This is a genomic window from Nocardia sp. A7, assembly GCF_046549215.1.
Classification (GTDB): Bacteria; Actinomycetota; Actinomycetes; order Mycobacteriales; family Mycobacteriaceae; genus Nocardia.
This window is the reverse complement of record NZ_JAJPWE010000001.1, coordinates 171825-229495: the sequence shown is the minus strand read 5'-3', so window position 1 is coordinate 229495 and position 57671 is coordinate 171825. Positions and strand designations below refer to the sequence as shown.

Here is a 57671-nt window from a genome sequence, read left to right as displayed (position 1 = left end):
GGTGGTGTGTGCCACCATCGGCAAATCGGCTTTTCGCGCCAACAGGGGGTTCGTACTGATGCTGGGAGGTCGGCGTGGGATCCGTTGAACCGGTGGGCGAGGTCGTGACCGACGGCGAAACAGACCGGGCCGGGCCGCGGCGCATTCTTGGCATCGCCGTGCCCACCCTCGGTGTGTTGGTCGCCGAGCCGCTGTATCTGCTCTTCGACCTCGCGGTCGTCGGCAGGCTGGGGGCGCTGGCACTGGCCGGGCTCGCCGTCGGCGCGGTGATTCTCGGGACGGTGAGCACCCAGCTGACGTTCCTGTCCTACGGAACAACGGCGCGCGCGGCGCGCAGGCACGGTGCGGGGGACCGGGTCGGCGCGGTCGAAGAAGGTGTGCAGGCCAGTTGGGTGGGTCTGGCGGTGGGTGTGGTGATCGTCGCGGTGATCCAATTGTTCGCGGTGCCACTGTGTTCGGTGCTCTCCGGCGGTGGCGAGATTGCCGATGAAGCGCTGATCTGGGTGCGGATCGCGCTGTTCGGAGTGCCGTTGATCCTGCTGTCGATGGCAGGCAACGGGTGGATGCGTGGCGTTCAGGACGTTCGGCGACCGCTGACCTATGTGGTGGTGGGACTGGCACTTTCGGCGGCGCTGTGCCCCGTCCTGGTGTACGGGCTACTCGGCGCGCCGCGCATGGAACTTGCCGGTTCCGCGGTGGCCAACCTCGTCGGCCAGTCGGTGTCGGGAATTCTGTTCGCCTATGCCCTGCTGCGCGAACGCGTTTCGCTGCGCCCACAACTCGCGGTGATGCGCGCTCAACTGGTTCTCGGCCGCGACCTCATCGTCCGCAGCCTGTCCTTCCAGATCTGTTTCGTCTCCGCCGCCGCGGTGGCCGCCCGCTTCGGCGCCGCCTCCGTCGCGGCCCATCAAATCGTTCTACAACTGTGGAACTTCCTTGCCCTGACCCTGGATTCACTGGCCATCGCCGCCCAGACCCTGGTCGGTGCGGCGCTGGGTGCGGGCAGTGCCGACGGCGCCAAGGCGATCGCCCGCCGAGTCACCGCGTGGTCGATCGCCTTCTCGCTACTCCTGGCGGCCGTCTTCGCCGCAGGCGCGGCGACCATCCCCCTGCTGTTCACCGACGACGCCCAAGTCCTCGACCGCACCCACGTCATCTGGTGGTTCTTCGTCGCCATGATCCCGGTCGCCGGCGCGGTCTTCGCCCTCGACGGTGTCCTGCTCGGCGCCGGCGACGCCGCCTTCCTGCGCACTGCGACCCTCGTCGCCGCCCTGACCGGGTTCCTGCCCTTGATCTGGCTGTCGCTGATCTTCGACTGGGGCGTCGCGGGAATCTGGTCGGGGCTGGTCGCCTTCATGTTGCTGCGATTGATCGCGGTCGTCGCCCGGGCGAGATCGGGTCGCTGGGCCAGAGTGGGCGCCGACGTCCCGAGCGGGGCCAGTTGACGCGAAGGGGTGAACCCGCCGGTGCTCCGTGTCCGGGGTGTGTCACTGTGGACAGGTGATTCCGAAGTTGATGGCGGTCAGCGATGTGCATGTTGGGCATCAGGGGAACAAGCCTGTGGTGGAGCAGATCGTTCCCGATTCGCCCGAGGACTGGTTGATCGTTGCCGGGGATGTGGGGGAGAAGGCCGACGAGGTGCGGTGGGCGCTGGAGTTGTTGCGCGGGCGCTTCGCCAAGGTCATCTGGGTGCCGGGCAATCACGAGCTGTGGACCACGCCGAAGGATCCGGTGCAGATGCACGGCGCCGCGCGCTACGACTATCTCGTGGCGATGTGCCGTGACCTCGATGTCGTGACCCCGGAGGATCCGTTCCCGGTGTGGACGGGTCCGGGTGCGGAGAAGTACGGCGGCCGGGTCACCCTCGCACCGATGTTCCTGCTCTACGACTACTCGTGGCGACCGGCGGGTACGAAAACCAAGGCAGAGGGTTTAGCGCTGGCGCGCGAACGCAATGTCGTCGCGACCGACGAGTTCCTGCTGACCCCCGACCCGTACCTCACCCGCGACGCCTGGTGCCACGCCCGCGTCCAGTACACCCAGCGCCGCCTCGACGCCCTGCCGCCGGAAACCCCGCTGGTGATGATCAACCACTTCCCCCTGGTCCGCCAGCCCACCGACATCCTGTTCTACCCGGAGTTCTCGCTGTGGTGCGGCACCGACCTGACCGCCGACTGGCACACCAGCTACCACGTGATCTGCTCGGTCTACGGCCACCTCCACATCCCCCGCACCACCTACTACGACGGCGTCCGCTTCGAAGAGGTCTCCCTCGGCTACCCCCGCGAATGGAAACGCCGAGGCATGCCGGACCCACTCCTGCGCCAAATCCTCCCCGAACCCGTCTACGCCGAAGGCGACCTGAACGCCTGGGGCGGCCACTTCAAGGTAACCCCCGAGATGGAAGCCGCAGCAGCGGAAATGCGTGAAAAGGCAGAACGCAGACGAGGCATCTGACACCGAATTTGCACAAGAACCCACCACCTGATTTCGTAAGAACATCGGTAACTCACCGGGCACGAGCAAACCCGCCCATCCCGGTACCGCCAGACGCCAACGCTGACCGACCAGCGCCTAGATCTGGCCAAAATACGCGGAGAGGCGGAACAGTACGTGCTGGAGAGGATTTTGCCGAGGAGTGTGGCTTCGGCGGAGTTGCTGGTGTTTCCGGAGGACTTGAAGGCGCATCCCGCCGAGGAGCACCTCATCGCCAAATCCGTCGAGAAGCGTCGCCGCGACTTCATCGGCGCCCGGCACTGTGCTCGCCTCGCGCTCGAAGAGCTCGGTGAGCAGCCCGTCGCGATCGGCAAGGGCGAGCGCGGCATGCCGCTGTTCCCGCGCGGCATCGTCGGCAGCCTCACCCATTGCGACGGCTACCGTGCCGCCGCGATGGCGCACGCGCTGCGTTTCCGTTCGATCGGGATCGATGCCGAGCCGCACGAGCCGCTGCCCGACGGTGTGCTCGATTCGGTCAGCCTGCCCGCCGAACGCGCGTGGTTGTCCGTCACGCCGGGCGAGGGCCTGAATCTGGATCGACTGCTGTTCTGTGCCAAAGAGGCCACCTACAAGGCCTGGTTCCCGCTGACCTTGCGGTGGCTCGGTTTCGAGGACGCCCACATCACCTTCGAGATCGATTCCCGCACAGACGATTCGGGATCGGGCACCTTCCACACGAAGTTGCTCGTGCCCGGCTTGACGAATGACGGCGGCGCCGCGCTGACAGAGTTCGACGGCAGCTGGTTGATCGCCGACGGGCTGATCCTGACCGCGATCGCGCACGGCTGATGGCAGCACGGGTGTCGCGGGTGGGCGAGCTCGGCGGTCTCGTGATCGTCGACAAGGACAGTGGGCTCACCAGTCACGATGTCGTGGCGCGCAGCCGAAAACTGTTGCAGACCAAGAAGGTCGGCCACGCGGGCACCCTCGACCCGATGGCCACCGGCGTGCTGGTGCTCGGGGTGGAGCGGGCTACGAAACTGCTCGGCCAACTACTCCTCACCACCAAGGCCTACACCGCGACGATCCGGCTCGGGCAAGCCACGAATACCGACGACGCTGAGGGCGAGGTCATCGCGACGACGCCCGCACTGCACGTCACCGATGAGGAGATCGAGAACGGTGTTGCCGCGCTGACCGGCGATATCGAGCAGGTGCCTGCCACCGTGAGCGCCATCAAGGTCGACGGTGAACGTGCCTACGCCCGTGTGCGCGCCGGTGAAGAGGTGCAGTTGTCCGCCCGCCCGGTGACGGTGTCGCGCTTCGACATTCTGGCCCGACGCGACGTCGCTGAATTCGTGGACCTCGAGGTAGCAGTCGAATGTACCTCCGGTACCTACATTCGCGCCTTGGCTCGCGACCTCGGTGCCGCCCTCGGCGTGGGTGGCCACCTGACTGCCTTGCGCCGCACCAGAGTCGGCCCCTTCACCCTCGACCACGCCCGGACCCTCGAAGAACTCGCAGCTGCCGCCGAAGCCGGCGAGCCCCTGCTCAGCCTCGACGTCGACACTGCCGTCAAAACCGCGTTTCCCCTGCGCGACATCGACGAATCCCAAGCCACCGACCTGCGCACCGGCCGCTGGCTCGAACCCGTCGGGATCAAGGGCGTCTACGCCGCCGTCGATCCACGCGGCCGGGCGATCGCCCTCCTCGAGGAGAGCGGCAAACGCGCGGGCTCGGTGATGGTGGTGCGCCCGAGGGGTATCGGCGACTGACGTGCCCGGCCAGCAGTGCGGCTTCCGGGGGCGAGGCCGGGTGGGGTTGGTAGTTCCGGGTCACGCTGCGCTACAACGTGGTAGCTGCTGGTGAGCGAGGGGTGGGGTCCAGATCGATCCGGATCGTGAGCAGATCCGTGCCGAGCGCGCGCACCATCATGCTGTTGAACCGGGGCAGCTGACGAAGCCGAGCGCGTGAGTCGTCGGCGGGGAGCGGGTGGGCGGTGCCGGTGTGCCAGCGGAAACGTAGCCGCAACCGCACCCGCGGGTTCGCGTCGATGTTGCGGACATAGGCCGAGGCTGCGCCGTGGTCGCTGACCAGCCAGAACGAGTCGCCCACCCGTCTGCCGCCGATCGGAGTTCGGCGGGCGAGTCCGCTGCGGCGTCCGGTGGTTTCCAGCAGGGCTGTGCCCGGCATCACCCGGCCCGCCAGATGTCGAGTCAGGGGATTGGCGATGTAGCGATGGCACCACGTGACGACGCGGCGCTTGATCTGCGGTGATGTCATGACACCCTCGTTTGTCGAGACGATCGGTCTTCACAAAGTATTGTCGAGACCGGTAGTTCCGTCAATGGTTAGAATGGCGGCATGGAATCGGGCAAGGCGGTGCGTGCCCACACCGGGCGCAAACGAAACGACGCGGCCAAGCAGGCGATCCTGCGTGCTGTCCCCGCCGTGCTGGCCGCGGCGGACCGTATCGATGTCACGATGAGCGAGATCGCCGCCGCCGCCTGTGTCGGCAAGCAGACGATCTACCGGTGGTGGCCCTCGCGAGGTGCCTTGCTCCTCGACGCGATGAGCGAATGGGCCAGCGACGCCGTGCCCGAACCCGATACCGGCAACCGGCGTGATGATGTCGCCGCCTTCTTGCGAGCGACGTTCGCCGCCGCCTCCGCTCCACCCGCCGATGTCCTGCTGCGCGCGATTCTGGCTGACGCCCAACGTGATCGACAGGTAGCGGACCTGCTCGTCGAGTTCGTCGCGGTCCGCCGAAGCGCGCTGGCTCGGCTGCTCGCACGCGACGGGGCGGACTCCGAGGACGTGGAGTTGTTGGTAGATCAAGCCTTCGGCGTGCTCTGGTACCGGCTCGCGGTGACCCGTGCGCCGCTGAGCGGAGATCTCGCGGACCGGCTGGCCGACTCCTTGTGCGCCGCAACGGCTCCGACGAATCCCTAGGTGACCGAAACCGGTGGATGTCAGGTGCGCTGGACGGGAGTTAACGACCCGCGCGGAACCCGCGATAGCGAGTTTGTACAACTTTCGCGTTGGAGGGGACAGACCATGACTGCGATCGGGAAGACCTGGATCGGCGTCATCGCCGGTGCGACACTGTTGCTCGCGGCCTGTGGGGGTGGGGACCCACAGGTGTCGGGATCGAGTTCGGTGCGCCCGACGAACACGAGTACCGCGCCGATATCGGTCGCCACTCCCAGCCCGGCTCCCGGCGTCGTTCCCGGCGGACCTCCGACGATCACTTCGGTCGGCGGCCGGCCGAGTTCCGCGCCGACGACCGCGCAGCCGCCTGCCGCCGCGACCGGCACCGTCGTCCTGCGCACCGTGACTCTGTCCGGTATCCCCGTTCCCGGTGTGCCGGTGCATCTTTCCCTGCAGCAGCCGTGTGACCCGTCGAGCAATGACATCCCCGTCGGTGAGACAGCGGAAACGCTGCGTCGCGACGGTGTCACCGACGACCAAGGCCGGGCGGCCTTCGTCACCGAAATCGGGTGCTATCGCTTCGGGATGACCGCGCCCGCGGGCACGAACCCGGTCCCCGAAGGCATGCACACGCTGTTCCTGGTCACCCCGGGCAGCACCGCCACCGGTCAACTGCGCTTCCAGGACACCCCACGCGAACCCGCCTCTGCCTGCACCGAATCCACGATCGAAACCGAACTCGGCGTCGATCCAGGACCGGCCGCCACCATCGCCGACTGCGACGGGCAGTGGGGTGTCATCCGCTGGAATACCCCCGGCGACAACCAGCGCGTCATCACCCGCACGTCAGGAACCTGGGCGACCTACGTCATATTCCCCCATAACACCTGCTGGTCCAGCGCCTCCGCCGATGGCGTACCGGCGCGCCTGCGCGGCTATTTCAACTGCTGATCCGAGACCGCTCCGCAGGAACTATGTGGTGAGCCAAATAGCTTCGGCCGCAAGAGTTCCCAGCTCGGTGGGGGAATCGGACGAGGCGATGCGGACGGCGATGGTGCCGGCGAAATCGCGACGCTCCTCGACGGCGATGGTGGTGTCGAGGGCGATGCCGACGGAGTCGAAATAGCGCAGCATCGCGGGATCGGAGTCGGAGATGCGGGCGACCCGGCCGGATTCGCCCGCGGCGAAGTCGCTGAGTTGCCGGGCGGGTGGCGTGGGAACCGCACCGTCGACAGACGGGATGGGGTCGCCGTGGGGATCACGGTCGGGGTGGCCGAGTTTCGCGTCGATGCGGGACATGAGCAGATCCGAGACGGCGTGTTCGAGAACCTCGGCCTCGTCGTGCACCTCGTCCCAGCCGTAGCCGAGCTCGTTCACCAGGAACGTCTCGATCAGGCGGTGGCGGCGCACCATCGCGACCGCGGCCCGACGACCGTGGACGGTCAGGGTGATCGCGCCGTAGCGGGCGTGCTCGACCAGTCCCTGATCGGTGAGCTTGCGCACCGCCTCCGACACCGTCGAGGCCGACACGCCGATCCGTTCGGCCAGCAATTTGGTCGACACCTTCTCCTGCGACCACTCCTGGGCGGTCCAGATGACCTTCAGATAATCCTGTGCCACGGCCGACAGTTCTGGCGCGATCGTGGGGCTGAGTTCGGCCTGCTCGGCGGGCTGCGTCAGCGCGCTACGGGTCGCGACATCTCGTTTAGCTGGCACATCACCAATGTTAGGCATCCCTGGCCCGAATGACACATCGACGAACCGCCCGCGCCGCGCACCGGCTATCCGGTCAGACCGGAATTCTGTTCGCGCACCGCTTTGCGTAGGCTTCGCTCTGTGCAGAGATGGCGAAGTCTCGACGACGTGCCCGCGGACTGGGGGCGTTGCGTTCTCACGATCGGCGTGTTCGACGGGGTACATCGGGGGCACGCGCAGCTGATCAGCCGCGCGGTCGCCGCGGCGGAGAAGCGTGGTGTGCGCTCGGTCCTGATGACCTTCGATCCGCACCCGATGGAAGTGGTGCGACCCGGTTCGCATCCCGCGCAGCTGACGACGCTGACCAGGCGCGCGGAACTGGCGCAGGAACTCGGGATCGACGTCTTCTGCGTGATGCCGTTCACCCAGGACTTCATGAAACTCACCCCGGGCGAATACGTGCACGATCTGCTGGTCGAACGCCTGCACGTCACCGAGGTCGTGGTCGGCGACAACTTCACTTTCGGTAAGAAGGCCGCGGGCACCGTCGACACGATGCGTGAACTGGGCGAGCGGTTCGGCTTCGAGGTCGACGGGGTGACCCTGCTCGGCGAACACGCCGTCACGTTCTCCTCCACCTATATCCGCGCCTGTGTCGACGCGGGCGATATGGCCGCGGCGGCCGAGGCGCTGGGGCGGCCCCATCGCGTCGAAGGTGTCGTCGTGCACGGCGACGGGCGCGGGCGCGGGCTCGGCTTCCCGACCGCCAATGTCGCGCCGCCGATGCATGCCGCGATCCCGGCCGACGGGGTGTACGCGGGCTGGTTCACCGTGCTCGGGGCAGGCCCGACGATCGGTAGCGCCGCACCCGGCGAGCGGGCGATGGCCGCGATCTCGGTCGGCACCAACCCGACCTTCTCTGGTCGCTCGCGCACCGTCGAAGCGTTCGTCCTCGACGGTGAGGCCGACCTCTACGGACAGCACGTAGGTGTCGATTTCGTCGAACAACTGCGCGGGATGCGCAAATTCGACTCCATCGACGATCTGGTCGAGGCCATGGGCCGCGATGTCGAGGCGGCGCGCAAAGTCCTCACCGCCGCCGACGCATGATCCCGGTTTCAACTCCACGTTAAGAGTCAAGTAAAGTGGCTCCTCGGGTTTGCTGCGGTCCGCGGTGGCGCCCATCCCGGGTAACCGGACCTTCGAGCGCGGAACTGAAAATAGGAGTCGAGCCACATGGCGCTGACCACTGAGCAGAAGTCGGCAATTCTCGCCGAATACGGCCTGCACCCCACCGACACCGGCTCGCCGGAGGCGCAGATCGCGCTGCTGTCGAAGCGGATCTCGGACCTGACCGAGCACCTGAAGCAGCACAAGCACGATCACCACACCCGTCACGGCCTGCTGGCCCTGATCGGTCGTCGCCGCCGCCTGTCGAAGTACCTGCAGGCCAACGACATCAACCGCTACCGTTCGCTCATCGAGCGTCTCGGCCTGCGCCGCTGATCTGCTTCGACACGCCTCCTCGCTGAGGCGGTCGACCGGGAGCCAACGGGAAGAAGTACACTTCTTCTCGTTGGCTATTCGTGTATTCGGGGACCATCGGGTTCCCGGCTGCATTACAACATGTGACAGCCGTGTGCATCCGTCCGCGTGGCGTCGGTCTTCGGTAGTGGCCTTTCGGCAGGCGTTTTTCTCGCCGCCGTCGGGCTTCGATCGATGATCGCCTCCGCGTTGCCCCTTTTGTGGAATGTTCCAGCCAAGGGGATACGGCCGGGTGCTGCGCGTGGACGCCAGGAGGGTTTCCACGTGTCCGTGTCCGGTACGGCTGACGACAGCTGGGTTCGCGCCCACCAGGCGAAAGAGCGCCTGGAAACGGCAGCGCGACCAGCGAGACGAGAGGTCGAGAGAAGAACATATGACGCAGACAACTGAACGCCCTTCGACTGCGGTCGAGGTCGAGCCCGGAGTTTTCGAGTCGGTCGCGCTGATCGACAACGGTAGCTTCGGCACCCGCACCATCCGCTTCGAGACCGGCCGTCTGGCCAAGCAGGCCGCCGGCTCCGTCGCCGCCTACCTGGACGACGAGACCATGCTGCTGTCGGCGACCACCGCGGGCAAGCACCCCAAGGACCAGTTCGACTTCTTCCCGCTGACGGTCGACGTCGAAGAGCGCATGTACGCCGCGGGTCGCATCCCCGGCTCGTTCTTCCGTCGCGAGGGCCGCCCCTCCACCGACGCGATCCTGACCTGCCGCCTGATCGACCGGCCGCTGCGCCCGACCTTCATCGACGGTCTGCGCAACGAGATCCAGGTCGTCGTCACCGTGCTGAGCCTGAACCCGGCCGACCTGTACGACGTGGTGGCCATCAACGCCGCCTCGGCGTCGACTCAGCTCTCCGGCATCCCGTTCTCCGGCCCGATCGGTGGCGTTCGCGTCGCCCTCATCGGTGAGCAGTGGGTCGCTTTCCCGACCGTCGAGGAGCTCGAAGGCGCCGTGTTCGACATGGTCGTCGCGGGCCGCGTCACCGACACCGGCGACGTCGCCATCATGATGGTCGAGGCCGAGGCCACCGACAAGGTCATTGCGCTGATCGAAGACGGTGCGCAGGCGCCGACCGAGGCCGTGGTGGCCCAGGGTCTGGAAGCCGCGAAGCCGTTCATCGCGCGTCTGGTCCGCGCCCAGGCCGACCTGGCCGCGCTGGCTGCCAAGCCGACCCAGGAGTTCCCGCTCTTCCCGCCGTACGGCCCCGACGTGTTCACCGCTGTCGAGGGCACCTCGAAGGTGGAGCTGAACGAGGCGTTGAGCATCGCCGACAAGCAGGCCCGCGAGTCCCGCATCGACGAGATCAAGGCCGAGGTGCTCGCCCGTCTGGGTGACGACTTCACCGGCCGCGAGAAGGAACTGGGTGCCGCGTTCCGCTCGGTCACCAAGAAGCTGGTGCGTCAGCGCATCCTCACCGACGGTTTCCGCATCGACGGTCGCGGCCTGGCTGACATCCGTGAGCTGTCGGCCGAGGTCGACGTGATCCCGCGCGCCCACGGTTCGGCGATCTTCGAGCGTGGCGAGACCCAGATCATGGGCGTCACCACGCTCGACATGGTGAAGATGGCGCAGCAGGTCGACTCGCTCGGCCCGGAGACCTCCAAGCGCTACATGCACCACTACAACTTCCCGCCGTACTCCACCGGTGAGACCGGCCGCGTCGGTTCGCCGAAGCGTCGCGAGATCGGCCACGGCGCGCTCGCCGAGCGTGCGCTGATGCCGGTGCTGCCCTCGCAGGAGGAGTTCCCCTACGCCATCCGTCAGGTCTCGGAGGCGCTGAGCTCCAACGGTTCCACCTCGATGGGTTCGGTCTGTGCCTCGACCCTGTCGCTGCTCAACGCCGGTGTGCCGCTGAAGGCGCCGGTCGCGGGTATCGCCATGGGCCTGGTGTCGGACACCATCACCAACGACCAGGGTGTCGAAGAGGTCCGCTATGTCGCGCTGACCGACATCCTCGGCGCCGAGGATGCCTTCGGCGACATGGACTTCAAGGTTGCCGGTACCCGTGACTTCGTCACCGCGCTGCAGCTGGACACCAAGCTCGACGGCATCCCCTCGCAGGTGCTGGCCGGTGCGCTGAACCAGGCGCACGACGCCCGCACCACCATCCTGGACGTGATGGCCGAGGCCATCACCGATCCGGACGAGATGAGCCCCTACGCCCCGCGCGTGACGGCCATCAAGATCCCGGTCGACAAGATCGGCGAGGTCATCGGGCCCAAGGGCAAGATGATCAACCAGATCACCGAGGAAACCGGCGCCAACATCTCCATCGAAGATGACGGCACCGTGTTCGTCGGTGCGACCGATGGGCCGTCGGCCCAGGCCGCGATCGACATGATCAACGCCATCGCCAACCCGCAGCTGCCCAAGGTCGGCGAACGCTTCCTCGGCACGGTCGTCAAGACCACCGCCTTCGGTGCGTTCGTGTCGCTGCTGCCGGGCCGCGACGGTCTGGTGCACATCTCCAAGCTGGGCAACGGCAAGCGCGTGGCCAAGGTCGAGGACGTGGTCAACGTCGGCGACAAGCTGCGCGTGGAGATCGCCGATATCGACAACCGCGGCAAGATCTCGCTCGTCCCGGTTGAAGACGAGGCCGCTGCCGCCGAGCCGGCCGCCGTCGAGGAGACCGCCGACGCCGAGTAGGCGTCGCCGCTTCACCTGACTGCCGAAACCCCCGCCGTTCCCACGGCGGGGGTTTTGTCGGCCTCAGCAGAGCCGTGACCTGGGTCACGTTGTTGCAACGTTGATGCAACGTTGTTTCACATAGTGTGGTCGGACACAGTAGGAACCGGGCCGAACCGAGAGTTTGCCTGAATCTGGTCCGGTTTATTATCGAAACGAATACGCTTCTCATCGTCTGCGGACGCGTTCTGGTGTCGGGGTTGACGATGGAGGTCGGGAAATAACCGAGTCATTGCTGGTTGCGTGGCGGCGAGCCGGATTGCCGCGATCGTGTCATAGCCGATCGCGCTGAATCCGGTGTGAACGGGTGGATTTCGGGCAGGGTGCCCGAGGTTGGCCACCCCCGCGCCGATCCACCTCACCCCGCTTGCGAGCCGGGGAGTTCCGAGTGTTTGTGCGGCCCGCGTGGCGTTACCCGCGGCCGGTAATGGAAGGCAGTGTGCGATGACCAACCCCACTCCGGCGCGCGCGGAAACAGAACAGCTGGCAGCGCTGGTGGCGACGGTCGCGATGATGGACCCGGCGCGGATCGCGGTCGAGTTCGACGGTGTCGCGGTGTCCTATGCCGAGCTCGATGCCCAGCTCACGCTGATGGCCGAGCTCACCGGTGGGGCGTTGGACGCGGACACGCTCGTGCAGGTGGTGCTCGCGGAGTTGTTCCCGGGCGTGGTCGATGCCGCCGAGGGGACCTTCGGCGTACTGCTGGATTCGCTCGCGGGTGATGCGATGGCGGCGCTGGGGATGGCGGTGGTCGGCACCGCGACGCTGGTCGACCGGTTCGCCGCGCAGGTGGCTCGTACTCTGGACGCGGTCGCGGTGCAGTTCGGTGACGTGGTGCTGACCTATGCGGAATTCGATGCCAGGGTGCGGGTGCTGGCGGCGCGGTTGGTCGAGTTGGGTGTCGGGCCGGAGACGCTGGTCGGGTTGGCGATGCGACGCAGTGTCGAGTTGATCGTCGCGGTGCATGCGATCGTGCGGGCGGGCGGTGCGTATGTGCCGCTGGATCCGGATCATCCGGTGGAGCGGCTGCACTACGTGCTCGAGGTGGCGCGGCCGGTGGTGGTCGTGACGCGTGTGTGCGATGAGCCGGATCTGAACGACGCCCCGGTTCTGCGCACCGACGACATCGACTGGGACGCGGAGCCGGGCGAGGTGATTTCCGGCGTGCGCGCCGACAATACGGCCTACGTCATCTTCACCTCCGGCTCCACGGGACGGCCCAAAGGTGTGGCGGTGACCCACGCGGCGATCGTGGCGAATCTGGATTGGCGGCAGCGTCGCTACGGCATGACCGATGCCGATGTGGTGTTGCAGAAGACGCCCTTCACCTTCGATGTTTCGGTGTGGGAACTGTTCTGGCCCTTGCAGATCGGGGCTCGGCTCGTGGTCGCCGAACCGGGTCGTCATGGTGATCCCGCGTATCTGGCGGAGCTGATCGTGAAGCACCGGGTGAGCGTGACGCACTTCGTGCCGTCGATGTTGGCGGCGTTCGTAGGCGAACTGGGATCCGAGGCGGATCTGTCGTCGTTGCGGATGGTGTTCGCCTCCGGTGAGGCGCTGCCCGCGGCGACCGCCGCGCGGCTGCGCGGGTTGTCGTCGACCGCGCTGCACAACCTGTACGGGCCGACCGAGGCGGCGGTCGACGTCACCGCGCACGAGGTGACCACGGCGGACGAGGTGTCGGTGCCGATCGGTGGTCCGGCCGACGACACCGGGCTGCTGGTGCTCGACGAGAATCTCGATCAGGTGCCCGTCGGGGTTGTCGGCGAGCTGTACCTGTCGGGTGTGCAGTTGGCTCGCGGGTATGTGGCGCGGCCCGGTCTGACCGCTGACCGGTTCGTCGCCAACCCGTACGGGGTGGTCGGTGAGCGGATGTATCGCACCGGTGACCTGGTGCGGGAGTCGCGCGGTGAACTGGAATACCTGGGGCGCACCGACTTTCAGGTGAAGCTGCGCGGTCTACGGATCGAGCTGGGCGAGATCGAGGCCGTGCTGGCCGCGCATCCTCGGGTCGGCAACGCGGCGGTGGTGCTGCATCGGCATGCGGCCGGTGAGGCGTTGGTCGGCTATGTGGTGAGCGTCGACGGTGGGGTACTCGACGAGGCCGAGCTGGTCGCGCACGCCGAGTTGTCGATGCCGGAGTACATGGTGCCTTCGCTGCTGGTGCAGCTGGACGCCATGCCGGTCAATGCCAGCGGGAAGCTGGACCGGAAAGCATTGCCAGAGCCGGACTTCCGAGTGGCTGCCGCTGAATTCCGCGAGCCCCGGACCGCGACCGAACGTTCCGTCGCGGCATTGTTCGCCGAGCTACTCGATGTCGAGACCGTCGGCTTGGACGACGACTTCTTCCGCCTCGGTGGCAACTCGCTGATCGCCACCCGCGCCATCGGCCGGTTGCAGGCGAATTTCGGTGTGCGGGTAGATGTTCGCGACTTCTTCGACAACCCGACCGTCGCTGTGCTCGCGAAGCTGGTCGAAGGTGGGGTTGTCGACGATCGGCCCGCGCTCGTCGCGGGTCCGCGCCCGGCGGTGCTGCCGCTGTCGCCCGCGCAGCAGCGGATGTGGTTCCTGAACCGGTTCGATCCGGAGACCGGGGCGTACAACATTCCGATCGCGGTGCGGTTGTCGGGTGCGCTGGATCAGGACGCGTTGCGGGCGGCGATCGGTGACCTGATCGACCGGCACGAGGTGCTGCGGACCGTGTACCCCGAGGTCGACGGAGCGGGCACGCAGCGAGTACTCACTGCCGCCGAGGCGATCGACATGCTCGGCGCCGAGTCGACTCTCCTTGCTCCCCTCGGCGTCGGTGCTCAGGAACTGCCGGATGTATTGGCGCCGGTGATCCTGGGCGGATTCGATGTCACCGTCGCGCCGCCGGTGCGCGCGCGACTGTTCGAGGTCGACGGCGATCACGTGTTGGTGCTGGTGGTGCACCACATCGCCGCCGACGGTTGGTCGGCGGGTCCGCTGGTTCGCGACACGATGGCCGCCTACTCCGCGCGGACCGCAGGTGCGGCGCCGCAGTGGGCTCCGTTGCCGGTGCAGTACGCCGACTACACCCTGTGGCAGCGTGCTGTGCTCGGCGAGGAAGGCGATGCCGACTCGCAGGCCGGGCGCGAGATCGCGTTCTGGCGTGACTCGCTGGCCGGACTGCCGGACGAGTCGAGCCTGCCGACCGATCGGCCGCGCCCCGCCACGGCGTCGATGCGGGGGCGCCGGGTCACGTTCGAGCTCGATGCCGATGTGGTCGCGGCACTGAACGCTGTGGCGGCAGCACAGGGTGCGACGCTGTTCATGGTGCTGCACGCGACGTTGTCGGTGCTGATCGCACGCCTGTCGGGTAATACCGATGTGGCGATCGGCACTCCGGTCGCCGGGCGCGGTGCCGCCGCCCTCGACGACGTCATCGGCATGTTCGTCAACACCGCCGTGCTGCGCACCCGGGTGCGTGGCGCCGAACCGTTCGTCGAACTGCTCGGCCGCGTTCGTACCGAGGATCTGGCGGCTCTTGACCACACGACCCTGCCGTTCGAACGGCTGGTCGAGGTGCTCGCGCCTGCGCGTTCGGCCGGTCGCCATCCCCTGTTCCAGGTTGCCTTGTCGCTGCAGAATCTGCCGCCGACAACCTTCGAACTGCCGGGCCTGCGCGCTGCCGCCGTCGAGATGCCCTATGACATCGAGAAGTTCGATCTCTCGGTCACTGTGCGTGATTCCCCCGCCGCGGGTCTGTCGGCCGCTCAGGGTCTTTCCGGCGAATTCTCCTATGCCACAGATCTGTTCGATGAGCCGACGATCGCGCGAATGGCGCGCCGGTTCACCGGCCTGCTCACTGCGATCGCCGCCGCCCCGCGGACTCCCGTCGCGGATCTGCCTCTGCTGATCGACACTGAACTCGCCCAGCTGACCACCCGCACCGGTGGCGCGTCGACCCCCGCCCCGCTGCTACCCCTGGTGCTCGCCCGTGCCGCCGCCGACCCCACCGCGATCGCGATCCGCGACGGAGCCCGCACCCTCACCTACGGCGAGCTCGACAGCGCTTCCGCCCGCATGGCTGCCCGCTTGGTCGACCTCGGCATCGGCGCGGGAGATCTTGTCGCCGTGAGCATCCCGCGTTCCGCGGACTCGGTCACCGCGATCTGGGCTGTCGTGAAGTCCGGTGCCGGATTCCTCCCGGTCGACCCGACCTATCCCGCGGACCGCATCGCCCACATGCTCGCCGATTCGGGTGCGGCTGCCGGTATCACAATCGACGCGGTGCTCGCGGATCTGCCGACCACGGTGAACTGGCTCGTGCTCGACCGCGTGCAACCCACTGCGGGTGATGCGGCGCTTGCTCACCGCGGCGCAGACGGACATCTCGGTGGCGGCACGATCAGTGCTGACAGCAGCGGCGCGACGGATGGTGCTCCGGCAGGCGGCGCGATGGGAAGACGGACGGTGGATCCGCTGGATCCCGCGTATGTCATCTATACGTCCGGCACCACCGGTGTGCCCAAGGGTGTGGTGATTCCGCATGGTGCGGTGGCGGCCTATCTGCCGGTGCAGGCGGGGCGGTACCTGGCATCCGCCGACGCCCGCGTGCTGCATGTGGCGTCGCCCTCGTTCGACATCTCGGTCGCCGAGCTGCTGCTGACCGTGACCGAGGGGGCGACGATGGTTGTCGCGCCTACGGGGGTGTTCGGTGGGGTGGAGCTGGGGGAGTTGTTGCGGGTCGAGCGGGTGACCCATGTGATCATCACGCCGTCGGCGTTGGCCACGGTGAACCCGGAGGGGCTGGCAGCGCTGCGGGTGGTGGTGGTCGGTGGTGAGGCGTGCCCGGCGGAGCTGGTCGCGCGCTGGACCGCCGCGATTCCGGGGCTGGTCTTCCGCAACGGTTACGGTCCGACCGAGACGACGATCGTCACCAATATCAGCGAACCACTCAGTGCGACAACGGGTATCACCCTTGGTGCGCCGGTGGAGGGCACCACTGAACTGGTGCTCGACGAGCGGCTGCGGCCGGTGCCCGCCGGGGTGGTCGGTGAGCTGTACATCGCCGGTGCGCAGCTGGCGCGCGGGTATCACCGCAGGCCCGCGCTGACCGCCGGACGGTTCGTCACCAATCCCTATGGCGCGCCGGGGGATCGGATGTACCGCACCGGTGACACCGTGCGCTGGGTTCAGCGCGCTGGTTCATTCGACCTGGAATACTTGGGCCGCAACGACTTCCAGGTGAAGGTGCGTGGATTCCGGATCGAGCTGGGGGAGATCGACGCGGTCCTCGCCCGACATCACACAGTCGTCTTCGCGGCCACCATCGGTTATCACACTGAAGCAGGCGCCACCCTGCTGGTGGCGTACGTCGTGCCCGCCGCGGGTGCCACGGTCGATACCGCGACACTTATCGCGCACACTGCCGCACACCTCCCCGCCCACATGGTGCCCTCGGCGATCGTCGCCCTCGACGCCGTGCCGCTGACACCCGTCGGCAAGCTCGACCGGGCCGCCCTACCCGCGCCGGTCTTCGAAGCCGCGGCCTACCGCGCGCCGGAAACGACTACCGAGCAGGTCGTGGCCGCCGCCTTCTCCGAGGTGCTCGGACTGGACCGGGTCGGCCGTGACGACGACTTCTTCGACCTGGGCGGCAACTCGCTGCTCGCGACCCGGTTGATGGCGCGCATCGGCACCGACCTCGACACCCGCATCCCCATCCGCCAGCTCTTCGACACCACGTCCGTGCTGACCCTCGCCGAGGCCGCCGACCGCCTGCGCGGGACCGGCACCGGCCCCGCCCTGGTGGCGGGCCCGCGCCCCGATCCGGTGCCGCTCTCGCCGGCCCAGCAGCGCATGTGGTTCCTGAACCGCTTCGACCCCGGTTCCGCGACCGACAACATCCCCCTCGCGGTCCGGCTCACCGGCGCCCTCGACCTCGCCGCACTGCGGGCCGCGATCGTCGACGTCGTTGACCGCCATGAGGTCCTGCGCACCCGCTACCCGGAGCGCGACGGCATCGCCGTCGCGGAGATCCTCCCCGCCACCGGCCTCATCCCCGAGGTCCATCCCCGGATCGTCCCCCCGTCCGGCCTGTCCGACGCTGTCCGCACCGTCGCCTCGATCGGCTTCGACCTCACCATCGACGCCCCGATCCGCGCCACTCTGTACCGCGTGGCAGCTAACGACGACGCACCAGGCGCCGGGGCCCTCGATTCAGCCGGGCCGGAAGGTGCTTCGCCGGAGTATGTGCTGGTCATCGTGCTACACCACATTGCCGCCGATGGGTTCTCGTTCGGACCGTTGATTCGGGATGTGCTCACCGCCTATAGCGCGCGGGCTGCAGGCGCGGCCCCGGCGTGGGCGCCATTGGTTGTGCAATACGCCGACTACGCGGTCTGGCAGCACGCGGTGCTCGGCGATGCGGCCGATCCGGAATCGCTGGCGGCGAAGCAGCTCTCGTATTGGCGGGACGCGCTGGCCGGGGCACCCGAGCAGTTGGAGCTGCCTGCCGACCGGGCTCGGCCCGCGGTCGCTTCCCGGCGTGGTGCGGTGCACGGTGTCGAGATCGATGCCGAAACCCATCGCGCGCTGACGGAATTCGCTCGTGCGCACGAAATTACGGTGTTCATGGCGGCGCACGCGGTGTTCGCGATGCTGCTGGCACGGCTGTCGGCGACCACCGACATCGCGATCGGCACACCGGTATCGGGCCGTGGTGAACGCGCGCTCGACGACCTGGTCGGCATGTTCGTCAACACTCTCGTCCTGCGCACCGAGGTGATGCCATCGACCTCGTTCAACGCCTTGATCGCCCAGGTCCGCGACATCGACCTCGCGGCGTTCGGGCACGCCGATGTGCCGTTCGAGCGGTTGGTCGAGATCCTCGATCCGGTCCGTTCCACCGCCCGCAACCCACTGTTCCAGGTGATGCTGTCCCTCAACGAGGACACCCCGCGCGAACTCGCCCTCCCCGGCCTCGCCGTCGCGGGTTTCGACCTGCCCACCGGCGTCGCCAAGTTCGATCTGGAACTCACCCTCACCGAACGCCGCGACGAAAGTGGCACTCCCATCGGCATTTCCGGTGCGTTCCTGTACGCCACCGACCTGTTCGACGCCACCACCGTCGCCGGATTTGCCACCCGCCTGCGCCGCCTGCTCACGGCCGTCCTCGCCGACCCGACCCGCCCCGTCGGCGACATCGACATCCTCGAGTCGACCGAGCGGACCGAACTTCTCACCACTTGGAACGACACCGCCACCGAGATCCACCGCACTGCGACCCTCGCCTCACTCTTCGCTGACCGAGCTGCCGCATCGCCCCACGCGATCGCCGTGGTCGTCGACACGGACCCGGCCACGGAAGACGATGCGCAGACAGGATCGGCTGCCACGGGTGCCGCTCCGATCGCGCTCGATGCGCTGCGTGGTGTTGTCGATCTACCAGCGACAGTGGAGCTTTCGTACGCGGAGTTCGGTGTGCGGGTCGCACGACTGGCCCGTCATCTGATCGGGCTCGGGGCCGGCCCTGGCTCATTGGTCGCGGTGGCGATGCGCCGTGGCGTGGAGCAATTGGTCGCGGTACACGCGGTGCTCGCGGCAGGGGCGGCGTATGTGCCGCTGGATCCGGATCATCCGGTCGAACGGACGGCGTATGCGCTGGCGCAGACCGCACCGGTCTGTGTGTTGACGGTCACCGGAAGTGGTGTGGCGGTGGGGGAGTCGGCGCTGGCGGTCGATGCGCTCGATCTGTCGGAACTGTCCGGTGAGCCGATCACCGATGACGAGCGGGTGGTCCCGCTGCTTCCCGAACACCTCGCGTACGTGCTGTTCACGTCGGGGTCCACCGGTCGGCCGAAGGGTGTGGCCGTGCCGCACAAGGCTGTGGTGAATCAATTGCTGTGGCTGCAGCGGGAATACCCGCTCGGTATCGACGATGTGGTGCTGCAGAAGACACCGTTCACCTTCGACGCATCGGTGTGGGAACTGTTGTGGCCCTTGCAGGTCGGCGCGCGACTGGTGCTCGCCACCGCTGACGGTCATCGTGACCCGGCCTACCTGGCGGCGGCCACTGTGCGCCATCGGGTGAGCGTTGTCCAGTACGTGCCGTCGGTGCTCGCTGCGGTGGTGGCGGAACCGGTTTCGGCGCAAGCGGATTCGCTGCGACTGGTGTTCGCGGGCGGCGAAGCACTGACGACCGACCTGGCGCGGCGGGTGCGCGCGAGCACGGGCGCGACCGTGGTGAACCTGTACGGTCCGACCGAGACCGCCATTCAGGTCACCACACACGAGGTACGTGACGAACAGGGCGCCGCGGTGCCGATCGGCGCACCGGTCGCCGATACCCTTGTGTACGTGCTGGATTCGCGCCTGCACCCGGTGCCGGCCGGTGTCCCGGGAGAGCTCTACGTGGCGGGCACCCAGCTCGCCGACGGCTACCACGGCCGCGCCGACCTCACGGCCGAACGTTTCGTCGCCGACCCCTTCCGCGTCGGCGAACGCCTGTACCGCACCGGCGACCTGGTCACCTGGCGCACCGGCCCCGACGGCCCCGCGCTGCACTACCTCGGCCGCACCGACTTCCAGGTGAAACTGCGTGGCCTGCGCATCGAACCGGCCGAAATCGAAGCCGCGATCGCCTCGGTCCCCGGCGTCGGCCGCGTCGCCGTCCTGGTCCGCGGCGACGATGGCCGACCCGACCAGCTCGTCGCCTACGTGGTGCGTGCTGGCGGTGCGCCCGCGGTCGCTACGCCCGACGACCTCGACTCCGCGATCGCCGCGGTGCTGCCCTCCTACATGGTCCCGGGCGCTTACGTCTTCCTCGACGAGCTGCCCGTCAGCGCTTCCGGCAAGCTCGATCGTCGGGCACTGCCCGCGCCGCGATCGCGGCAGCTCGACTATCGGGACCCCGCCACCGCCACCGCGCGGATCGTCGCCGCGACCTTCGCCGGGGTGCTCGACCTCGAGCGGGTCGGGGCCGGTGACGACTTCTTCGCGCTCGGCGGGAACTCACTGCTGGCGACCCAGGTGGCGGCGCGACTCGGTGCCGCGCTGGACGCGCGGGTGCCGGTGCGGGAGTTGTTCGAGGCGAGCACCGTCGACGGGCTCGCCGCGCGGCTGGACGCACTGCGGGGTACGGGAAGCAGGCGTGGACCGGTGGCGGGCCAACGGCCGCAACGGATTCCGCTGTCGCCCGCGCAGCAGCGGATGTGGTTCCTGCACCGCTTCGATCCGGACTCCGCCGCGTACCACATTCCGGTGGCGATCCGGCTCAGCGGAGAGCTCGACACTGCCGCGTTGCGTGGGGCGCTGGGTGATCTGATCGCCCGGCACGAGACGTTGCGCACCACCTATCCCGAATTCGACGGTCAGGCGACACAACTCGTCGGGCCCGCCTTCGTGCCCGACCTCGCTGTCGCCGATGTCGAGGCCGACGACGTGCCCGCGGCGGTGGTCTCCGTCCTCGCCGGTGGCTTCGACATCACCACCGAGGTGCCGGTGCGCGCCGCCCTGCTCCGGGTGGCGGCGACCGAGCACGTCCTGGTGCTCGTGGTGCACCACATCGCGGCCGACGGCTGGTCGATGGGCCCACTCACCCGCGATCTGGTGGCCGCCTACGCCGCCCGTGCCGCCGGTGCCCCACCGCAGCTGCCCGCACTGGCCGTGCACTACGCCGACTACGCGCTGTGGCAGACCGAGGGCCTTGGCAGTGCCGACGACCCGGACGCACCGCTGGCCCGCCAGCTCGACTACTGGACGCACCGGCTCGCGGGCCTGCCCGATGTGCTGACCCTGCCCGCCGACCGGCGCAGGCCGCTGATCGCCTCGAACCGGGGCGCGACCCTCACCTGCACGCTCGGCGCCGACCTGCATCGCGGGATCGAGGAACTGGCCCGCGCCCACCGCGCCACTCCGTTCATGGTGCTGCACGCTGGCCTTTCGGTGCTGCTGGCGCGGCTTTCGGCCGGTGCCGACATCGTCGTCGGCACCCCGGTGGCCGGTCGCGGTCATCGCGAGCTCGACGACATCGTCGGCATGTTCGTCAACACCCTCGTGCTGCGTACGCGGGTGCGCGCCGACGCCCGCTTCGGCGATCTGCTCGACGAGGTTCGTGCGGGCGATCTCGATGCCTTCGACAACGCCGATGTGCCGTTCGAAAGCCTTGTCGACGCGCTGAATCCGGCTCGCTCGCAGGGGTATTCACCGCTGTACCAGATCGCACTCGCGCTGCAGAACCAGCGCCGAACCGCCTTCGAACTGCCCGGACTCACGCTGTCGGGGCTGACTCTGCCGGATGCGCCGATCGAGGTGGACCTGGACTTCACCTTCGTCGACCGTTTCGCGCCGGACGGCGCACCCGATGGTCTCGACCTCGAACTGCGCTATGCCACCGACCTTTTCGACGTCGACTCCGTGACGGTCATGGTCGATATGCTCGAGCGCGTGCTGCGCGCGGCAGTCGCCGAACCCGGCACCGCCGTCGGCGATCTCGCGTTGCTCGCCGATGCCGATCGCGCCGAGATTCTCGCGGGCCACCACGGTGACGTGGTGCCCCTCGATGCCGCGCTGGCCGAACTGGGCGTGCGTGCCCCGCTCGCCGCGCACCTGCTCGACGCCGCGGCCGCCCGCGATCCACACGCCGTGGCGGCGATCTTCGAAGGCGCCGATATCACCTACGGTGCGCTCGCGGCCAGGGCCAACCGGTTCGCCCGCAGGTTGATCGACTGCGGTGTCGGCCCGGAAACACCGGTGGCCGTAGCTGTTCCGCGCGGTATCGACCTGCTGGTCGTGTTGCACGGTGTGCTCGTGGCCGGTGGCGTGTATGTGCCGATCGATGCGGCACAACCCGCCGAACGCATCGGGCATGTGCTGGCGACGGCGACACCGCGACTCGTCGTCGTCGCGTCCGCCGGTGACCTCGACCATGTGGACAGCGGTATCCGATCCGCCACTGCGTCAGTGCATTTCGCCGCTGCGTCGCGCTCCGGGTTCCCGGTGCTCACCGTCGCGCAGCTCGAGGACACAGCGCAGGAGACTGTCGCGAGCGGCCCGCTCACCGATGCCGAACGCCTCGCGCCGCTGCACCCCGACCACCCGGCCTACGTGCTGTTCACCTCTGGATCCACCGGCACACCGAAGGGCGTGCTGATCTCCCATCGCGCGGTCGTCAACGAAATCTGCTGGCTGCGTGGTGAATACGGGATGACCGCGGCGGATCGCTTCCTGCAGCGCGCGCCGCTCACCTTCGACGTCTCGCTCTGGGAGCTGCTGGCTCCCGCCCTGCTCGGTGCCCCGCTGGTGCTACTGCGCCCTGGCGGTCATCTCGACCTGGCGTATCAGGCGCGAGTGGTGCGTGAGCAGCGCGTCACCATCATGGAGATCGTGCCGTCGGTGCTGGCCGCCATGCTGGCCGAAGGACTCGGCGACGCGCTGAGCGGGCTGCGGATGCTGCACGTGGGCGGCGAGGAGATGCCTGCCCCGCTGGCGGCCACGGTGCTCGCCGCGATCCCCGGCGAGCTGCACAACACCTACGGCCCGACCGAAGTGGCGATCACCAGCACTTTCCAGCGGATCACGGCACCGGTCGAGCAGATCGAGCTGCCCATCGGCAGGCCGACATGGAACGTGCGCGCGTACGTCCTCGACGAGCGCCTGCATCCGGTGCCCGGCGGTGTCGCGGGAGAGCTGTATCTCGCCGGTGACCAGCTGGCCCGCGGCTATCTCGGCAGGCCCGACCTGACCGCCGACCGTTTCGTCGCCGATCCGTACGGGGTCGACGGTGGGCGCATGTACCGCACGGGCGACCTTGTTCGCCGCGATCGCGCGGGAGCATTGGTTTATCTGGGCCGCAACGACTTCCAGGTGAAGATCCGGGGGCTGCGGATCGAGCTGGGCGAGATCGAGGCCGCGCTCGGCGACGCACCCGGCGTCACCCACGCGACCGTGCTGCCCGCCACCGACGATGCGGGCCGTCAGTGCCTCGTCGGGTACGTCGCGGGCGATGTCGACATCACGGCTGTCCGTGCGCATGTCGGGAGCCGGGTGCCCGCGTACATGGTGCCCTCGCACCTGGTCGTGCTCGACACCGTGCCACTGAACTCCGCGGGCAAACTCGACCGTGCCGCGCTGCCCGCCGCCGACCTGTCCACCACCACCGCCTACGTGGCGCCGCGACCGGGTGCGCAGACGGCCCTCGCCGGTGTGATCGGCGAACTGCTCGGGGTGGCGCGTGTCGGTGCCGACGACGACTTCTTCGCCGTCGGCGGCAACTCGCTGCTCGCCATGCGACTCGTCGCCCGGGCCAATGCGGCCCTCGGCAGTGCGCTGGACGTGCGCGATGTGTTCGATGCTCCGACCGTCGCCGGCCTCGCCGAGCGTGCGGGCAGCAGGGGCGCACAGTTGCCTGTGCTGACCGTGGTGCGACCACGTCCCGATCGAATCCCGTTGTCACTGGCGCAGACTCGCCTGTGGCTGCTGAACCGGATCGACCCGGAATCGGCCGTCTACACCTTGCCGATCGCGTTGCGCCTCACCGGTGACCTCGACACCGACGCCCTGTGGGCAGCGCTCGCCGATGTCCTCGACCGGCATGAGTCACTGCGCACCGTCTTCCCGGAAGACGCCGACGGCCCGATCCAGGTGGTCCTGCCCGTCGGGGCGGTACTGCCCGCCACCGACGTGCGCGAGCTCCCCGAGGCCGACTTGGCTGCCGCGGTGCGCACCATCATCGGCGAGGGTTACGACCTGACCTCCCAGCCGCCGCTGCGCGCCGCGCTGCTGCGTCGCGTGGCGCTGGTCGAAGCTGCCGACGGTCGATCCGACGAAGCTCGGACCGGACCCGCTGCTCGAGCAGATCTTCGGCCGCGACCCGCAAGCCGTGTGGTGACCGATCGTGACACGCTGTATGACACCGGAGTCGCTGTCGCTGCAGAGCCGTTCGCACCCGGTGTCGCGGCAGCAGGCACAGTAGCTGGCGATGCGGTGTCGGGTCTCGCCGCGGTGGAGCGCGCGGGTTCGCACGAGACCGAGCACGTGCTGGTGCTCGCGGTGCATCACATCGCCGCCGACGGGGTGTCGACGACGCCGCTGGCGCGTGACCTGATCACCGCCTATGCCGCGCGCGCCGCGGGGATCGCTCCGGTGTGGGAGCCGTTGCCGGTGCAGTATCCGGACTTCACCCTGTGGCAGCACGCCGTGCTCGGTGACGCGGCCGACCCGGACTCGCGGCTGGCGCGGCAGTTGACGCACTGGCGTGGCGAATTGGCCGGGGTCGCACCGGTTCTCGAACTGGCGACGGATCGGCCTCGACCCGCCGTGCGCACGGGTGCGGGTGGGGCGGTCGGGTTCGATGTGCCCGCCGAGGTGGTCGCGGGGATCGAGGCGCTGGCCCGCCGCCATGGGGTGTCGACCTTCATGGTGGTACACGCGGCGTTCGCGGTGCTGCTCTCCCGTCAGGGCGCTGGTGCGGATGTTCTCGTCGGCACGCCGGTCGCCGGGCGGGCCGACGCCGCGCTCGACGACCTCGTCGGCATGTTCGTGAACACCCTCGTCCTGCGGACGGCGGTCGATGCAGGTACCAGTTTCGGTGCGCTGCTCGCCGAGGTGCGGGGCGCCGATCTGCGCGCCTTCGCGCATGCGGATCTGCCGTTCGAGCGGCTCGTCGACGAGCTGAATCCGGTTCGATCCACGGCATATTCGCCGATCGTGCAGGTGATGCTCGCGTTCGAACATCGCGAGGACACCAGCATTGCCCTGCCGGGTCTGCGGATCGACGAGTTCGCCGTGCCCGCGGCGACAACCCAGTTCGACCTGTCGCTGGCAATCAACGAGATCGTCGGTGCCGACGGAGAACCGGGGATGCGAGGGTGGCTGCGCTACGCCGCCGACCTGTTCGATGCCGACACGGTGGCCGCGTTCGGTGCGCGGTTCGTGCGAGTGCTGAGCGCGGTAGTCGCCGATGACGGCGTCGCGGTCGGTGCGATCGATCTGCTCGATGCCGACGAGATCGCCCAGCTCGCGGCGTGGAACGACACCGCTTTCGCGATGGATCCCGACGCGACACTCGTCTCGTTGTTCGCCGCGCAGGCGGCGCGCACCCCCGATTCGGTGGCGCTCGAGTTCGAGGGCGCGCGGATCACCTACGGCGAGTTCTCGATTCGAGTCGCCCGCCTGGCTCGGTGGCTGATCGGCGAAGGAGTCGGTCCCGGTGCGGTGGTCGGAGTCGGACTGCGACGTGGCATCGATTTGTTGGTCGCCCTCTACGCCGTGCAGACAGCGGGAGCCGCGTACCTGCCGCTGGATCCCGACCACCCGGCTGACCGGATCGCCGACGTGCTGGCGACCGCGGCACCCGTCTGTGTGCTGGCCGCCGGCGACTTCCCCGCCACCGGTGCGGCCACGATCCGACCCGACCTGCTCGAGCTGTCCGGGTTCGCCGGTGACCCGGTGACCGATGCCGAGCGGATCCGGCCGTTGCGTGGCGCGGATCTGGCGTATGTGCTGTTCACCTCCGGCTCGACCGGTAAGCCCAAGGGGGTCGCGGTGCCGCATACCGCGATCGTCAACCGCCTGCTCTGGATGCAGGATGCTTACCGGCTCGGCGACGCCGACGTCGTGCTGCAGAAGACGCCGATCACCTTCGACGTGTCGGTGTGGGAACTGTTCTGGCCCTTGCAGATCGGGGCCACCCTGGTGATCGCACGCCCGGACGGACACCGCGATCCCGCGTACCTGGCCGAGGTCATCACTCGCACGGGCGTCGGTGTCGCCCACTTCGTGCCGTCGATGCTGGCGGCGTTCCTCGCCGAACCCCGTGCCGTCGAGTGTGTTTCGCTGCGACAGGTTTTCGCTTCCGGTGAGGCGCTTCCGGCGACCGACGCCCAGCGCCTGCGTGCGCTGATCCCCGGTGTGGCCGTGCACAATCTGTACGGGCCCACCGAAGCCGCGGTCGACGTGAGCTTCCACGAGGTGACCGACGCCGACACCGTCACGGTGCCGATCGGCGCCCCGGTGGCCAACACAGCCCTGCACGTCCTGGACGCCCGCTTGCGTCCCGTCCCCGTCGGCACTCCGGGCGAGCTGTATCTGGCCGGCGTCCAGCTGGCCCGCGGTTACCTCGCCCGCCCCGACCTGTCCGCCGACCGCTTCGTCGCCAATCCACTCGGGGCGCCCGGCGACCGCATGTACCGCACGGGCGACCTCGTGGTCCGCACCCGCTCGGGCGAACTGGAATATCTGGGCCGCACCGACTTCCAGGTGAAGCTGCGCGGCTTGCGCATCGAACTCGGCGAGATCGAAGCGGTCCTCACCGGACTCGACACCGTCGACCGGGCAGTGGTCACTGTCCGCGACGACGGCACCGGCGACTACCTCACCGCCTACCTCGTCCCCACCGCACCGGCCCGCGTGGCCACCGCCCCTGCTACGGCTGCTGACGCCGTTGCCGCTCCGGCCGTTGCCGCCACTGGCGACGTCGCTCCTGTGCCTGTCGCCGCCGACCGCGGCGTAGAGGGCGCCTCGGCACCCGACCTGGATGTTGTGAAAGCGGCTTTGCAGCAGGCACTCCCGGCCTACATGGTGCCGAGCGTGTTCGTCGTGCTCGATGAGCTACCGGTCAACGCCTCCGGGAAGCTCGATCGGCGGGCACTGCCCGCACCGGAGCTCGTCGCGCGGGAATTCCGTGCCCCGGCGACGCCGTCGGAGCAGTTGGTGGCCGGGGTAGTCGCCGAGGTGCTCGGTGTCGAACCGGTCGGTGTCGATGACGACTTCTTCGATCTGGGGGGCAACTCGCTGATCGCGACCCGGGTTGCCGCGCGGCTCGGGGCGGCGTTGAACCGGCAGGTGCCCGTGGCGCGAATCTTCGAGGCGCCGGGGGTGGCGGCCTTGGCTGCCGCGCTCGACGCCGAGGGTGGATCGGCGCGATTGGCGCTGGTGGCGGGGGAGCGGCCCGCTTCGATTCCGCTGTCGCCCGCGCAGCAGCGCATGTGGTTCCTCAATCGGTTCGATCCGGATTCGGCCGGGTACAACGTGCCGATCGCGGTGCGGCTCAGTGGAGTGCTCGATCTGGATGCGCTCGCCGCGGCCGTCGACGATCTCGTCGACCGCCACGAGGTCCTGCGTACCTACTACCCGGAGACGGCGGACGGGCCCGTGCAGCGGATCCTGGCGCCCGCCGAAGCTTCTGTCGCACTGCGGGTTCGCGATATCGACGCGGCGGAAGTCGTGGGAGCGGTGACCGCGCTGGCGGCCACCACCTTCGATGTCACCGCGAGTGTGCCGTGGCAGGTGGTGCTGTATCGGATCAGTGCCGACGAGGCTGTCCTGGCCGTGGTCGTGCACCACATCAGTGCTGACGGTTCGTCGATGCCGCCGCTGGTACGTGACCTGATGACGGCCTACCTCGCCCGTCGCGCCGGTTCGGCACCGCAGTGGACGCCGCTGCCGGTGCAGTACGCCGATTACGCGCTGTGGCAGCGCGCGGTGCTCGGCGACGAAACCGATCCCACATCGGTGGCTGCCCGCCAGCTCGACTTCTGGCGTGGTGAGCTCGCCGATCTGCCCGATGAGCTCGCGTTGCCGCTGGATCGGCCGCGCCCGGCGGCGCGGACCCTCGCCGGTGGGACCGTGCCGGTGACCCTGGACGCGGGCACGCACACGCGCCTGAACGCACTGGCGAGAGAAACCGGCACCACGTTGTTCATGGTGGTGCACACCGTGTTCGCCGCCCTGCTCGGCCGCCTTTCGGGCAGCGCCGACATCACCGTCGGAACGCCGGTCGCCGGGCGCGGTGAAGCCGCACTCGAAGATCTGATCGGCATGTTCGTCAACACGCTGGTCTTCCGAACCCGGTTGCGGGCGGGAGAGTCGTTCCGGCAGTTGCTGATTCGTCAGCGAGCGACCGACCTCGCGGTGTACGCCAATGCCGAGGTCCCGTTCGAGCGGCTCGTCGAGGTACTCGATCCGACTCGCTCCACCGCCCGGCATCCGCTGTTCCAGGTCGGGTTCTCGTTCCAGAACTTCGAGCGTGCCGAACTGTCGCTGCCCGGGATCACCGTGTCGGCACTGGACACCGACAACGAGCTGTCGCAATTCGATCTGCACCTCATCGTCAGCGATGAGTACGGGTCCGACGGTGCGGCCGCGGGCGTCGGCGGCGTACTCACCTACGCCCATGACGTGTTCGACACCGAGACCGCGGTGGCGATCGCAGGCAGGCTGGAACGACTGCTCCGAGCCGTCGCCGCGTCGCCGCACACACCGCTGGACGCCGTGGACGTGCTCGAACCCGCGGAGCGTAACCGCATCCTCACCGAATGGAATGCCACTACACACGAGATCGACAGCGCTGCAACCCTACTCACCCCGTTCCGCGCTCGGGTTCGGGCGAACCCCGAAGCCACCGCGCTCGTGTTCGAGGACACCGAGCTGACCTACGCGGAACTCGACGGCCGGGTCAATCGTCTGGCGCGGCACCTGATCGGCGAAGGCGTCGGCCCAGATGTGCTGGTGGCGCTCGCCATCCGGCGCTCGACCGACCTCGTCGTGGCGATGTACGCGGTGCTCACCGCAGGCGGTGCGTATGTGCCGATCGATCCGGACCACCCGGCCGACCGTATCGCCCAGGTCCTCGACACCGCGCGACCGCACCTGATCCTCACCACCGCCGCAGACGGATTCGACGAGGTCACGGCAAATGTTTCCGCGCCGCTGAGGATTGTCGTGCTCGATGGCGTGGACACTGCCCGCTACGCGGGTCGACCGGTCACAGAGTCCGAACTCCTTACACCCCTGCGGGACTCGAACCTGGCCTATGTGTTGTTCACCTCCGGCTCGACCGGCAAGCCCAAAGGCGTGGCGATGAGCCACGCGGGAGTTCGCAATCAGATCGCGTGGCTGACCGAGCAGTACGAGCTCGACGCCGACGACGTGTACCTGCAGAAATCGGCGGCCGGTTTCGATCTGTCGGTGTGGGGCTTCTTCGCTCCGCTCGCCACCGGGGCGACACTGGTACTCGCCACACCGGACGGACATCGCGACCCGCTGTACCTGGCCGAACTCGTTGCTGTGCAACGGATCACCGTCGTCGACTTCGTCCCGTCGATGCTGGCGACGTTCGCCGCGCACGCCGCCGCCAACCAGCTGCGGAGTCTGCGGCTGGTCCTCGCGATCGGTGAAGCGCTCACTCCGGAGACAGTGGGCGCGGTGCGCGCGAAAACGACTGCGGCGGTACACAATCTGTACGGACCGACTGAGGCCGCCGTGTCGGTGACGGCCTGGCCCGCTGAGGATGTGACGGGGCCGACCGTGCCTATCGGTGTGCCCGAATGGAATTCGCGAGTGTATGTGCTCGATGAGCGGCTGCGCCCGGTCGCACCGGGCGTCGCCGGAGAGTTGTACCTGGCCGGAGATCAGCTCGCTCGCGGGTATCTCGGGCGCGCCGACCTGACGGCTGACCGATTCGTCGCGGACCCGTTCGTCGTCGCGGACTCCCGTCCTGACGCGGCACGGACCGGCGCGGATTCCGGTTCCGACACCGTGCAGTCCGTCCGCGACCTCGGAAGCCACGGCGGGCGCATGTATCGCACCGGCGACCTGGTGAAGTGGACCCGCGACGGCGTCCTGATCTATCTGGCGCGCATCGACTTCCAGGTGAAGTTCCGTGGTCAGCGCATCGAGCTCGGTGAGATCGAGACCGCGCTGCAGGGGGTGGACGGAGTCGCACAGGCGGCGGCGGTGGTCTCGGCGAGCGTGACCGGCGATCGGCTCGTCGGCTATGCGGTGCCCACACCGGGCGTCGAGCTGGATCCGGTCGCCCTGCGGTCGGCGGTGGGTGCTGTGTTGCCGTCGTACATGGTGCCGTCGGTGATCGTGGTGCTCGACGCGTTCCCGCTCAACACCTCGGGCAAACTCGACCGGAAAGCCCTGCCCACACCGGAATTCGTGGCCAGGCCGTTCCGGACCCCGGTCAGCGCGGCGCAGCGGGCAGTGGCAGAGGTGTTCGGTGAGGTGCTGGGCCGGGATCTGGTCGGGCTCGATGACGACTTCTTCGAACTCGGCGGCAATTCGCTCATCGCGACCAGGGTCGCGGCCCGCCTCGGCGCGGCCTTGTCGACTCGGGTGCCGGTGCGCACGCTGTTCGAAGCGACAACCGTGGCCGACCTGGCGACCGTGCTCGCGGCGCGGGCGGGCAGTGGCGCGGGGATCGCGCTGACAGCAGGCCGGCGACCGGCGCGGATTCCGCTGTCGGCGGCCCAGCAGCGCATGTGGCTGCTCAACCGCCTCGATCCGGAATCGGCCGCCTACAACATTCCGATCGCGGTGCGGCTCACCGGCGATGTCGACGCCGCCGCGCTGGCCGCCGCCGTCACCGATGTGCTCGACCGGCACGAGGTGCTGCGCACGGCCTACCCGGCGATCGACGGGATCGGGCATCAGGCGGTGTGGGAGTTCGTGCCGACCCCGGTGGTGGAGACTGTCGATCCGATCGCGGTACCGGCCATCGTCGCGGCCGAGATCGGGCGCGGATTCGACGTCACCGTCGCACCGCCCGTGCGGGTGCGCGTATTGCGTTGTGCGCCTGACGAAGTCGTGTTGGTCGTGGTGATCCACCACATCAGCGCCGACGGGTTCTCCGCCGGGCCGCTGCTACGCGACACCACCGCCGCCTACCTCGCCCGGCGGTCGGGCACCGAACCCGGTTGGGCGCCAATGGAAGTCCAGTACGCCGACTACACGCTGTGGCAGCGTGCGGTGCTCGGGAGCGAGGACGACGCCGAGTCGGTGGCCGCACGACAGCTGCGATTCTGGCGTAGCGAACTGGCCGGACTGCCCGGGCTGCTCGAACTGCCCGCCGACCGGCCGCGCCCGGCCCTCGCCTCGCATCGTGGCGCGAGTGTGGAAACGGTGGTGCCGCAGTCGGTATGGCGGCAGGTCGGCCTCCTGGCTCGTAGTGCGGACGTGAGCGAGTTCATGGTCGCCCATGCCGCGCTGGCCGCGTTGCTCGCGCGCCTGGGCGGCACCGGCGATATCGCGATCGGCACCCCGGTGGCGGGCCGCGGTGAGCAGGCGCTCGATGACCTCGTCGGCATGTTCGTGAACACGCTGGTGCTGCGAACCGCGATCGACCCCGCCGCCTCCTTCACCGCCCTGCTGCAGGAGGCCCGGCGAGTCGACCTGAACGCCTTCGACAATGCCGAGGTGCCGTTCGAGCGGCTGGTCGACGTGCTGGAGCCGAACCGATCGACCGCCCACAGCCCGCTGTTCCAGGTGATGCTCGCTTTCCAGAACCTGGCTGCGAGCCCGGTCGAGGTGGTCCTGCCAGACCTCACGGTGACCGGTCTGGAAGCCGACGCCGCCGTCGCCAAGTTCGACTTGGACCTGGTCCTCGCCGACACCGACGACGGTGGTTGCGCGGTGAGCCTGACCTACGCCACTGACCTGTTCGACGCCGAGACAGCCGCCCGCATCGCCGACGGCTACGTGCGGATGCTCGACATGGTGACGGCACACCCTGAGCAAGCGGTCGGCGATGTCGACCTGCTCACCGACGACGACCGTCGAACGCTCGACCGTTGGTGCGGCCCGGCGTATCCGGTCGGCGGTGTGGGAGTGCTGCCGACAGCGTTCGACCGTCAGGTGACCGCGACACCGGACGCCGTCGCGCTCATCGACGGTGACACGGCGCTCACCTATGCCGAATTCGCGGCTCGGGTGAACAGGCTCGCCCGCCACCTGATCGCCCACGGTGTCGGGCCGGATTCCGCGGTGGCGGTGGCTGTGCGCCGGTCGACGGAGTTGCTCGTCGGGGTGTACGCGGTGCTCGCCGCGGGTGGCACCTACGTGCCGGTGGATCCCGATCACCCCGCTGAGCGCGTCGCCCGCATCCTGCGGATCGCCCAACCGGTGTGCGTGCTCACCACCAGCCGCGACGGCGCGGAGCTCCCGCTGCGCGGGCTCGACGTGGTCTCACTCGACACGGTGGACCTCACCGACTACCCGGCGGAACCGATCAGCGACGCCGATCGGGTGCAGCCGCTGCTACCGGATCACACCGCGTACGTGATCTTCACATCCGGGTCGACCGGCCTGCCCAAGGGTGTCGGCGTGCCGCATCGCGCGATCGTCAGCCAACTCGACTGGCTGGCACAGCGTTTCGGGTTCACCGCCGGTGACACCGTGCTGCACAAGACACCGACGACCTTCGACGCCTCGATCTGGGAGTTGCTGCTGCCGCAGCGGGTGGGTGCCAGGACTGTCATCGCCCGGCCTGGTGGACACGGTGACCCGGCCTACCTCGCCGCCCTGATCACCGAACATCGCGTCGATACAGTGCAATTCGCCCCGACGCTCCTCGCGGCGTACGTCACGCGCCTGGAGCAGGCGCGTCCTGACCGGGTGCCCGCTGCTGCTGATCGGCCTCGGGGTGTCAACGGCGACAGCACAGCTGACTCGGGCGGCTCGCTGCGGCGGGTGTTCGCGGGCGGCGAGGCCTTGCCCGCCGCGCTGGCTCAACAGGTGCGGGGGCTGACCGGCGCGCAGGTGGTGAACCTGTACGGGCCCACCGAGACCGCAGTGCAGGTGAGTAGTCACGTCGTGACCGACGACGACATCGTCACCGTGCCGATCGGCGCTCCGGTGTGGAATACCGGGCTCTACGTGCTCGATGCCCGGCTGCGGCCGGTGCTGCCCGGAGTTGTCGGCGAGCTGTATGTCGGCGGTGCGCAACTCGCGCACGGGTACATCGGGTCGGCCGCACTCACCGCGGAGCGTTTCGTGCCCGATCCGTTCGGTGCGTCCGGTGCGCGGATGTATCGCACCGGAGACCTCGTACGATTGCGCGGAAAAGACACTCCCGCACTGGAATACGTCGGCCGCGCCGATTCACAGGTGAAGCTCAACGGGCAACGTATCGAACTGGGCGAGGTAGAGGCCGCGCTGCGGCAGCAGCCGGGGGTCGCGCAGGCCGCGGCGGCCGTGGTGTCCGGGGTCGGCGCGGATCGGCTCGTCGCCTACGTCGTCGCGTCGGGTAGCCAGGAGTTCGACCCCGCTGACGCGGCCGCACTGCGGACGGCGCTGGCCGCCCAGCTGCCCGGCTACCTGGTCCCCGCGGTGGTACTGGAGCTGGCGGCGTTGCCGGTGAACACCTCCGGAAAACTCGACCGCGGCGCCCTGCCTGCACCGCAACTGCGCCAAGCCACCTACCGGGCGCCGATCACCGAGACCGAGCAGCTCGTCGCGGCCGCCTTCGCCGGTGTTCTCGGCCTGGAGCGAATCGGCATGGACGACAACTTCTTCGACCTCGGCGGCAACTCCCTCACCGCGGTCCAGCTGTCCTCGCGACTGAGTGAGGCACTGGGTAGCGCGGTGCCGGTGGCGTGGTTCTTCACCGATCCCACGCCGGCCGTCGTCGTGGAACGCGTGCGGGCCGAAGACAACTCGGCCGACGACGCGTTCGCGGTACTCCTGCCGCTACGCGCGAGCGGCACGGGCGCACCGCTGTTCTGCATCCATCCCGTGGGCGGGGTGTCCTGGTCGTTCGCCGGTCTGACCCGGCACCTGGACCCGGACCGCCCGATCTACGGCCTGCAATCGCCTGCCCTCACCGCCGACGAACCGCTGCCCGCGAGTATCGACGCCTGGGCCGAGCGCTACATCGCGGCCATCCGCGCGGTGCAGGCGGAAGGGCCGTATCACCTGCTCGGCTGGTCGCTGGGTGGGCTGCTGGCCCACGCCGTCGCCACCGGCCTGCAAGCCGACGGCGAGCAGGTGGCGCAGCTGGCGATGATGGACAGCTGGCTCGGCGACGGACCCGAACAGACACCGCTGCCCACCGTCGGTGACCTGCTCGGCGGCCTCGCCGGTGACGACCTCGCCTTCGACACCGACGGTCTGACCGCCGCGGCCGCGGGCATCGGCGGACCACTGGCCGCACTCGACCGCGCCCGCATCGCCCGCATCATCGACGCCGCCACGGCCTCGATGCGCATGGTCGACGGCTACCGCCCGCGCACCTTCGACGGCGACCTCGTCTACTTCGCCGCCACCGTCGACGACCCCAGCGGATCGCGCGGCGCGGCCAGTTGGACCACCGCTGTCGAGGGCACGATCCACCGGTACGGCATCGACGCCACGCACTGGGCGATGGCGGGCGAGGCAGCACTGGCCCGGATCGCCGCCGTTCTCGACCGGGGCCGATCCGGTACAGCCCCGATCGCGAGCGAGGACTCATCGACGAGGGCCGATGCACGGGCGGGGGCGATGGGCGCATAGAATCGCGAAGCTGGCCGTCGTGCCTGCTGCCTGGATAATGAGGCAATACGCGCACGTCGCCAGCTCCCGTACGAGAGGTTGAGGAACCATGCCAGCACAGCCGTTCGTGGGGATCAGGTGACGAAACCGAAGTTGACAGAGTCGAGTACCGAATCCGCTGACGACGTCTCCACCGACGGTGGAGTACGCCGCACCGTGCTGCCCGGTGGCCTGCGCGTGGTCACCGAACACGTGCCCGGCGTGCGCTCCGCCTCCATCGGCGTCTGGGTCGGCGTCGGTTCGCGCGACGAAGGCCCCACCGTGGCAGGCGCCGCGCACTTCCTCGAACACCTGCTGTTCAAGGCGACGCCCACGCGCAGCGCCCTCGATATCGCCCAGGCCATGGACGCGGTCGGCGGCGAACTCAACGCCTTCACCGCCAAGGAACAGACCTGCTACTACGCCCACGTCATCGATGAGGACCTGCCGCTGGCCGTCGACCTCGTCTCCGACGTGGTGCTCAACGGTCTGTGCCGCGCGGTCGACGTCGACGTGGAACGCCAGGTGGTCCTGGAAGAGATCTCCATGCGCGACGACGACCCCGAAGATCTGGTCGCCGATTCCTTCCTCACCGCCATGTTCGGCGACCACCCCATCGGCCGCCCGGTGATCGGCAGCGTCGAATCGATCGAAGGCATGCAGGCCGCACAGCTGCGCGGCTTCCACCAGCGCCGCTACCGGCCCGAGCGCATGGTGGTCGCGGTGGCGGGCAATGTGTCCCACGATCGTGTCGTGGAACTGGTGCACCGTGCGTTCGGGCCACACCTCGACACCGCCGCCGAACCCGCGCCGCGCCGGGAAGGGAAGTTCCGGGCGCAGGGCGCACCGGGGCTGATCAGGATCAACCGTGACAGCGAACAGACCCACCTCGCCTTCGGCGTTCGGGCGTTCGGCAGGCACGAAGGCCAGCAGCGCTGGCCGCTGTCGATCCTCAACACGATCGTCGGTGGGGGTCTGAGTTCCCGCCTGTTCCAACGCATTCGGGAAGAACGCGGTCTCGCGTACTCGGTGTACTCGAGCGTCGACACCTTCGCCGATACCGGGTCGTTCTCGGTCTCGCTCGGTTGCCAGCCCGAAAACCTCGGACAGGTCACAACATTGGCGCGTGACGTGCTCGACGACGTCGCGGCCAACGGCGTCACCGACGCCGAATGTGCCAGAGCCAAGGGCTCTCTGCGCGGCGGGCTGGTACTCGGCCTCGAGGACTCGGCCTCCCGGATGAACCGCATCGGCCGCAGCGAACTCAGCTACGGCAACCACCGCAGCGTCTCGGCCACCCTGGCACGCATCAACGCTGTCACGACCGACGAAGTCAGCGAGATCGCCCGCACTCTGCTCGCCCGCCCCTACGGCGCGGCGGTGTCGGGCCCGTACCAGCGCACCCGCGACCTGCCTGCTGCGGTGCGAAAGCTCGTCGAACGCTGAACAATTCGGCCGACACGGCCGGTACGGTGCAGCGGACAGCAGTGCGGGGGAGGGGATCGGTCATGCCGGTGCAGGCGGCGCTCGAGCGGGCTCGCGTGGCCAAGGAGGTCGGGCGGCTCGAGGAGGCACGGCGGATTCTCGGGACGGCGCTGGTGGACGCGCCCGACGACCCGCGCCTGCTGGTCGCACTGGCAGACATCGCCTACGGCCTCGACGAGTACGACGACACCCTGCGCTTCGCGGGACAGGCGCTGCTCGCTGATCCGGATTCCGACGGCGCGCACGTCCTGGTGGCGATGGCGTACGCGATGCGCGACGAGTGGGAGCCGGCGCTCGAGCACGGCTACACCGCCGCCAGGCTTCGACCCGGCGAGGCGGCGACACTGCTGTTGCTGGCGTGGTTGCACACGAGCGGTCCACGCAAGGACAAGGACCGGGCACGTACGGCCCTGGCCGAAGCGGTCACGCTGGAGCCGAACGACGCGGGCGTCCACTGCTCGGCGGCCGAGACCTATCAGCGGCTCGGCGATGGCGAAGCCGTCCGGCGCCACGTCACCGCCGGGTTGGCGATCGACCCACTGCACGTGGATCTACTCAGGATGCAGGCGCGGGCCGAGTTCGCCGGCTTCGACGGTGGTCGCGACGCGGCCGTCGCGACACTGCGCGGCCTGCTCGCGAACGCGCCGACCGATATCGCGGCCCGGCGCCTGCTCGCCGAAGTGCACTGGCGCGCACTGCTCCGGTTGGCGGCGTGGGTGTGGGCCTTCGCGGGTTGCTTCGCGGCCGTGGCAATGTGGGTTTCGCCGATCGTGTTGCGGGTGCTGTCGCCGATGATGTTCGTCGCGCTGCCGCTCGCCTGGTACGGGGTTTTCCGCAAGCTGCGCAGCCAACTGCCGCCGGGCTATATGCGGGCCAGGGTCACACGGCCGCGGGTGTTGCTCGCGCTGGTCTCGATCGCGTTCTCCGGCTTGATCGTGGATCTGGCCGCGATCCTGACGCGATCCGAATTCGCCGGACTGGTCAGGCTCGGATGCGTGCTGCTGGTGCTCGGTGCGCTCGGCGCGGCCTTCGGGCATCTGCTGCTGTTCACGGCGTGGATGCGCCGCGGTGTCGATGATCCCGATCCGGACGACGGTCTCGACTTCGCCGGTAGCCAGGTCGTCGTACTCGGTGTCTGCGTGGTGCCGTTGGTCGTGGTCGCCGGGTTCCTGCGCGGGTGGGCGCGTCAGCCCGCGGTGTTCGGTGCGCTGGTCGCCGTGCTCGGACTCGTGCTCGTCACCCTGCTGGTGGAGGCCGGGATCACGGTCTGGCTCGACCGTCGCGCGCGACGATAGAAACACGCGATCAGTCGACGGCCTTCTCGTCCGGGTGTGCGTCGGGAGCGGTGTCTGTACGCGCTCGGTTGGCGGCGTCGACGATCGAGGGGAGCAGGCCGGGGAGGGCGTGCTCGATGGCGTCGATGCGCAGGTTCTGAAAAGTCTGGCCATCGATGGTCAAGCGTTCGATCAGGCCTGCTTCGCGCAGAGTCTTGAAGTGGTGGGTCGCGGTGGACTTGTTGATCGCGTCGTAAAGGGCGGCGCAGCGGATGGGGGCGGCGGCGTTGCTCAGGCGGCGGACCATTTCCAGGCGGACGGGGTCGTGCAGAGCGCCGAGGACGGTGGGCAGCGCGGCGACCGGGAAGGTCGGCGCTGCCGGGAGATCCTTAGCCTGTGTCATGAGCTACCTCACTAGGGGTTTGATAGTCATCATACTAGGCGTAGCCTGAGGCTCGTTCGATGGTGATCAAACTCTGCTGATGGGGGCCGCTGTGGCAGCGACAACGATGGCGCCGGTCGAGGCCGGGCAGCGCTGGGCGTACGGGGTCGTCCTGACCGCGAGTGCGGTGGCGCTCGGGGTTTCCGGGGCGCCCGCTCCGCTCTATGGCATCTACGAGACCGAGTGGCATCTGTCACCGCTGACCACGACCATGGTGTTCGCCGTGTACGCCTTCGCGGCGCTCGGCGCGGTGCTGGTGTCCGGGCGAATCTCCGATGTGGTCGGTCGCAAGCCCGTGATGATCGGCGCCTTCGCCACCATGATTCTCGGGCTGGTCGCCTTCCTGCTCGCCGATTCGGTGCCGATGTTGTTGCTGGCCAGGGCATTACACGGTGCGGCCGTCGGCGCCACCGTCGTCGCGGGTGCCGCGGCGCTGCTGGACCTGCGGCCCGAGCGTGGTGCGCGATCCGGGCAGCTCAGCGGAGTGGCGTTCAATGTCGGCATCGCCGTCGCGGTGCTCGGCACCGCGGTGCTCGCCCAGTACGCACCGTCACCGCTGCGCACACCGTATGTGGTGATCGCGGTGGTCTGCCTGGCCGCGGGGGCAGGCATCCTCGCCCTGCGTGAGCCGCACACCGCCCGGGTGAAGGCGCGCATCACCATCGCGAAACCCTCTGTCCCGCCCGAGATCAAGGCTGATTTCTGGTTCTCCGCGATCGGCGTGATGGCCGCCTGGTCGGTGCTCGGCGTGCTGCTGTCGCTGTATCCGTCGCTGGCCGCGGCCGAGACCGGCATGCACAACCTGGTGTTCGGTGGCGTCGTCGTCGCCGGCACCGCGCTGGTCGCCGCCGTGGTCCAGCTGTTCGCCACCCGGGTGCCTGCCCGACGTGCCGCGGTGCTCGGCGACCTCGGCATGGCGGCGGCCCTGCTCGCCACCATCCCGGCGCTGGCCACGAAACAGCCCGCCGTCGTGATCGTCGCGGGCCTGGTACTCGGCGCGACGTTCGGGCTCGGGTTCGGTGGGTCGCTGCGACACCTGTCCGAAGTCGTTCCCCCGCATCGCCGTGGCGAGACGATGTCGGCCTTCTACCTGCTGGCCTACTCGGCGATGGCGTTGCCGACCTTGGCGGCGGGCTGGGCGGCGACGACATGGGGGATCGCGACGGTCTTCCCGTGGTTCATCGTGATCGTGTCGCTGGCGTGTGTCGGTGCCGCGCTGCTGGGCCTGCGCGGAATCCGGGCCGCCGCGAAACCGGCGTGACCGCAGGCCGGTCCCGAAAGAGTTGCGGGACCGGCCTGAGTGTTCACTCCGGCCAACCGCCGTAGGGAACGGTGATCAGTTCCAGGAAGTGGCCGTTGGGGTCGAGGAAGTAGACGCCGCGACCGCCGTCGTGGTGATTGATCTCGTTGACCCCGTGTTGCTGGGGGTCGGCCCAATGGTCCAGTTCGTAGCGCTGGATCTTGGCGTAGGCCGTGTCGAACTCGGCCTCCGAGACCAGGAACGCGTAGTGCTGCGGCTGGATCTCGGAAATGAAGGGCGGCACCTTGGCGAAATCGAAGGCCGCGCCGTGATCGAGGGCGATCGGAATGAACGGCCCCCACTCTTTTCCTATGTCCAACCCGAGGATGTCCGCCCAGAACTCGGCGGTTTCCCGATTATCGTGACATCCGACAATGGTGTGATTGAACTGCACTGACAGGGGATTTCTCCTTGTTCGTGATGGCGCCGACCCTGGGCTCGGTACGAGGCGGCCGACAGGAGCACCATCACCGAGATCGAGGTTAGCGACAGATCCCGGAACCTGTAAAGGGCGCTCGCGGTAGCGTCGCGAGCATGAAGATTCGTGGAGCCGTTCTGGAACGGATCGCCGACCCGGCGCCGTTCGCCGATTCGCAGCCGATCACCGTGTGCGACCTGGAATTGGCCGAACCGGGTCCGGGCGAATTGCTGGTGCGCATCGAAGCGGCCGGGCTGTGCCATTCGGATCTGTCCGTGGTGGACGGCAATCGGGTGCGCCCGGTGCCGATGCTGCTCGGCCACGAAGCCGCGGGCATCGTCGAGTCGGTGGGCGCCGGTGTCACCGATGTGTCGCTCGGGCAGCGAGTCGTGATGACGTTCCTGCCGCGCTGCGGTGACTGTGCGGGCTGCGCGAGCAACGGGCGCACCCCGTGCGGGCCGGGCAGTGTGGCCAACAACGCGGGCGAACTGCTCGGCGGCGGGCGACGGCTCACCCGCGACGGCGAGCTCGTGCAGCACCACCTGGGTGTTTCGGGGTTCGCCACGCACGCGGTGGTGGATCGGCGTTCGGTGGTGCCGGTCGACGACGACGTGCCGCCCGAGGTGGCGGCGGTGCTCGGCTGTGCGGTCCTCACCGGCGGCGGCGCGCTGCTGAACGCGGCGAAACCCGGTGCGGGAGAACGGATCATGGTGGTCGGGCTCGGCGGGGTGGGGATGGCGGCCGTGCTCGTCGCGGTCTCGCTCGGCCTCGGTGAGGTGATCGCCGTCGACACCGTTGCCGAAAAGCTCGCGCTCGCCCGCGAATTCGGTGCGAGCGTGGCCTGCACGCCGGGCGAGATCGCCGAGCAGGGGCTGGTGGCCGACGTGGTGGTCGAAGCGGCGGGCAACGTGCGCGCGTTCGAAACCGCGGTTGCCGCAACGGCACCCGGCGGCGTCACCGTGACGGTCGGCCTGCCCGCCCCTACCGCCACCGCCACGATCTCCCCGCTGACCCTGGTCGCCCAGGGCCGCACCATCATCGGCAGCTACCTGGGCTCCGCGGTCCCCGACCGCGACATCCCCGAATACGTGCGGATGTGGCGCGCGGGCAAGCTGCCGCTGGAGCGGCTCGTCTCCGCGCGCATCGGACTCGACCAGGTGAACCAGGCGATGGACGACCTCGCGGCGGGTGCGGCGCTGCGCCAGGTCATCGTCTTCGACTGATGCCTCGCCCGGTCGGATGGGGTGAGGTCGGCGCCGCGGCCGTGTCGGGTGCTCGATAGGCTTCGACGAGCAAGCGCCAGTCGAGGACGAGGAGATGCGGTGACCATTCGGGTCGGAGTGCTCGGAGCACGCGGCAAGGTCGGGCAGGCGATCTGCGCGGCGGTGGAGGCGGCACCTGATCTGGAGCTGGTCGCACAGGTCGACAAGGGTGACGCGCTCGAGACGTTCACCGCGGCCGGTACCCAGGTGGTCGTCGACTTCACCCATCCCGACGTGGTGATGGGCAACCTGAAGTTCCTGATCGAGAACGGAATCCACGCGGTCGTCGGCACCACCGGCTTCGACGAGGTCCGCCTCGCCGAGGTGCGCGGGCAGCTGGCACAGCGACCCGAGGTGGGGGTGCTGATCGCGCCGAACTTCGCCATCGGGGCCGTGCTGTCGATGCGGTTCGCCGAGCAGGCCGCGCGGTTCTTCGACTCGGTCGAGGTGATCGAGCTGCACCACCCGAACAAGGCCGACGCGCCCTCTGGCACCGCCTACCGCACCGCCGCGGTGATCGCCGCGGCCCGCGCCGCGGCCGGGGTCGGGATCAGCCCCGACGCCACCACCACCGAACTCGAGGGTGCCCGCGGCGCCGACGTCGACGGGGTGCGGGTGCACTCGGTGCGACTGGCCGGGCTCGTCGCCCATCAGGAGGTGCTGTTCGGCACCCAGGGCGAGACGCTGACCATCCGCCACGACTCCATCGACCGGTCCTCGTTCGCGCCGGGCGTGCTGCTCGGGGTGCGCGAGATCGCGGGGCGGCCGGGTCTGACCGTCGGGCTCGACCCGTTCCTGGATCTGTGAGTAATTCCGCCGCGCAGCGACCTGATCGACAGGTCATGAAAACCGTTGCGGTCGTGGCCTTTCTGGTCGTCGCGCTGCTGTTCTACTTCGTCCGGCTCGGCGGACTTGCCATCGCCTACATCGCCGACGGCGGGTTCGCGGGGATCGCGATCGGCATCGGCATGCTGCTGCTACCGGTCGTCGGCATCTGGATCCTGTGGGCGACTTTGAGCGCGGCGTTCGCCCATCAACGCCTGGCCCGGCGCATCCACGAGGAAGGCTTAGAGGTCGACACCTCGGAACTGCCGCGCCGACCCTCCGGCCGCATCGAACGCGCCGCGGCCGATGACCTGTTCAACCGAATCAAGACCGAATGGGAAGCCGACCCGGACAACTGGCGCTCCTCCTACCGGCTCGCCCGCGCCTACGACTACGCGGGCGACCGCGGCCGCGCCCGCGACACCATGCGCCGCGCGGTGGCACTGGAAAAACTGGAACGCGACCCAGGAGAGTAGCGAGCCCATGGCCCGGTTGCTGATCATCCACCACACCCCATCGCCGCACACCCAGGCGATGTTCGAAGCGGTCCTGGCCGGCGCGAGCGACCCGGAGATCGAGGGGGTCGAGGTGGTCCGCCGGGCCGCGCTGGCGGTGACCGCCGTCGACGTGCTCGAAGCCGACGGCTACCTACTCGGTACCCCGGCCAACCTCGGCTACATGAGTGGCGCGCTCAAACACGCCTTCGACACGATCTACTACCCGTGCCTCGACTCGACCGGCGGGCGCCCCTACGGCCTCTACCTGCACGGCAACGAGGGCACCGAAGGCGCCGAGAGCAGCGTGGAGCGGATCACCACCGGGCTGGGCTGGCAGCGCGCCGCCGAGGCGGTCGTGGTGTCTGGACCGCCGAGCAAGGCCGATCTGGAGAAATGCTGGGAACTCGGTGCGACCATCGCCGCAGGTCTGATGCACTGAGGCGTCCGCGCCCCGAATTTTGGTGGGCTGACACGCGGGCTCGGGATGCGGTAGAACTCGAGACCGAAGTGTTGCGGGCTGGCCGCGGTGGGTGTTCGAGGACGGGGAGTGGTCGGTGAGCGAGTTGCAGCAGGCACGCACGGTGCGACGGGTCGGGCTGGTGGAGGATCACGAGTCCGTGGCGATCGGGTTGGCGGCCATGCTCGGTCCCGAACCCGATCTGGAGCTGGTGGCGGTGGCGGAATCCGTCGCCGGGCTGCTCGCCGAGACCACCGACCTCGATCTCGTCGTCCTGGATCTGCGGCTGCCCGACGGGTCGACGCCCGAGGACAATGTCACCGCGCTGCGCGAACGCGGCATCGAGGTGCTCGTGTTCACCGGCGCCGACAATGCCTTCCTGGTCCGCTCGGCCGCCAAGGCGGGTGTGCTGGGTGTGCTGCGCAAGTCCGAGAGCGTGGCGACGGTGGTCGAGGCGGTGCGCCGGGCCGCGTCGGGAGAGCAGGTGGTGACCACCGACTGGGCCGCCGCCATCGACGGCGATCCGAAGCTGTCCGACGTCGGCCTCAGCCCGCGTCAGGAGGAAGTGCTGATGCTGTACGCCTCGGGGGAGAAGGCCTCGCGGGTGGCCCGGCTGACCGGACTGTCGGAACAGACCGTTAACGACTACCTGGGCCGCATCCGGCAGAAATACGCCGACGCGGGCCGCCCCGCCCCGACCAAGACCGATCTGTACAAACGGGCCGTCGAGGACGGCTGGCTGCCCGTGCCGGAGAGGCAGCAGCGCACGTGAGTGATCTCGCGGTCGCGACGGCGTCCGCACAGGTCGGCGACGTGGAGTTCTCGCGGGCGGCGACCGACCAGATCCTGCGCAGGCTCGGGCTGGTGATCGGCACCGGCGCGATGATCGTGATGGTGCTGGAACTGCCCGCGGTGCTGGTGCAGCCGATCAATCGGTCGGTGTGGCCGGAACTGCATCTGATCTCCGCTTATCTGCTGTTCGGGGTGCTGGCGATCGTGTCGGCGCGCGGCCCCGTCACCGCGATCCGGCGCACGGCCGCCGCGGCTGCCGGGTGCTATCTCGCGGCGACCTTGGTCACGCCGCTTGTGTACTCGGTCGTGCACATCGGTTCGTTCGCCTCCTGGCCCTATCGTGGCCTCGCCGTCGGCGTGATGGCCGCGGGGCTCGCGTGGTCGCGACGTGGTGCGGCCGCCTTCGGTGCCCTGCTCGCGGTGGCGACCAGCGTGTCGAATGCCTGTGTGGTGCCCGACAGTTCGACATGGGCCCTGCTCGGCGACATCACCAGGGGCCTCGGCGTGGCCGCGCTGTTCCTGTGGTGTGTGGTGTACGCAAGGGCCGCCGCCGAGCGTGTCGATCGCGAGGCGGTCCGGCAGCGCAGCAGGGCGGCGGCGGTCGCGGCGACCTCGGCCAGGCAGCGCGAGGGCGCGCGTTTCGCGGCGCTCATCCATGACGCGGTGCTCTCCACGCTGCTGGAGGCCTCGCGCGCGCAGCAGTCCTCGGCGGTGCTGCGCAACCAGGCCGCGCGCACCCTCGAACAGCTCGAGCTGTCGCGGACCGCGCCCGAGATCGACCACCTCGACGCCGCCGCCACGATCGAATTCCTGCGTGAGGCGGTGCGCGAGGTGCAGTCCGAGGTCCCGGTGCAGGTGTCCTCGCGGCGCGCGGGCGATCTGTGCCTGCCGATCGAGGCCGCGCAGGTGCTCGGGGCCGCGCTGTCGGAGGCGGTGCGCAACAGCCTGCGCCACGCCGACGTCGCCGGTCGCACCGTACGGCGCGGTGTGGCGGTCACCATCGCGACCGGCGGGATCCGGGTCGTGTTGTCCGACGACGGGGCCGGGTTCGACCCGGCGCGGGTCTCGGCCGATCGGATGGGGATCGCGGGCAGCATCCTCGGTCGGATGCGCGCGCTCGCCGGTGGCGCGGCATTCGTGGAATCGGCGCCGGGCGCGGGAACCGTGGTGACTCTGATGTGGGGGAGTTGATGGCCGATCGTGATCTACCTTTCGCGATGCGCGATCTGTTCGGGCTCAGCGACGGCACCGCATGGCTGTTCGTGGTGATCTTCGAAGCCACCATCGTGATGTACCTGCGGGTGAACTTCGATATCGCGCCGTACGCGGCCGCGACCGCCGCGCTGGTGTTGATGAGCGTGGCGGCGCTGGTTGTCCTGGTGTTCCCGGTGGATCCGCTGCCGTGGCCCGCCACGGTCTTCGTGGCCTGCGCGGGACCCGCGGCGATGGCGCTGACCGTGCCGTACCTCGAGAACGCGTCGGGGTTCTCCCACCAGCTGTGGACCGCCTATCCGACGTCGTATCTGCTGGCGATGCTGGTGCTGCGCGGGCGGATCGTGTCGGCGTGGCTGGGGGTGGCGGCGGCCGCGACGGTGCTGATCACGATGGGTGTGTTCACCGATTGGTCTCCCGAGACCGTGGTGCGTGCGCTGACACCGGTGGCCACCGTCGGCGCGGTGACCGTGTTCATGTCCATCGTGCGACCCACGCAGCGTTCGCTGCGGGAGCTGCGCAGCGAGGCCAACCGGCGGGCGGCGACGGAGGCCGCGTTGGCCGCCGCCAATGCCGAGCGTGACCGTCAGCTGGGGGCGCTCGATCGGGTGGCGGGGCCGCTGCTGTCCCGCATCGCCGCCGGGATCGAGCTCACCGACACCGAACGAGAACAGTGCAGGCTGCTCGAAGCGGAATTGCGCGACGGGTTGCGGGCGCCGCAGCTGGTCACCGAGCGGCTCAGCGCCGCGGCGCGCGGGGCGCGATCGCGCGGGGTAGAGGTGACCCTGCTCGACGACGGCGGCTTCCGCGGGGTGCCGGAATGGGTGCGCCACAACGTGATCGAGGCCGCGGTGGCCGAGCTCGACATGGCCGGAGCCGGTTCGGTGACCGTGCGGGTGCTGCCGGTCGGCAGGCGCTGGGTGGCGACCGTGCTCGCTGCCGCGCCGGGCGGGGATCGGCGGACCGAGATCGACACCGCGGGTGCGGTTCAGGTCTCTACCTGAGGGCCGAAACCTGTCGGACCCCTGTGCCAGGCTGAGGCCATGCAGCGGATGAATGCGGCGCAGGCCCGTCGAACGGCACTGGCCGCGCAGGGCTTCGGCAAGCGCCGGCCGACCAACCCGAAGCGCCGGGCGGTGCTCGATGTGGTCGCCAGAACCCGTCTGCTGCAGATAGATTCGGTATCGGCGGTTGTTCGCGCGCATTACGCGCCGGTGTTCAGCCGGATCGGCCCCTACGATCGCAGTCTGCTCGACGGCGCCGCCTGGAGTGACAGCGCGAAGGCTCGCCGGGGGCTGGTGGAGTACTGGGCGCACGAGGCCGCGCTGATCCCGGTTGCCGACTGGCCGTTGATGCGCTGGCGGATGGCGGAGTACCGGCACGGGCGCTGGTCGGGGATGCGCAAGGTCGTCGAACGCAATCCGACGCTGGGCAAGGACATTCTCGATGTCGTCACCGAGGTGGGCGCGGCGAGCGCGGGGGAGATCGAACGGCATCTGGAACTGGACAAGCCGCGCGCGAAGGGGACCTGGTGGAACCTGAGCGACACCAAGATGATCTGTGAGCAGCTCTTCGCCGCGGGTGAGCTGTCCACCGCGCGCCGGGTCGGGTTCACCCGCCACTACGACCTCACCGAACGGGTAGTCCCCGCCGATGTCCTGGATCGTGAGATCGGGGAGGAAGACGCCGTGCGCGAGTTGATCCGCCGGTCCAGCCGCGCCCTCGGGATCGGCACCGAGGCCGACCTGCGCGACTACTACCGCCTGGCGCGCCGACAGAGCGCACCGGCCATCGCCGACCTGGTCGACGCGGGCGAACTGCTCCCGGTCGATGTCGACGGCTGGGACGCGCCCGCCTACCTACACGCGGAGGCCGCCACCCCGCGCCGGATCACCGGCACCGCGCTGCTGTGCCCGTTCGATCCGCTGATCTTCTTCCGCCCGCGCACCCAGCGGGTCTTCGATTTCCACTACCGGATCGAGATCTACACCCCGGAACCCAAACGGGTGCACGGCTATTACGTCTTCCCGTTGCTCGTGGACGGCAAGCTCGTCGGCCGGGTGGATCTGCGCGCCGAACGCGCCACCGGCCGACTGCTGGCCCCCGCGGCGTTCGCCGAACCCGGCCACGCGACCGCCGAGACCGCCCAGGCATTACGTGGGGCGCTGCGGGAAATGGCTGACTGGCTCGAACTCGACGAAGTCGTTATCGGCGAGCGCGGCGATCTCGCCCCGCTGCTGTGATCGCGACGTCGTCGGCGGCGCTCACCAGCCCTTGCCGCCGTAGCCGCGCATCTGATCCTTCAACGCCCCGCTGACGGCGCCGGACAGCCAGGAGTTCAGTGACTGGCCGTTCTGCTGGGCCGCCTCTTCGGCCTTCGACTTCAATTGTTCGACCAAACGGAGGGTGACCCGGCTGATGTCGCCGGTCATCTCCTCGAAAGTCTGCGGTTCCTCCGCCCCGGGCGGGGTGTTCTTGCGCACGTCGGCCTTCGCCTCGGTGCCTTCCAGTCGGACGTGCACGGTGCGGTCGCCGAGTTCGGTGCTGATCTCGGCGGCCAGTTCCGACAGCGCCGAGAGCAACACCAGCCGACTCGAACTCTCCACCGCCGCGGCGAGGGCGGCGGCGGTGGCCTGCGTTTTCTCGTCGCCGAGTGCCGCGGCGGCGATCAGTTCCTCGCGCAACCGCGCGGTATGAGCATTCAGATCCATGACATCAGTGTGACGTCATTCATGACATCACGCAAGGTGAAAGCTACCCACCGGCAGCCGCTTCGGGCGCTAGGGTGTCGAGGCGCATCCGGCGACCGGGTAGCCTTTCTGACCATGACGAACGGTGAATCGACGCCAACGGAGCTGCGCGCGTCCGGCACGGTCGGTGTCGCGATGGTGACCCCCTTCAGCGCTGCGGGCAAGCTCGACGTCGATGCCGGTGTCGCACTGGCGGCACACCTGGTCGACCGTGGGGTCGACCTGCTGATCATCTCGGGAACAACCGGTGAGTCGCCGACCACGACCGAAACCGAGAAGGTTGATCTGCTCCGCGCGGTCGTCGACGGTGTCGGCGACCGGGCCACCGTGGTCGCGGGCGCGGGTACCTACGACACCGCGCATTCGATCGAACTGGCGCGTGCCGCGGAGAACGCGGGCGCGCACGGTCTGCTCGTCGTGACGCCGTATTACTCGCGGCCCACCCAGGAAGGCCTGATCGCGCACTTCACCGCGGTCGCCGACGCCACTGCGCTGCCGATCACCCTGTACGACATTCCACCGAGGTCGGTGGTGCCTATCGCCATCGACACGATCCGGCGCCTTGCCGAGCATCCCAACATCGTCGCGGTGAAGGATGCCAAGGGCGATCTCGTCTCCGGAGCCGATCTCATCGCGACCACCGATCTGGATTTCTACTCCGGTGACGACGGACTGAATCTGCCCTGGCTCTCGGTCGGTGCGATCGGGTTCATCAGCGTCATCGGCCACCTCGTGCCGGACCGACTGCGCGAGATCCATCAGGCCTACACCACCGGTGACGTGGCCAGGGCGCGAGAGATCAACGCGACACTACTGCCGCTGTATGCGGCCATGACCCGCCTGGGAGGTGTGGCGATGTGTAAGGGAGGACTCCGATTGCTCGGCATCGACGTAGGTGAGCCCCGGTTGCCCCAGCTGATGCCGACGCAGGCACAACTGGAGGAACTGATGCTCGACCTGCAGGCAGCGGGGGTGTCGGCATGACCGAACCCGTAGCCCGTAAGCCCCGTCGCCGTGCGGCATCGCGTGCCGCCGGTGCGCCCGAGCCGATACCTGTGGAGAGTGTGCAGGCTGCCCCCGCGGCGCAGGAATCGGCCATTGCCGAACCGATCGCCGAGGTTGTCGCCGAGGCGAATCTGGCCGGTGCCGCCGCGGTGGACACCGATCTGCGCGGCGTCGCCGAAGAGTCGGTGACCGCGAAGAAGGCCGCGCCCCGCCGCGCCAGGACCAAGCCGGTCACCGAAGCCAAGGCCAAGCAGGCCGAAGCCAAGACCAAGCCCGCGGCCGAGCAGTCCCGCGGCGGCGGCCGTGGCAGGCAGGGCGGTGGTCGCGGTCGCGGCGCCGCGCCGGTCGCCGAGCCGCGCGAGAAGGCCGCCCACGACAAGTTGGGCGCGCCGCCGAAGCTGGTGAAGAACGGTCTTCGACTGTTCGCACTCGGCGGTATCGGCGAGATCGGTCGCAACATGACCGTCTTCGAATACGGCGGCAAGTTGCTGATCGTCGACTGCGGTGTGCTGTTCCCCGAGGACCAGCAGCCCGGCGTCGACCTGATCCTGCCGGACTTCGGGCCCATCGAGAACCGGATGGACGACGTCGTCGCCGTCGTGCTCACCCACGGCCACGAGGACCACATCGGAGCCGTGCCGTTCCTGCTGCGCCTGCGCCAGGACATCCCGGTGATCGGCGCCAAGTTCACCCTCGCCCTGGTCGCGGCCAAGGCACGTGAGCACCGCCTGCAGCCCAAGCTGCGCGAGGTCGCCGAGGGCGAGACCACGGTGCACGGCCCGTTCGAGCTCGAGTACTTCGCGGTCAACCACTCGATCCCCGACGCGCTCGCCGTCGCCATCCGCACCCCGGCGGGCGTGGTGCTGCACACCGGTGACATCAAGCTCGACCAGCTGCCCCTCGACGGTCGCCTCACCGACCTGGCCGGGTTCTCGCGCCTTGGCGACGAGGGCGTCGACCTGTTCCTGGTCGACTCCACCAATGCCGAGGTCCCCGGCTTCGTCACCCCCGAGCGCGAGATCGGTGGCGTGCTCGACAATGTCATCGGCAAGGCCACCAACCGCGTCATCGTGGCCTCGTTCGCCAGCCACGTGCACCGCATCCAGCAGGTTGTCGACGTCGCGCAGAAGTACAACCGCAAGGTCTGCTTCGTCGGCCGCTCGATGGTCCGCAACATGGAGATCGCCCAGGACCTCGGGTACCTGACGGTCCCCGACAATGTCGTGGTCACCCTCGACCAGGCCGCGAACCTGCCCGGCAACCGCCTGGTGCTGATCTCCACCGGTTCCCAGGGCGAGCCGCTGTCGGCGCTCTCGCGCATGGCGCGCGGTGAGCACCGCCAGATCAACATCCGCGCCGACGACCTGGTGGTGCTGGCGTCCTCGCTGATCCCCGGTAACGAGAACTCGGTGTTCGCCGTGGTCAACGGCCTGGCCCGGCTCGGCGCGACCGTGATCACCCAGCAGAACGCCAAGGTGCACGTCTCCGGGCACGCCTCCGCGGGTGAGCTGCTGTACCTGTACAACGCGGTGCGTCCGACCAACGCGATGCCCGTGCACGGCGAGTGGCGGCACCTGCGCGCCAACGCCGCACTGGCCGTGGCGACCGGTGTGCCCGAGGAACGGGTCATGCTCGCCGAGGACGGTGTGGTGGTCGACCTGGTCGACGGTATCGCCTCCATCGTCGGCCGCGTGCCGGTCGGGCACGTCTACGTCGACGGCCTGTCGGTCGGTGACGTCGGCGAATCGACCCTGTCGGACCGCCTGGTCCTGGGTGAGGGTGGTTTCATCTCCATCACCATCGTCATCGACTCGACCACCGGCAAGCCGGTCAGCACGCCCGAGCTCAACGGGCGCGGCTTCTCCGACGACCGCACCGCGCTCGACGGCGCCAACGAACTGGTCGAGGCGGAGCTGCTGCGCCTGGCCGGTGAGGGCATCACCGACACCCATCGCATCGCCCAGGGCGTGCGCCGGGTGGTGGGCCGCTGGGTCGCCGACGTCTACCGTCGTCGCCCGATGATCGTGCCGACGGTCGTCGCCGTCTGATCGGTCGAAGACACGAAAACCGCTGGGCGACATGGTCGCCCAGCGGTTTTCGGTTATCTGCCTACAGTTGCTCAGGCCTGGCAGGCCGCGGAGTCGAGCTGGGCCGACTTCACGATGTTGCAGGTGAACTCGTGTGACACGCGCCAGCCGCCCTCGGCTGCCACGAATTCCACCGTCGCACCCTTGACCGGGGTGCCGTCGATGGTGACGTCGGCGGGTGCGGTCACCTTGCCGTCAGCCGGTGTGCCGACGCTGGTGATCTTTGCTTTGACATTGTTCTTCTTCGCGGCCTCGACGAACTTGTCGACCAGGTACGGGTCGCGCTCGGCGTCCTCGATGAAGGTGGCCTTCTCGTCGTCGGTCAGCTGGCCTGCGAGCGCCTTGTCGAGGCGGGCGTTGAGTTCCTCGACCGTCGGCGCGGGCAGGTTCGGCACGGTGGTGGTCATCGGTGCGTCACCCTCCTGGGTGCCGTCGACCTTCTTGCCGTCCTCGAATCCGGCGCCCGCGGTCGTCGTCGGCGCGGCCGAGGCAGGCTCGTCGCTGCTGCTGCACGCGGCCGAGCCGAACGCGGCGACGGCCACCGCCAGGGCGGCCGCTGTTCTGAACATGCGATTGTTCACTGATCTCCCCAAAATAAAATGTGTCGCCGGAGCGATTCTCCGGCGGGTCGCCGGCGACTTACAGCCCGTAGCCCGCGGTGCAGTTCCAGTTGATGATGCTGGCGGCGCCGCCGCGGTTGGCGTTGATCGCGTTGCGCTTGGCCTCACGCAGCGAAGGCGCCGACGCCCAGCTGTAGGAGCGACGCGATTCGGCGAGTGCGCCACATCCGTTGCGCCACGACACCTTCACGTCACAACCGGCGCCCCCGCCGCTGCGCTGGCAGCCATTGATCGCCGCCGACTCGGCCGCCGCGTAGCTGTCGTAATTGGCGGTGATGCTGGATGCGCCGTTACGCGACAGCGCGAGTGCGCCGTAGTTGTCGGCCTGTGCGTGTGCCGGTGCGATGTGCCCCGCGAACATGGCCACGGTGGCGGCGCCCAGCACAGCCGCGCTGGTGAGCAGTCTCTTCACTTGTAGCTTCCCCTTCATAAGCACGGGTCGACGACCCGATAGAGCGCTGTCAAAGTACCGACCGGGCTGGTGCTCGCGCCAGCGCTGCGGGCCCAGAACGCTCGAAAGAGGGGCGATCGGCAAGGATTCGATAAGTTCGCCGCCCGCGAAACGCTGTTCCCCGCGAGAAATCCCCGTGCTGACCGGGGCGCTGCGACCTGCGCATCCGGGCCGGATCACCCCGGTGGGCGGGGTGGGACCAGTGTTGCGGATGGTCTCAGCGGTGCCGGAGCGGCTAGCCTGAGGTCATGGCAGGTAAGTCCCGCAGCACCACGACCTCTCGTGCGCGGGCGGGATCGACCAGGGGGCGCACTTCTGCGGCGCGGTCTCGTTCGGCGACACCGCGCGCGACACCGCCCCCGCGTGGGCGTACCACGCCCGTGCGCAGGCCGGTCAAACGCGCGTCCAACACCGCACCGCTGGCCGTGATCGGACGCGGTATCGGCAGTAGCTGGACCATGCTGGCGCGCGGTCTCGGTGCTACTACCCGCACGTTGAGCCGAGCGGGCGAACTCGACCACGGGCACCGCCGCGACGGAATCGGGTTGGCACTCATCGCGTTGAGCGCGATCATCGCCGCCGCGATGTGGCTCTCGGCGGGCGGACCGGTCGGTCGTTTCCTCGAAGACGTCGTGCGGGCGATAGCCGGTTCCGCGGCCGTGCTGGCACCGATTCTGCTGGTCGCGCTCGCGGTGGTGCTGATGCGCACCGAACCGCATCCGGAGATCCGGCCGCGGCTGGTCCTGGGCGGGCTGCTCGTGGTGCTCCCCACGCTGGGGGTGTGGCACCTGGCGGCCGGTTCGCCGACCGACGCGGACGGTCGCGCCACAGCGGCGGGCGCACTCGGCTACGCGATCGGCGGTCCGCTCGGCCGGGGCCTCACGCCGTGGCTCGCGCTACCGATCCTGTTGCTGGCCATGATGTTCGGTGTGTTGTTGCTCACCGGCACCACTGTGCGCGAGGTACCGACGCGGCTGCGCGAGTACTTCGGTCTCGGCGAATACGCCGACGACACCGACCCTTACGATCCGGCCAACTACGACGCCGACGGATTTCCGGTGCACCGCAACCGAACCCGTCGCCGCAACCCGGACGACAGCTACCCGCCCGAGGAGTTCGCCGGCTCCGACGCGGTCACCGAGTCGCTGGGCGAACCACCGCTGCGCGACGCCAAACCGATCGACGAACCGCCCGCACCCGCACCCGCACCCGCCCCGAAACCGGCGCGCAAGCGGCCGGTGGTCAAGCCGGTCGACCAGACCCCGCCGCCGCCACCGGAACCGGAGTTCGTCACCGACCGCGTCGTCGACGGCGACTACATACTGCCCCCGCTGACGCTGCTGCTCGACGGCGATCCGCCAAAGAAACGTTCCGCGGCCAACGAATCGATGATCGAGGCGATCACCGAGGTGCTGGTGCAGTTCAAGATCGACGCCGCCGTCACCGGCTTCGTGCGTGGCCCGACGGTCACCCGCTACGAGGTGGAGCTCGGTCCTGGCGTCAAGGTCGAGAAGATCACCGCGCTGGCCCGCAACCTCGCCTACGCCGTCGCCACCGAGAACGTGCGCCTGCTCGCGCCCATCCCCGGTAAGTCGGCCGTGGGTATCGAAGTGCCCAATGCCGACCGCGAATTGGTGCGCCTGGCCGACGTCCTGAAGTCGCCGCACACCCGCAACGACCACCATCCGCTGGTGATCGGCCTCGGCAAGAACATCGAGGGCGAGTTCGTCTCGGCGAATCTGGCCAAGATGCCGCACCTGCTGGTGGCCGGTTCCACCGGTTCGGGTAAGTCGAGTTTCGTGAACTCGATGCTGATCTCGCTGCTGCACCGGGCCACCCCCGAGGAGGTCAGGATGATCCTGATCGACCCGAAGATGGTGGAGCTCACGCCGTACGAGGGCATTCCGCATCTGATCACGCCCATCATCACCCAGCCCAAGAAGGCCGCCGCCGCGCTGGCCTGGCTGGTGGAGGAGATGGAACAGCGCTACCAGGACATGCAGGCCAACAAGGTCCGCCACATCGACGATTTCAACAAGAATGTGCGCTCGGGCAAGATCACCGCCCCGCTGGGTAGCGAACGCGTCTACCGGCCCTACCCCTACATCCTGGCCATCGTCGACGAGCTCGCCGACCTGATGATGACCGCCCCGCGCGACGTCGAGGACGCGATCGTGCGGATCACTCAGAAGGCGCGTGCCGCGGGCATCCACCTGGTGCTGGCCACACAGCGACCGTCGGTGGACGTGGTGACCGGTCTGATCAAGACCAATGTGCCCTCGCGACTGGCCTTCGCCACCTCCTCGCTCACCGATTCGCGCGTGATCCTTGACCAGCCGGGTGCGGAGAAACTGATCGGCATGGGCGACGGCCTGTTCCTGCCGATGGGGCAGGGCAAGCCGACCCGCCTGCAGGGCGCGTTCATCTCCGACGAGGAGATCCAGGCCGTCGTCGAATTCAGCAAGACCCAGGCCGAGCCCGAGTATCAGGAGGGCGTCACCGCGGCCAAGGCGGGTGAGATCAAGGACGTCGATCCCGATATCGGCGACGACATGGATGTGCTGCTGCAGGCGGTGGAGTTGGTGGTCACCTCACAGTTCGGTTCGACCTCGATGTTGCAGCGCAAGCTGCGGGTCGGCTTCGCCAAGGCCGGCCGGTTGATGGACCTGATGGAGACGCGCGGTGTGGTCGGGCCCAGCGAGGGCTCCAAGGCGCGCGACGTGCTGATCAAGCCCGATGAGCTCGACGGTTTGCTGTGGTCGATTCGTGGCGGTGATCCGGGCGCGTCCGACGACGAGTAACGCCGTCCCCTGGTTTGCTCTGACCGTGCCGGAAGCAGGCGGCGACGAACGAGGAGGGACCTGGCACGGCTCATGGTCATCGACATGCCCGAAAGGTGGGTCGGGCGGCGATCGCCAGTTCAGGCGGTGAAGCGGGCGCGCGCGAGGCTGGTACCCGACATCACTACACCGGGGCGGAGCCGGTGCATCGCGGTTCGGCGCTGGATCTGCGCGGTGGATTCGTACACGGCTCGCTCCTCTCGGGTGTGTGTCGTCGCCGATGATGCGGTGACGGTAGCAGCGGGCGAGGACGCCGCGACAGCGCTTTTTCGTGTGCGCGGCGTGTGCGCGACCGCCGGTGTGTGTGAAATCATGGCGAGCAATCGTTCTGCAAGCTAACTGAAACGGACAATTCGGGCATGATGGACGACATGAACTTCATCGATCGGACCACCACATGCAGGTGACCACGCTCGAGTGGGTGATCACCGGACTGGTGATCCTCGGCCTGTTCGTCTTCGACTTCTACGCCCACGTGCGCACCCCGCACGAGCCCACCTTCAAGGAATCGGGCATCTGGTCGGCCGTCTACATCAGCTTGGCGCTGCTGTTCGGCCTGTTCGTCGCCTGGAAGTGGGGCGGTACCTTCGCGGGGGAGTACTACGCGGGCTTCGTCACCGAGAAAGCTCTCTCGGTCGACAACCTCTTCATCTTCCTCATCATCATGAGCACCTTCGCTGTGCCGCGGATCTACCAGCAGAAGGTGCTGCTGATCGGCATCGTGCTGGCGCTGGTGATGCGCGGTGTGTTCATCGCGGTCGGCGCGGCCGCGATCAGCGCTTACAGCTGGGTGTTCTACCTGTTCGGCGCGTTCCTGATCTATACCGCGATCAATCTGCTGCGCGAGAGCGGGCACGAGGCCGAACACGAGGAAAAGCGCGACAGCTACATCGTCTCGCTGGCCAAGCGGTTCCTGCCGACCACCGACGAGTACGACGGTGACAAGCTCATCACCCGGATCAACGGCAAACGCGTGTTGACCCCGCTGCTGCTCGCGCTGCTGGCCATCGGTTTCGCCGACCTGCTGTTCGCGCTGGACTCGATCCCGGCGATCTACGGTCTCACTGAAGAGCCGTACCTGGTGTTCACCGCCAACGCCTTCGCGTTGATGGGTCTGCGTCAGCTGTTCTTCCTCATCGGCGGGCTGCTCGATCGCCTGGTGTACCTGTCCTACGGTCTGGCCGCGATTCTGGCGTTCATCGGTGTGAAGCTGGTGCTGCACGCGCTGCACGAGAACACGCTGTCGTTCATTAACGGCGGCGAGCACGTGAGCGTCCCGGAGATCTCCACGGCGGTTTCGCTGAGCGTGATCATCGGCATTCTGGTCATCGCGACGGTGGCCAGCTTGCTGCGCACCCGCCGCACCAACGCCTGAACCCCTCGTCCGAACGCGGCACTGCCCGGAACCGTTGTGGTTCCGGGCAGTGCCGTCTGTGCGAACGACTATTCGGCGAAGGCGCCCATCACCGGCAGCCATTCGACCACGCGGACGGCGTCGATCAGGCCGAGCTTCGCGAACGGATCGTCGGTGAGCAGGTCGGTCAGCGAGGGCGCGTCCTCGGCCCGGAACAGCAGCAGCGCGCCCGAACCGTCGGGGTAGGGGCCGCTGGTGAGCACCGTGCCCGCGTCGACGAGCGCGTTCAACCAGCCGCGGTGCTCAGGGCGGTTGGTCGCGCGGTCGGCCGCGGTGGACTCGGAATAGGTGTAGTGGACGGCGAAGATCGGCACAGTCGATCACTTTCTCGCGAGGGATTTCTACAGGGTGAGCAGCATGCGGGTGTTGCCGAGGGTGTTGGGCTTGACGAAGCTGAGGTCGAGGAACTCGGCGACACCGGTGTCGTAGGAGCGACACATCTCCGCGTACACCTCGGCGGTGACGGGGGTGCCATCGATCTCCACGAACCCGTGCCTGCCGAAGAAGTCCACCTCGAACGTGAGCACGAACACACGCTGCAATTGCAGTTCGCGGGCGACGGTGATCAGGTGCGCGACCACCGCGCCGCCGACCCCGCGGCCCTTGACGACGGGATCCACCGCGACAGTGCGGACTTCGCCCAGATCGGCCCACAGCACGTGCAACGCGCCGCAGCCGACGACCTGTCCGTCGAGCTCGGCAACCCAGAATTCCTGGACCGATTCGTACAGCGTGACCAGGTTCTTCTCCAGCAGGATGCGGCCCGCGTACTCGTCGACCAGACGCTTGATCTCGGGGACATCGGAGGTTCGCGCTCGTCGGACGACCACACCGGAAACAGGCGCCACAGTGGGCGCGGCCGAAGGCGCGTCGCTGGTAGGACTGCTCGAGGGTCCCCGTGAGGTCATGGGTGCACAGTAGTCGGACCGGTTACCGATAGTCTGAACATGTGCCGCACATCCTGTCGTTCCGCTCCTCGCATCGCGCCGGGCTCGGCGACCGGATCACGTGGCACCGATCGCGCGAGCAAACAGCTCGCGAAACCGTGGGATTTCGGCGCAGTGCCGGTGAGTGCCGAGAGGGCAGGGCATGAGCGGTCAGCGGCCGGAGGCGGTAGCCAAGCGTAGCCACGTAGGCCGCCCGAGTATGCCGGACAGACACAGCGCGAGCGTGCGACCCGAGGAGATCGATCATGGGTCGAGCGCGGTGACGCCGATGCACGTGGTGCCCGAAACGCAGGTTCCCCTGCTGAATATCGCGAATGTGCTGACGATCGCGCGCATCGTGCTGGTGCCGTTGTTCGTGCTGGCGCTGTTCGCCGAGGGCGGGCACGACACGCGCTGGCGGGTCATCGCCGCGGCGGTCTTCGGCCTGGCCGCGATCACCGACCGCTTCGACGGGCAACTGGCCCGCAAATACGGATTGGTCACCGATTTCGGGAAGCTGGCCGACCCCATCGCGGACAAGGCGCTGATCGGAGCGGCGCTGATCGGGCTCTCGGTGCTCGGGGATCTGCCGTGGTGGATCACGGTGGTCATCTGCGGCCGCGAGATCAGCATCACGCTGCTGCGCTTGGTGGTCGTGCGGCGCGGGGTGATCCCGGCGGGACGCGGCGGCAAGCTCAAAACGCTGGTGCAGTCGGTGGCGATCGCGCTGCTGGTGCTGCCGCTGTCCGGTGTGTTCGCCACCGCGGGCATGTGGCTGATGTACCTGGCCCTGGCGCTGACGGTGGCCACCGGCCTGGATTACGTGGGGCAGGCGGGCAGAGTGTGGCTGGCGGGTGGACGGTCGCGCTCGTGAGCGACCCGCTCGTCGACGGTGCGCCGGTCGCCGAACTGGTCCAGGCCCTGAACGCGGCAGGTCAGACCGTCGCCACCGCTGAATCGCTCACCGCAGGTCTGCTCGCTGCCACGGTGGCGGGGGTTCCCGGCGCGAGCGCGGTGCTGCGGGGCGGATTGATCGTCTACGCCACGGACCTCAAGAGCCGGCTG

General features: G+C 68.6%; 35 protein-coding genes and 1 pseudogene (1 of these 36 only partly in view). 27 read left to right on the top strand and 9 right to left on the bottom strand.

What is annotated here, in order from left to right:
* Positions 1-74 precede the first annotated feature (74 nt).
* The 4 genes from ACLJPD_RS00940 to truB all read left to right on the top strand — a co-directional run bounded on the left by ACLJPD_RS00940 (position 75) and on the right by truB (position 4211).
* Positions 75-1445 (top strand): MATE family efflux transporter, encoded by a 1371-nt coding sequence (locus tag ACLJPD_RS00940; protein ID WP_410869743.1) that lies wholly within the window; start codon positions 75-77, stop codon positions 1443-1445.
* A 55-nt stretch (positions 1446-1500) separates the two neighbouring features.
* Positions 1501-2457, top strand: coding sequence for a metallophosphoesterase family protein (locus tag ACLJPD_RS00935; RefSeq protein ID WP_410869742.1), 957 nt, complete (start codon positions 1501-1503; stop codon positions 2455-2457).
* Positions 2458-2613: 156 nt separating this feature from the next.
* Positions 2614-3285: a 4'-phosphopantetheinyl transferase Npt gene (gene npt, locus ACLJPD_RS00930; RefSeq protein WP_410869741.1), complete on the top strand. Its 672-nt coding sequence runs from the start codon at positions 2614-2616 to the stop codon at positions 3283-3285.
* Positions 3285-4211 (top strand): tRNA pseudouridine(55) synthase TruB, encoded by a 927-nt coding sequence (gene truB, locus ACLJPD_RS00925; protein WP_410869740.1) that lies wholly within the window; start codon positions 3285-3287, stop codon positions 4209-4211. Before npt ends, truB begins: the two co-directional genes overlap by 1 nt.
* A gap of 70 nt (positions 4212-4281) precedes the next feature.
* Here truB and ACLJPD_RS00920 read toward each other — a convergent pair whose 3' ends face one another.
* Positions 4282-4719 carry a nitroreductase/quinone reductase family protein gene (locus ACLJPD_RS00920; protein ID WP_410869739.1) on the bottom strand — a complete coding sequence of 146 codons (438 nt, stop codon included), beginning with the start codon at positions 4717-4719 and terminating at the stop codon, positions 4282-4284.
* Positions 4720-4800: 81 nt separating this feature from the next.
* Here ACLJPD_RS00920 and ACLJPD_RS00915 point away from each other — a divergent pair, with 81 nt between their 5' ends.
* Positions 4801-5388 (top strand): TetR-like C-terminal domain-containing protein, encoded by a 588-nt coding sequence (locus ACLJPD_RS00915; protein ID WP_410869738.1) that lies wholly within the window; start codon positions 4801-4803, stop codon positions 5386-5388.
* A gap of 105 nt (positions 5389-5493) precedes the next feature.
* Positions 5494-6318: a hypothetical protein gene (locus tag ACLJPD_RS00910; protein WP_410869737.1), complete on the top strand. Its 825-nt coding sequence runs from the start codon at positions 5494-5496 to the stop codon at positions 6316-6318.
* 21 nt (positions 6319-6339) lie between these two features.
* On the opposite strand, the gene ACLJPD_RS00905 is transcribed toward ACLJPD_RS00910, so the two are convergent.
* Positions 6340-7101, bottom strand: coding sequence for a metal-dependent transcriptional regulator (locus ACLJPD_RS00905; RefSeq protein WP_410869736.1), 762 nt, complete (start codon positions 7099-7101; stop codon positions 6340-6342).
* Positions 7102-7203: 102 nt separating this feature from the next.
* Between ACLJPD_RS00905 and ACLJPD_RS00900 the strand changes: the two genes are divergently transcribed.
* The 6 genes and pseudogenes from ACLJPD_RS00900 (at position 7204) to ACLJPD_RS00875 (ending at position 37329) form a co-directional block, all read left to right on the top strand.
* On the top strand, positions 7204-8172 hold the full coding sequence (locus ACLJPD_RS00900; protein WP_410869735.1) for a bifunctional riboflavin kinase/FAD synthetase: 969 nt from the start codon (positions 7204-7206) through the stop codon (positions 8170-8172).
* A 126-nt stretch (positions 8173-8298) separates the two neighbouring features.
* Positions 8299-8568: a 30S ribosomal protein S15 gene (rpsO, locus tag ACLJPD_RS00895; protein ID WP_056811493.1), complete on the top strand. Its 270-nt coding sequence runs from the start codon at positions 8299-8301 to the stop codon at positions 8566-8568.
* A gap of 412 nt (positions 8569-8980) precedes the next feature.
* Positions 8981-11254, top strand: a complete 2274-nt coding sequence (locus tag ACLJPD_RS00890; protein ID WP_410869734.1) for a polyribonucleotide nucleotidyltransferase — start codon at positions 8981-8983, stop codon at positions 11252-11254.
* Between the two features lie 483 nt (positions 11255-11737).
* Positions 11738-34405: pseudogene (locus ACLJPD_RS00885) on the top strand (non-ribosomal peptide synthase/polyketide synthase); the annotation flags it as partial.
* A gap of 258 nt (positions 34406-34663) precedes the next feature.
* Positions 34664-35995, top strand: a complete 1332-nt coding sequence (locus tag ACLJPD_RS00880) for a M16 family metallopeptidase (protein ID WP_410871880.1) — start codon at positions 34664-34666, stop codon at positions 35993-35995.
* 62 nt (positions 35996-36057) lie between these two features.
* Positions 36058-37329, top strand: coding sequence for a tetratricopeptide repeat protein (locus ACLJPD_RS00875; RefSeq protein WP_410869733.1), 1272 nt, complete (start codon positions 36058-36060; stop codon positions 37327-37329).
* 10 nt (positions 37330-37339) lie between these two features.
* On the opposite strand, the gene ACLJPD_RS00870 is transcribed toward ACLJPD_RS00875, so the two are convergent.
* On the bottom strand, positions 37340-37711 hold the full coding sequence (locus tag ACLJPD_RS00870; RefSeq protein WP_410869732.1) for an ArsR/SmtB family transcription factor: 372 nt from the start codon (positions 37709-37711) through the stop codon (positions 37340-37342).
* 79 nt (positions 37712-37790) lie between these two features.
* Here ACLJPD_RS00870 and ACLJPD_RS00865 point away from each other — a divergent pair, with 79 nt between their 5' ends.
* Positions 37791-39011, top strand: a complete 1221-nt coding sequence (locus tag ACLJPD_RS00865) for an MFS transporter (RefSeq protein WP_410869731.1) — start codon at positions 37791-37793, stop codon at positions 39009-39011.
* A 43-nt stretch (positions 39012-39054) separates the two neighbouring features.
* On the opposite strand, the gene ACLJPD_RS00860 is transcribed toward ACLJPD_RS00865, so the two are convergent.
* Positions 39055-39450: a VOC family protein gene (locus tag ACLJPD_RS00860; protein ID WP_410871879.1), complete on the bottom strand. Its 396-nt coding sequence runs from the start codon at positions 39448-39450 to the stop codon at positions 39055-39057.
* 134 nt (positions 39451-39584) lie between these two features.
* On the opposite strand from ACLJPD_RS00860, the gene ACLJPD_RS00855 reads away from it, so the two are divergent.
* The 8 genes from ACLJPD_RS00855 (at position 39585) to ACLJPD_RS00820 (ending at position 46756) form a co-directional block, all read left to right on the top strand.
* Complete coding sequence (locus ACLJPD_RS00855; RefSeq protein WP_410869730.1) at positions 39585-40691, top strand: alcohol dehydrogenase catalytic domain-containing protein; 1107 nt, start codon at positions 39585-39587, stop codon at positions 40689-40691.
* Positions 40692-40790: 99 nt separating this feature from the next.
* A complete protein-coding gene (gene dapB, locus ACLJPD_RS00850; RefSeq protein ID WP_410869729.1) occupies positions 40791-41537 on the top strand; it encodes a 4-hydroxy-tetrahydrodipicolinate reductase in 747 nt (248 codons plus the stop codon).
* A gap of 35 nt (positions 41538-41572) precedes the next feature.
* A complete protein-coding gene (locus tag ACLJPD_RS00845) occupies positions 41573-42031 on the top strand; it encodes a hypothetical protein (RefSeq protein WP_410869728.1) in 459 nt (152 codons plus the stop codon).
* Positions 42032-42038: 7 nt separating this feature from the next.
* Entirely contained in the window at positions 42039-42491 is a 453-nt protein-coding gene (locus tag ACLJPD_RS00840) for a flavodoxin family protein (protein ID WP_410869727.1), read from the top strand.
* 115 nt (positions 42492-42606) lie between these two features.
* Positions 42607-43281: a response regulator gene (locus ACLJPD_RS00835; RefSeq protein ID WP_410869726.1), complete on the top strand. Its 675-nt coding sequence runs from the start codon at positions 42607-42609 to the stop codon at positions 43279-43281.
* On the top strand, positions 43278-44492 hold the full coding sequence (locus tag ACLJPD_RS00830; protein ID WP_410869725.1) for a sensor histidine kinase: 1215 nt from the start codon (positions 43278-43280) through the stop codon (positions 44490-44492). Before ACLJPD_RS00835 ends, ACLJPD_RS00830 begins: the two co-directional genes overlap by 4 nt.
* Positions 44492-45517: a hypothetical protein gene (locus ACLJPD_RS00825; protein ID WP_410869724.1), complete on the top strand. Its 1026-nt coding sequence runs from the start codon at positions 44492-44494 to the stop codon at positions 45515-45517. The genes ACLJPD_RS00830 and ACLJPD_RS00825 overlap by 1 nt, the downstream gene beginning before the upstream one ends.
* Positions 45518-45556: 39 nt before the next feature.
* On the top strand, positions 45557-46756 hold the full coding sequence (locus tag ACLJPD_RS00820) for a winged helix-turn-helix domain-containing protein (RefSeq protein WP_410869723.1): 1200 nt from the start codon (positions 45557-45559) through the stop codon (positions 46754-46756).
* A gap of 21 nt (positions 46757-46777) precedes the next feature.
* Here ACLJPD_RS00820 and ACLJPD_RS00815 read toward each other — a convergent pair whose 3' ends face one another.
* Positions 46778-47224, bottom strand: a complete 447-nt coding sequence (locus tag ACLJPD_RS00815; RefSeq protein WP_410869722.1) for a hypothetical protein — start codon at positions 47222-47224, stop codon at positions 46778-46780.
* A 114-nt stretch (positions 47225-47338) separates the two neighbouring features.
* Between ACLJPD_RS00815 and dapA the strand changes: the two genes are divergently transcribed.
* Together dapA and ACLJPD_RS00805 are read left to right on the top strand one after the other, a co-directional pair.
* Positions 47339-48247 (top strand): 4-hydroxy-tetrahydrodipicolinate synthase, encoded by a 909-nt coding sequence (gene dapA / locus ACLJPD_RS00810; RefSeq protein ID WP_410869721.1) that lies wholly within the window; start codon positions 47339-47341, stop codon positions 48245-48247.
* Positions 48244-50316: a ribonuclease J gene (locus ACLJPD_RS00805; protein ID WP_410869720.1), complete on the top strand. Its 2073-nt coding sequence runs from the start codon at positions 48244-48246 to the stop codon at positions 50314-50316. The genes dapA and ACLJPD_RS00805 overlap by 4 nt, the downstream gene beginning before the upstream one ends.
* 71 nt (positions 50317-50387) lie before the next feature.
* Here ACLJPD_RS00805 and ACLJPD_RS00800 read toward each other — a convergent pair whose 3' ends face one another.
* Together ACLJPD_RS00800 and ACLJPD_RS00795 are read right to left on the bottom strand one after the other, a co-directional pair.
* Positions 50388-50924 carry a hypothetical protein gene (locus tag ACLJPD_RS00800; protein ID WP_410869719.1) on the bottom strand — a complete coding sequence of 179 codons (537 nt, stop codon included), beginning with the start codon at positions 50922-50924 and terminating at the stop codon, positions 50388-50390.
* A 70-nt stretch (positions 50925-50994) separates the two neighbouring features.
* A complete protein-coding gene (locus tag ACLJPD_RS00795; RefSeq protein ID WP_410869718.1) occupies positions 50995-51387 on the bottom strand; it encodes a DUF4189 domain-containing protein in 393 nt (130 codons plus the stop codon).
* A 287-nt stretch (positions 51388-51674) separates the two neighbouring features.
* Between ACLJPD_RS00795 and ACLJPD_RS00790 the strand changes: the two genes are divergently transcribed.
* Positions 51675-54227: a DNA translocase FtsK 4TM domain-containing protein gene (locus ACLJPD_RS00790; protein WP_410869717.1), complete on the top strand. Its 2553-nt coding sequence runs from the start codon at positions 51675-51677 to the stop codon at positions 54225-54227.
* Positions 54228-54663: 436 nt separating this feature from the next.
* Positions 54664-55641: a TerC family protein gene (locus ACLJPD_RS00785; protein WP_410869716.1), complete on the top strand. Its 978-nt coding sequence runs from the start codon at positions 54664-54666 to the stop codon at positions 55639-55641.
* Positions 55642-55709: 68 nt separating this feature from the next.
* Here ACLJPD_RS00785 and ACLJPD_RS00780 read toward each other — a convergent pair whose 3' ends face one another.
* Positions 55710-55994 carry a YciI family protein gene (locus ACLJPD_RS00780; RefSeq protein ID WP_410869715.1) on the bottom strand — a complete coding sequence of 95 codons (285 nt, stop codon included), beginning with the start codon at positions 55992-55994 and terminating at the stop codon, positions 55710-55712.
* 27 nt (positions 55995-56021) lie between these two features.
* Positions 56022-56588, bottom strand: a complete 567-nt coding sequence (locus ACLJPD_RS00775; RefSeq protein WP_410869714.1) for an amino-acid N-acetyltransferase — start codon at positions 56586-56588, stop codon at positions 56022-56024.
* A gap of 238 nt (positions 56589-56826) precedes the next feature.
* On the opposite strand from ACLJPD_RS00775, the gene pgsA reads away from it, so the two are divergent.
* Positions 56827-57480, top strand: coding sequence for a CDP-diacylglycerol--glycerol-3-phosphate 3-phosphatidyltransferase (gene pgsA, locus ACLJPD_RS00770; RefSeq protein ID WP_410869713.1), 654 nt, complete (start codon positions 56827-56829; stop codon positions 57478-57480).
* Positions 57477-57671 carry the 5' end (the start) of a CinA family protein gene (locus ACLJPD_RS00765; RefSeq protein WP_410869712.1) on the top strand. It continues 306 nt past the right edge of the window, so 195 of the gene's 501 nt are visible here — the first part of the coding sequence; it begins with the start codon at positions 57477-57479; the stop codon falls past the right edge of the window. Before pgsA ends, ACLJPD_RS00765 begins: the two co-directional genes overlap by 4 nt.

Excerpts from the sequence above, each read along its gene's own strand:
- truB (WP_410869740.1), top strand. The coding sequence starts at position 3,285 with ATGGCAGCACGGGTGTCGCGGGTGGGCGAGCTCGGCGGTCTCGTGATC.
- ACLJPD_RS00920 (WP_410869739.1), bottom strand. The coding sequence starts at position 4,719 with ATGACATCACCGCAGATCAAGCGCCGCGTCGTCACGTGGTGCCATCGC.
- ACLJPD_RS00915 (WP_410869738.1), top strand. The coding sequence starts at position 4,801 with ATGGAATCGGGCAAGGCGGTGCGTGCCCACACCGGGCGCAAACGAAAC.
- ACLJPD_RS00910 (WP_410869737.1), top strand. The coding sequence starts at position 5,494 with ATGACTGCGATCGGGAAGACCTGGATCGGCGTCATCGCCGGTGCGACA.
- ACLJPD_RS00905 (WP_410869736.1), bottom strand. The coding sequence starts at position 7,101 with ATGCCTAACATTGGTGATGTGCCAGCTAAACGAGATGTCGCGACCCGT.
- rpsO (WP_056811493.1), top strand. The coding sequence starts at position 8,299 with ATGGCGCTGACCACTGAGCAGAAGTCGGCAATTCTCGCCGAATACGGC.
- ACLJPD_RS00890 (WP_410869734.1), top strand. The coding sequence starts at position 8,981 with ATGACGCAGACAACTGAACGCCCTTCGACTGCGGTCGAGGTCGAGCCC.
- ACLJPD_RS00875 (WP_410869733.1), top strand. The coding sequence starts at position 36,058 with ATGCCGGTGCAGGCGGCGCTCGAGCGGGCTCGCGTGGCCAAGGAGGTC.
- ACLJPD_RS00870 (WP_410869732.1), bottom strand. The coding sequence starts at position 37,711 with ATGACACAGGCTAAGGATCTCCCGGCAGCGCCGACCTTCCCGGTCGCC.
- ACLJPD_RS00865 (WP_410869731.1), top strand. The coding sequence starts at position 37,791 with ATGGGGGCCGCTGTGGCAGCGACAACGATGGCGCCGGTCGAGGCCGGG.
- ACLJPD_RS00855 (WP_410869730.1), top strand. The coding sequence starts at position 39,585 with ATGAAGATTCGTGGAGCCGTTCTGGAACGGATCGCCGACCCGGCGCCG.
- ACLJPD_RS00845 (WP_410869728.1), top strand. The coding sequence starts at position 41,573 with ATGAAAACCGTTGCGGTCGTGGCCTTTCTGGTCGTCGCGCTGCTGTTC.
- ACLJPD_RS00840 (WP_410869727.1), top strand. The coding sequence starts at position 42,039 with ATGGCCCGGTTGCTGATCATCCACCACACCCCATCGCCGCACACCCAG.
- ACLJPD_RS00825 (WP_410869724.1), top strand. The coding sequence starts at position 44,492 with ATGGCCGATCGTGATCTACCTTTCGCGATGCGCGATCTGTTCGGGCTC.
- ACLJPD_RS00820 (WP_410869723.1), top strand. The coding sequence starts at position 45,557 with ATGCAGCGGATGAATGCGGCGCAGGCCCGTCGAACGGCACTGGCCGCG.
- ACLJPD_RS00815 (WP_410869722.1), bottom strand. The coding sequence starts at position 47,224 with ATGGATCTGAATGCTCATACCGCGCGGTTGCGCGAGGAACTGATCGCC.
- dapA (WP_410869721.1), top strand. The coding sequence starts at position 47,339 with ATGACGAACGGTGAATCGACGCCAACGGAGCTGCGCGCGTCCGGCACG.
- ACLJPD_RS00805 (WP_410869720.1), top strand. The coding sequence starts at position 48,244 with ATGACCGAACCCGTAGCCCGTAAGCCCCGTCGCCGTGCGGCATCGCGT.
- ACLJPD_RS00800 (WP_410869719.1), bottom strand. The coding sequence starts at position 50,924 with ATGTTCAGAACAGCGGCCGCCCTGGCGGTGGCCGTCGCCGCGTTCGGC.
- ACLJPD_RS00790 (WP_410869717.1), top strand. The coding sequence starts at position 51,675 with ATGGCAGGTAAGTCCCGCAGCACCACGACCTCTCGTGCGCGGGCGGGA.
- ACLJPD_RS00785 (WP_410869716.1), top strand. The coding sequence starts at position 54,664 with ATGCAGGTGACCACGCTCGAGTGGGTGATCACCGGACTGGTGATCCTC.
- ACLJPD_RS00775 (WP_410869714.1), bottom strand. The coding sequence starts at position 56,588 with ATGACCTCACGGGGACCCTCGAGCAGTCCTACCAGCGACGCGCCTTCG.
- pgsA (WP_410869713.1), top strand. The coding sequence starts at position 56,827 with ATGCCGGACAGACACAGCGCGAGCGTGCGACCCGAGGAGATCGATCAT.